We start from the raw sequence: 57,671 nt of genomic DNA, 5'->3' as shown, positions 1-57,671 counted from the left end.
CCTCGTCGACGCGGCGGTGGCGGCGGCCGAGCTCGTGGTCGTCGGCTCGGGCACCCGCGGCGCCAAGCTCGCGGTGCCGGGTGCGGTGCTCGCCGCGCTCCCCGCAGCCGAGGTGCTCGAGGGGCTCGGCCAGCCGCTCCCCGCCGAGGCACCGGCCCGGCCGCCCGCGCGACCGCTGCGGCTGGACCGGGCGACGGACGACAGCGACGTGGGCTGGGGGGAGCGCCCGGCCGACGGCGCCGAGGCCGATCGGCGCTACCTCGAGGACCGGCCGCCGCACTGGGGCAGCGACTGATCAAGGGCCCTCCTGCTCCCCGCCACTCGCTGGCTCGCGGCGGGACCTTGCAGAAGGGCCGTTCCAGCCGGTCCCCACCTGCTGCGCGCGGAGCAGGTCCCGGATCTCGACCAGCAGTTCCAGCTCCGTCGGTCCGACGGGGCCGGGCTCCTCGCCGCGCGCCCGGCGGGCGAACAGCCGGTGCACCGGCAGGATGACCAGGAAGTAGACGATCGCGGCCGTCAGCACGAACGTGATCACCGTGCTGAGGAAGGCGCCCCAGGTGAACCGCTGACCGTCGACCACCAGCACGCCCCCGAACTCGCCCCCGCCGCCCAGCAGCTCGATGAGCGGCCGGAGGAACGAGTCGGCGAACGAGGTCACCACCGCGGTGAACGCCGAGCCGATGACCACGGCCACGGCCAGGTCGACGACGTTGCCGCGGAACAGGAAGTCCTTGAAACCGTTGAGCACCCGATCATCCAGCCACACCCGGCCGGCGTCCTCAGGTCGGGGGCGGCAGGCTGACGGTGAGCGTCGCGGTGGCCGCGGCGGCCGCGATCCGGGCCGCGGTGGCCTCGTCGACGGCGAGGACGAGCAACCCGGCGCCCGGCTCACCGGCGTCCCCGGTCGGGGCGGCGAGGACCAGCGCCCCAGCCGCCACCCGCTCGGCCGGCCCCGGGCCCGCTCCGGTGGCCAGCACGTCCACCCGGTCGCCGGCCCGCAGCAGCGCCGCGACCGCCAGGTCGGCCAGGCGCACCGGAGCCGCCACCTGGCCGGGGGGCAGCAGGGCCGTCAGCCCGGCGCCGACCAGCCGGGCGTCGGTGAGCGGCTCCCCCCGGCGGACGTGCCCGGCGAGCACGCGCCGCACCAGGGGATCCGCGACGCCCACCGCGCCGTCGGGCACCGCACCGCGCGGCAGCCGGACGAGGGCCAGGTGTTCGCGGGTCAGGCTGGTGCCGGCCGGCAGGTCGGTGGCCGCCACCACGACGGGGGCCGTGCGCGGCTGCTCCCCGTCGGCCGGGGTGGGCGCCGGGCGCAGCGCGAGGGCCAGCGCGAGCGCGGCGAGCAGCGCGGCGGCCAGCCGGCGGGCCGTCAGCAGCGGGAACCGGGGTCGGCGCAGGCGCAGCATGCGCCGACCCTGCCCGAGCCGGCGGCGGCCCTGCAGCCGGCCGGCGGGAGCTGTGGACCGCGGGCGGCGCTGTGGAGGGCCCCGGACCGCCGACCTCAGGTGGTGGCGGCCTTGGCCCCGCTGCCGGACGTCGACGGCGTCGTCGACGAGGTGGAGGCCGAGCTCGACGAGCTCTCCTTGGCCGGGGTCGACGACGAGGTGTCCGTCGAGGCCCCGTTGCTGCCCGTGCTCTCCGACGACTTGCCGTTCGACCGGCTGTCGGTGCGGTAGAAGCCCGAGCCCTTGAAGACGACGCCGACCGAGCCGTAGACCTTGCGCACCGCGGCGCCGCACTCGGGGCACTCGCTCACCGGGGCGTCGGTGAAGGACTGCACCACCTCGAACTCGTGCTTGCCCTCGGCGTTGGTGCAGGCGTACTGGTACGTGGGCACGTCGTGGCTCTCCCTGGTCGAGCGGAGGTAGGGGTCCGGGCTGGCACTCCCGCCCGGAGACTGCCAATGATGCGCCATGCGGGGACCCGCCGTCCACGTCCACGGGGGCGGGTGGGACGCGCGTCGCCCGGACGGGGGCGTCACCGCCTCGCGCGCGGAGGCGGTGACGCGCGGGCCGGCGCCCGCCAGGATCGCCGGGTGCACACTTCCGACCGGTCGCTCCCGACCCCCGCCGCGGTCCTGCTCGTGCTCGGCGCAGCGACGTGGGTGCCGTCCCGCTACGGCGTGATGACCACCTGGGACGGTGCATGGCTGGGTCTGCACTACGTCGGCTGGAACCGGGTGGCGCTGCTCCCGCTCGCGCTGCTCGCCGCGGGCGCGATCGCGGCTGCGCGAGCGGCCGCCGCACGTGCCGCCGAGGTCGGCTGGTCCGTCGTCGCCACCGGCTTCGTCCTCTCCTGGCTCGGCGTCGGCGTGGAGTTCGTGCTGGGCGGCGGTCTGCGCGGCGGGCCGCGGGAACTGGCCGTCGGCGGCTGGACCCTGTACCTGGCGGGGACGGCGGTCACCGCCGTCGGCGCGCTCGTGCTCGCCGCCGCACTCGCCAGGTGGCAGCCCAGCACTGCGGCGGCGGCCGCGGTCGCCGCCGTCGCGATCCTCGCCTGGCCGCCGCTGCTCGCCGCCGGCCTGGACGGCGTGGCCGTCGCGGACCAGCTGCTCGGCGGGCTCTCCTGGGCGGCGGTCGGCGTGCTGGGCCGGTCGCGGTCCAGAAGCGTGCCGCTGCCCGCGGCCGCGTGAACAGGCTGCCTACCGCGCGGCGAGCCGCAGCCGGACGGCGCGGTAGGCGATGCCGACGGCGAACACGAGGACGCCGCCGACCACCGCCTGCGCGGGCAGTGCGGCGACCAGCACCAGGCAGCCGACCGCACCGAGCACCTGCAGCGGCCGGGGGAACCGGCGGTGCGCGCGGTCCTGGGTGAAGGCCGCGGTGTTGGCCACGAAGTAGTAGAGCAGCACGCCGAAGGAGGAGAAGCCGATCGCGCCGCGCAGGTCGACGGTGAGCACGAGCAGGCAGACCAGCGCGGCGAGGGTGAGCTCGGCGTGGTGCGGCACGGAGAAGCGCGGGTGCACCGCGGCCAGGTACCGGGGCAGGTCGCCCTGGCGGGCCATCGCCAGGCCGGTGCGCCCGATGCCGGCGACCAGCGCCAGCAGCGCGCCCAGCGCGGCCGCTGCCGCGCCGACGCGGACCACCGGCTCCGCCCACGCCCACCCGCCGGCGTCCACCGCCGCGGCCAGCGGTGCCGAGGTGGCGGCGACGCCGCCCGGGCCCAGCGTGGCGAGCAGGGTCACGGCGACCACCGCGTAGACCGCGACGGCGATGCCCAGCGCCAGGGGGATCGCCCGGGGGATCGTCCGTCCGGGGTCGCGCACCTCCTCGCCCATGGTGGCGATCCGCGCGTAGCCGGCGAAGGCGAAGAACAGCAGGCCGGCCGACTGCAGGATCCCGTGCAGCCCGCCGTCGGTGAACGTCCACGCCACCGGCCCGTCGGCGGCCGTCGCACCGCCCAGCAGGCTCGCGGCGACCGCGACGGCCAGCGCGGTGAGCACGACGGCAACGATGATCCGGGTCAGCCCGGCGGTGCGGGTCACGCCCCGGTAGTTGACGGCGGTCAGGCCCAGCACCGCGGCCACGGCCACCGGCCGCTCCCAGCCCGCCGGTGCGGCGTACGCGGCGAACGTGAGCGCCATGGCCGCGCAGCTGGCGGTCTTGCCGACGACGAACCCCCACCCGGCCAGGAACCCCCACCACTCGCCGAGCCGCTCCCGGCCGTAGACGTAGGTGCCGCCGGAGGTGGGGTACTGGGCGGCCAGCTGCGCCGACGCCGTCGCGTTGCAGTAGGCCACCACCGCGGCGACGGCGAGCCCGATCAGCAGGCCGGCCCCCGCGGCCTGTGCGGCGGGGGAGAAGGCGGCGAACACCCCGGCGCCGATCATCGAGCCGAGCCCGATGACGACCGCATCGCCGGTGCCCAGCCGGCGGGTCAAGGCGGGACCAGTGCTCACGGCGCTCCTCGGTGGTCCGGCGTCGACCGACGATAGCGGGCGGGTCAGTGGTGGGCGGCCGGCTCGTGGTGGCTGTGCGCTGCGGTCTCGAGCTGGAAGGTGGAGTGCTCGACGGCGACCGGGAAGTGCTCGGCCAGGCAGGCCTGGAGCTGGTCGAGGACCTGCGGCGCGTGGCCGTCGTGGAAGCAGCCGTCCTCGACGACGACGTGCGCCGAGAGCACGGGCAGCCCGCTGGTGATCTGCGAGGCGTGCAGGTCGTGCACCCCGAGCACGTGCGGCAGCGCGAGCAGGTGCGTGCGGACGGCGTCGAGGTCCAGGCCGGGCGGGCTGCTCTCCAGCAGCACCGACACCGTCTCGCGCAGCAGCGCCAGGGTGCGCGGGACGATCAGCGCCACGATGACCAGCGAGGCGACCGCGTCGGCGCGCTGCCAGCCGGTCAGCGCGACGACGACCGCCGCCACCAGGACGGCGACCGAGCCCAGCGCGTCGTTGACGACCTCCAGCAGCGCCGCCCGCATGTTGACGTTGCCGCTGCGCCCGCCGCGGGCGAGCACCACGATCCCGGCCACGTTGGCGGCCAGCCCGATCCCGCCGAAGACCAGCACGGCGGTGGGGGTGATCTCCGGTGGGTCGGCCAGCCGACCGACCGCCTCGACCGCGATGTACCCGCCCACCGCCAGCAGCACGGCGGCCTGCAGGGTCGCGCCGAGCACCTCGGCCCGCCGGTAGCCCCAGGTGCGCTGGGACGTCGCCGGCCGGAGGGCCAGGGTGGCCGCGACCAGGGCGATCGCGAGGCCGGCGGCGTCGGTGGCGGCGTGCGCGGCGTCGGCGAGCAGGGCGAGCGAGCCCGAGACCAGTGCCCCGACCAGCTGGACGACGAGCACGCTCGCCGTCAGGGCCAGCACGACCACCAGGCGCCGGCGGTCGCCGGGGCCGCTGGCGTGGGCGTGAGCGTGGGCGTGGGCGTGCCCGCCGCTCACCGCGTGGTCCCCGGGCCCCCGCAGCAGCTGTCCACCTCGGCGTCCGGACCGGGGCGGGTGGGCGCGCAGCAGCCCTCGCCGCGCCACGCCTCGATGCCTTCGCGGAGGGCGACCGCCGCGATGACCAGGCCGGCGACCGGGTCGGCCCAGCTCCAGCCGAGCCAGGCGTTGAGCACCAGCCCCGCGAGGACGGCGGCGCTCAGGTAGGTGCACAGCAGCGTCTGCGTGGAGTCGGCGACGACGGCGCTGGACCCCAGGGCCCGGCCGGTGCGGCGCTGGGCCCAGGAGAGGAACGGCATGACGACCAGGGAGACGGCGGCCAGGCCGATGCCGACCGGCGAGGCGTCGGGGTCGCCGCCGACCAGCAGCGCGCGCACCGACTCGAACGTGACGTACGCGGCCAGGGCGAAGAACGAGCAGGCCATCAGCCGTAGCGCCAGCCGTTCCCGGGTCTCCGGGAGGTGGTGGCGGAACTGCCACAGGATGATCAGCCCGCTGGAGACCTCGACGACGGAGTCGAGCCCGAACCCGACGAGGGCGACCGAGCCGGCGACCAGCCCGGCGGTGATCGCGATGACGGCCTCGACGACGTTGTAGGTGACGGCGGCCCCCGCGAGCAGCTGGGCGCGACGGCCCAGCCGGGCGCGTTCGGCTGCGATGGGGGCGGGAGCGGTGGTCGCTGCGCTCACCGGGGTGCCACCTCGCCGTAGGTGGGGCAGAGGGTGACCGCGTCCCCCGTGGCGGCCAGCAACCGCTCCGTGGCGGCGAGCAGCTCGAGGACCTCCGGCGTCGCCGCCAGCGACCACAGCGACGCCCGCCCCTGCGGGCGGGAGGTGACCAGGCCGCAGTCCCGGAGGCAGGCCAGGTGCGCCGAGACGGTGGACTGGGCCAGCCCCAGGTGGCGGGTGAGCTCGACGACCTTGTGCTCCCCGAGGGCGAGGTGGCGCACGATGGCGAGCCGGCTGGGGTCGCCGAGGCTGCGGAACAGGCAGGCCGCAGCGGTGAGGGCCGCCGCCTCGTCGACCGGGGCCTCGGCGCGGGTGTTCCGGCCGTCGCCGGCCACGATCATCGTCATGCGGCGATGATAGCGCCATCGACCAGGCGTTCCGCCTCAGCCGGCCACGTACTCCGCGAGGTGCTGCCCCGTGAGGGTGGAGCGAGCGGCGACGAGGTCGGCCGGGGTGCCCTCGAAGACGACCAGGCCACCCTCGGACCCCGCGCCGGGACCGAGGTCGATGATCCAGTCGGCGTGCGCCATGACCGCCTGGTGGTGCTCGATGACGATGACGGTCGTCCCGGCGTCGACCAGCCGGTCGAGCAGGCCGAGGAGGTTCTCGACGTCGGCCAGGTGCAGGCCGGTCGTCGGCTCGTCGAGGACGTAGATCCCGCCCTTCTCCGCCATGCGGGTGGCCAGCTTGAGCCGCTGCCGCTCGCCGCCGGAGAGGGTGGTGAGCGGCTGACCGAGGGTGAGGTATCCCAGCCCGACGTCGGCGAGCCGGTCGAGGATCGCGTGCGCCGCGGGCGTGCGCGCCTCCCCACCGCGGAAGAACTCCTCGGCCTCGGCCACGCTCATCGCGAGGACCTCGGCGATGTTCCTGCCGCCCAGCGAGTACTCCAGCACCGCGGCCTGGAATCGCTTGCCCTCACACTCCTCGCAGGTGGACTCGACCGTGGCCATGACGCCGAGGTCGGTGTAGATGACCCCGGCGCCGTTGCAGGTCGGGCAGGCGCCCTCGGAGTTGGCGCTGAACAGGGCCGGCTTCACGCCGTTGGCCTTGGCGAACGCCTTGCGGATCGGCTCCAGCAGGCCGGTGTAGGTCGCCGGGTTGGACCGGCGCGACCCCCGGATCGCCGACTGGTCGACGACCACCACGCCGTCCCGGCCGGCCAGGTTGCCGTGGATCAGCGAGCTCTTGCCGGAGCCGGCCACGCCGGTGACGACGGTGAGCACGCCCGTCGGGACGTCGACGTCGACACCGCGCAGGTTGTTCTGCCGGGCGCCGCGGATCTCCAGGGCGCCGGTCGACGTGCGCACCTCCGGCTTGAGGGACACCCGGTCGCCGAGGTGGCGGCCGGTGCGGGTGCCGCTGCGGCGCAGCTCCTCGACGGTGCCCTCGAAGACCACCTCGCCGCCCTCGGTGCCGGCGCCGGGGCCGAGGTCGACGACGTGGTCGGCGATCGCGATCGTCTCGGGCTTGTGCTCGACCACGAGCACGGTGTTGCCCTTGTCGCGCAGCCGCAGGAGCAGGTCGTTCATCCGCTGGATGTCGTGCGGGTGCAGCCCGATGGTCGGCTCGTCGAAGACGTAGGTGACGTCGGTCAGCGACGACCCGAGGTGGCGGATCATCTTGGTGCGCTGCGCCTCGCCGCCGGAGAGCGTGCCGGCCGGGCGGTCCAGGGACAGGTAGCCCAGCCCGATCTCGACGAAGGAGTCGAGGGTGTGCCGCAGCCCGGCCAGCAGGGGCCCGACGGTGGGCTCGTCGAGGTCGCGCAGCCAGCCGGCGAGGTCGCTGATCTGCATCCGGCAGAGGTCGGCGATGTTCTTGCCGCGGATCTTCGACGACAGGGCCTCGGCGCTCAGCCGCGTGCCGTCGCAGTCGGGGCAGGTCGTGAAGGTGACGGCCCGCTCGACGAAGCGCCGCACGTGCGGCTGCATGGCGTCGACGTCCTTGGCGAGCATCGACTTCTGGATCTTCGGGATGAGGCCCTCGTAGGTGAGGTTGACCCCGTCCACCTTGACCTTGGTGGGCTGCGCGTGGAGGAGGGTGTGCAGCTCCTTCTTCGAGAACTCGGCGATCGGCTTGTCCATGGGCAGGCCGGCGCCGCTGAAGACCCGGCCGTACCAGCCGTCCATGCTGTAGCCGGGAACGGTGAGCGCGCCGTCGGACAGCGACTTGCGGTCGTCGTAGAGCGCGGTCAGGTCGATGTCGGTGACCGAGCCCATGCCCTCGCAGCGCGGGCACATGCCGCCGAGCCGGGTGAAGGTGACCTTCTCGGCCTTCGTCCCGGCGCCGCGCTCGACGGTGATGGCCCCGCTGGCCGACACCGAGGGCATGTTGAACGAGTAGGCGTTCGGCGAGCCGAGGGAGGGCTCCCCGAGCCGGCTGAACAGGATGCGCAGCATCGCGTTGACGTCGGTGGCGGTGCCCACCGTCGAGCGCGGGTTGGCGCCCATCCGCTCCTGGTCGACGAGGATCGCCGTCGTCAGGCCCTCGAGGACGTCGACGTCGGGCCGCGCCAGCGACGGCATGAAGCCCTGCACGAATGCGCTGTAGGTCTCGTTGATCATCCGCTGCGACTCCGCGGCGATCGTCCCGAACACCAGCGAGCTCTTGCCCGACCCGGAGACGCCGGTGAACACGGTCAGCCGCCGCTTGGGGATCTCGACGGTGACGTCCCGGAGGTTGTTCTGCCGGGCCCCGACGACCCGGATCAAGTCGTGGCTGTCCGCGACGTGCGCGGTCGGCGACTCGGTCAGCGTGCTCATCGTGCCTCCATCCGTGCGGGCCCCCGCCGGCGTGGCGAGGGCCCGCTGTCTACCAGCGGCGTCCGACAGGGGTGACTGCCCGGGGCGGTGGTTCTCAGCGGAGCTCCTGGATGCGGACGGTGTTGCCGGCGGGGTCGCGGAAGGCGCAGTCGCGCACGCCGTAGGGCTGGTCGGTCGGCTCCTGCATCACCTCGGCGCCGGTGGCCTGGATCCGGTCGAAGGCGCCGTCGAGGTCCTTGGTGGCCAGGACGACCGACGCGTAGGTGCCCTTGGCCATCATCTCGGCGATGGCGCGCTTCTCGTCCTCGGTGATCCCGGGGTCGGCGGTCGGCGGGTGCAGGACGATCGACGTCGCCGATTCGTCGGCCGGGCCCACGGTGAGCCACCGCATGCCGTCGTAGCCGACGTCGTTGCGCAGCTCGAAGCCGAGGGCGTCACGGTAGAAGGCCAGCGAGGCCTCCGGGTCGTCGTGGGGGAGGAAGGTGTGGTGCACGGTGAGGTCCATGGCGGTCACGCTAGGGACGGCGCGGCTGCCTGCGCTTCTCGATTCCTGACCGGTCTGGTCACCTGCTTCGCGGTGCACGAGGGCATCCCCGCCGTCGCCGCTGCGGCCTCGCGCCGGTAGGTGCTCGGCGGCACCCCGACCAGCTCGGTGAAGCGGGTGCTGAAGGTGCCCAGCGACGAGCAGCCGACCGCGAAGCAGACCTCGGTGACGGTCAGGTCGCCGCGCCGGAGCAGCGCCATCGCCCGCTCGATGCGGCGCGTCATGAGGTAGGCGTAGGGGGACTCGCCGTAGGCGCGCTTGAACTCCCGGCTCAGGTGCCCGGCCGACATGTGCGCGCCGCGGGCGAGCGCCGCGACGTCCAGCGGCTGGGCGTACTCCCGGTCGATCCGGTCGCGCACGCGGCGCAGCCGCACGAGGTCGCGCAGGTGCGGGTCCGCGGCCGGTCCGCTGGTCACGCGCAGGATCGTGCCACGGAGCGCCGCCCGCGTCAGCGGTCCAGGCGCTCCCGGTACCGCGCGGCCCGCCGGGCCGCCGCCGCCCGCTTCCGCTCGCTCTCGGCCCGCTGGCTCGCGAGGCCGGCGCGGTCGCGGGCGGCGGTCGCGGTGCCGGCGGGGTAGCCGGCCTTCACCACCCGGTTCTCGGTGGTCTCGGGCATGTAGGCGAGCGAGAAGATCAGCCCCAGGAAGATCCCGCCGCCCGCGACCGCCAGTCGCAGCCCCAGCGGCGCGGGGAGGAAGGCCACGACGAGCGCGATGGGGACGGACAGCTGGACCAGGGTGCGGACCACGTGCCGCGCCCACCAGGTGCTCGTGGTGGTGTCGTGCAGAACCCAGCCCCGGTGCCGCTCGGGGAGCCCACCGCCGAGGGCGTACCAGAGCCACCGGTGCGGAGCCGGGCGGACCACGGGGTCCCTCCGCGCGGCGTCCGCCTCCCCGGGGACGTCGGTCCTGGCCTCGCCGTCGCTCACGGTGCCATCGTCCCAGGGCCGCCGACGGGGCGCTGGCCCCCGGCGCCGTCCTGGCTCACGTCCGCCCCGTCGGCCCCCTCCAGGGCACCGCCCCGAGCGTGCGAGGGGTGGGGAGGAGGGGTCCTCTTTCAGCGGCCGAGGTGGCGGTAGCGGTGCAGCCGCGTCCGGAAGCGCTCGGTGTCGTCGCGGCCGAGCAGCCCGGCCAGCTCCTCGCCCAGCACCCGGCCCAGCCGCAGGCAGAACTCGGTCGGCTCGTCCGCGGCGTCGGGTCGCTCGGGCACCACCCGGTCGACGATCCCCGCCCGCCACAGGTCCGTGGCGCGCACGCCCTGGGCCGCGGCCATCTCGTCGGCCCGGTCCACGGTGCGGTGCACGATCGCCGACGCGCCCTCGGGCGGCAGCGGGCCGAGCCAGCCGTTGGCCGCGGCCAGCACCCGGTCGGCAGGCACCAGCGCGAGCGCCCCACCGCCGGTGCCCTGGCCGAGGAGCACGGCCAGGGTGGGTGCCTTCAGGACGACGAGGTCGTGCAGGCAGCGGGCGATCTCCCCGGCGAGCCCGCCCTCCTCGGCGTCGCGGGAGAGCGCGGCGCCGGGGGTGTCGATCAGCGTGACCAGCGGCAGCCGGAGCTGCTCGGCCAGGTGCATGCCGCGGCGGGCCTCCCGCAGCGCCGCCGGGCCCAGCGGCGCCGACATCGACTGCCCGCGCCGGTCCTGCCCCAGCACCACGCACGGGGCCCCGCCGAAGCGGGCCAGCGCCAGCAGCAGGCCGGGGTCCTTCTCGCCGGCGCCCGTGCCGGAGAGCCCGACGACGTCGGTGGCCGCGGTGCGCAGCAGCCGGCGGACACCGGGGCGGTCCTCGCGCCGGGATGCCGTCACGACGTCCCAGGCGGTGCGGTGGTCCTCGGGGTCGTCGGCGTCCGTCCCGTCCGCCGGCGTCGGGCGTTCGGCGTCCCGGACGTCGACGTGCCAGGTCTGCCGGGCCGAGAGCACGCGCAGCGCGCGGTCGGCGACCTCGGCGATCTGCTCGGGCGGGACGACGGCGTCGATCAGGCCGTGCTCGGCCAGGTTCTCGGCGGTCTGGACGTCGGCCGGGAACGGCTCGCCGTACAGCGCCTCGAACACCCGGGGGCCGAGGAAGCCGATCGAGGCGCCGGGCTCGGCGATCGTCACGTGGCCGAGCGACCCCCACGAGGCCAGCACCCCGCCGAAGGTGGGGTGGCGCAGGTAGACCAGGTAGGGCAGCCCCGCCTCCTTGTGCCGGGCGATGGCGGCGGTGATGCCGATCATCTGCAGGAAGGCGACCGTGCCCTCCTGCATGCGGGTGCCCCCGGAGACCGGCGCCGCCAGCAGCGGCAGCCCCTCCTCGGTCGCCCGCTCCACCGCCGCGATCAGCCGCTCGGCGGCGGCGACCCCGATCGACCCGGCCAGGAACCCGAACTCCCCGGCGACGACGGCGACGCGGCGGCCGCGCAGCCGTCCCTCCCCGGTGATGACCGACTCGTCCTGCCGGCTCTTCTCGGCGGCCCGGGCGAGCTCCGCGGCGTAGCCCTCGGCGACGTCGCGGGGCGGGATGGGGGAGTCCCACGACTGCCACGACCCGGGGTCGAGCACCAGATCGCGCAGGGTCCGGGCGTCCGGGCGGGCCGCCCCGCCGGTCACGCCACCGGACCGTTCAGCCAGGCGCGGATCGCGTCGCCGTCGGCGCCCAGCACCGGGGGAGCGGTGTGGTCGCGCCGCGTGGTCTCGGTCTCGCCGTCCGGTCCGGCCGAGAAGAAGCGCAGCGGCGGCCCGGGTAGCCGGAGGTCGCCCAGCGTGGCGTGCTCGACGTCGACCACCAGACCCTGCGAGAGGGTCTGGTCCCAGCCGTAGACCTCGTCGATCGTGCGCACCTTGCCGGCGGGGATCCCGGCCGCGGCCAGCCGGGCGAGCAGGTCCTCGGGGGAGATGGCGGCGAAGGCCTCCTCCAGCAGCGCGATCACCTGGTCGCGGCGCTGCACCCGCTCGCCGTTGGTGGCCAGGCCCGGGGCCTCGGCGTCCAGGCCGAACTCGGTGCACAGCTTGCGCCACAGCGACTCGCTGCCGCAGGAGAGCTGCACGCTGCCCCCGGCGCAGCGGAACAGGCCGTAGGGCGCGATGGAGGGGTGGTGGTTGCCCTGCGCGCGCCCGACCTGCCCGGCCACCGTCCACGCCGTCCCCTGGAAGGCGTGCACGCCGACGATCGCGGCCAGCAGCGACGTGCGCACCACCTGACCGCGCCCCGTCCGCCCCCGCTCGATCAGCGCGGCGAGGACGCCGTAGGCGCCGTACATGCCGGCCAGCAGGTCGCCGATCGGGACGCCGACCCGCTGCGGCTCGTCGGGCCCGGGGCCGGTGAGCGACATCAGCCCGGCCTCGCCCTGGGCGATCTGGTCGTAGCCCGCCCGGCCGCCCTCCGGGCCGTCGTGGCCGAACCCGCTGATCGCCAGCGTCACCAGCCTCGGGTTGAGCTCGGCCAGCACGTCGGTACCGAAGCCCAGCCGCGCCAGCGTGCCCGGGCGGAAGTTCTCCAGCAGCACGTCGGCGCGCTGGAGCAGCCCGGTCAGCACCGTCTTGTCCGCCTCGTCCTTGAGGTCGAGGGTGATCGACTCCTTGTTGCGGTTGGCCGCCAGGAAGTAAGTCGACTCGCGCTCGCCGGAGTCGGGCTCCACGAACGGCGGCCCCCAGCCACGGGTGTCGTCCCCCGTGCCCGGGGTCTCCACCTTGATGACGCGGGCACCGAGGTCGCCCAGCATCATCGCGGCGTGCGGCCCGGCGAGGGCTCGGGTCAGGTCGACGACGAGGACGCCGTCCAGCGGTCCGGGCATGGTGTGCTCCCTCGCTCGGGGGCGCGGCCGCGGCGGCCGCGTCCCAGAAGTGTCTCAGCGCTGAGGTATTTCTGGCAAAGGTCCTGCGCAGGGGGTCACAGCCAGCCGGGGACGACGAACACCAGCCACGACAGCAGCGGTCCGACGGCCACGACGATGGCCGCGTAGGCCAGGATCTGCTTGTAGAAGCGGTCGCGGTCGACGTCCTGGGCGTTGGCCAGCACCAGCGCGCCGTTCGTCGAGAACGGGCTCACGTCGACGATCGTCGAGGCCACGGACAGGGCGACCACGACACCGATGGCGCTGATGTCACCGGCCTCCAGGAACGGCACGGCGAGCAGGATGGCGACGCCGATGATCGCCGTCGACGAGGCGAACGCCGACACCACGCCGCCGATGTACGCCAGCAGCAGGGCGATCAGCAGCGGTACGCCGAGCCCGATGACCGCGTCGCCGACGTAGTCGATGGTGCCGGCCTCCTCCAGCACGAACACGAAGGTCAGCACACCGGCGATCAGCAGGATGGTCGACCAGCTGATCTGGGTCACCGCGCCCTTGTGCTGCTGCGCGGAGAACAGCGCCAGGACGACGGCGACCGTGATCGCGACGAAGCCGATGTCCAGGTCGAAGGCGAGCGCCAGGACGGCGACGACGACCAGCCCGATGAGCGTCAGGATCTGCTCGAAGCGGACGGGCGCCGGCCGGTCGGGGTGGATGTGCTCGTCGTCGTCCCCACCGACGGCGGGGCCGGGCGCCGCACCGTGGCCGCGGACCAGCGTGCCGTGCGCGTGCTCGGTGTGCGCGAGCGGCTCGGCGGCCACCTTCCGCCCGAGCAGCTGCCGGCCGCCAAGGACGAAGAACAGGGCCAGCGCGATGGCGATGTTGAAGAAGAGCGCACCGAGGAAGACCGCCACCGGGCTGCTGGGCAACCCCTCGTCGGCCACGATCCGGTTCACGGTGACGCCGTAGACGCTGATGGGGGAGAAGCCGCCGCCCTGGGCGCCGTGGATGACCATCATCCCCATCAGGAGCGGGCTGATGTCGTGCCGCGCGGCGAAGGTGAGCGCGATCGGCGCGATGATCGCCACCGCGGCCGGGGAGAGCGCCCCGATGGCGGTCAGCACCGCGGTCACGAAGAACATGACCCACGGGATGGCGGCGACGTGGCCGCCGACCATCCTCACCGCGCCGCGGACCAGCAGGTCCACGGTGCCGTTGTTCTGCGCGATCGCGAACAGGTACGTGACGCCGATCAGCGTCAGCACGAGCCCGGCCGGGAACCCGCTGATGATGTCGTCGGTGCTCAGCCCCACCGACAGCGTGCCGACGACGAACGCGGCGACGAACGCCAGCGCCCCCATGTTGATCGGCAGGAACGTCGCGATCGCGAAGATCACGACCAGCGCGAGGATGGTGACGATCTCGGTCGACACGGGAACTCCCACGGCGTCGGGGGCTGGGGTGCGCCCACTGTGTCAGTGACCCGCCGGTAGCGCCTGCCATCCGCCCGACGGCGTCACCACCGCCGTCACCCGCACGTCGTGCGGCTCCCTCGGCAACCGGTCGACGAGCTCGTCGTCGAAGACGACCGCGACCAGCACCGCCTCCGGCCGGGCGTGCCGCAGGGCGCGGTCGTAGTAGCCGCCGCCGCGGCCCAGCCGCGTCCCGTCCCGGGCCACCGCCGTCGCCGGGACGACGACGGCGCCGGCCGCCGCGAGCGCGGCCGGGCCCAGTCGCGGCCCGGCCGGTTCGAGCAGACCGAACCGCCCGGGCACCAGCTCCCCGGAGTGCTCCGCCCAGTCCAGCTCCCGGCCGTGGGCGGGTACGACCGGGAGCAGCAGGCGGGCCCCGTCGGCGAGCGCCGCCGGGAGGTGGCCGTGCCCGGGCTCGGTCGCGTCGGGCACGAACGCGGCGACCGTGGGGACGCCGGCCAGCCGCCCGGCGAGCGTCGCGGCGACCGTCCGGGCGGCCGCCGCGCGCTCACGCGCCGGGCGGGACGCGCGCCGTCCCAGCAGCTCCGCGCGGAGCGCGGCCTTGGCCGCGCCCCACTCTGCCGACGTGCCCATCCGCGCAGGCTAGCTAGGCTGCGGAGCATGTCGATGCCCCAGACCCGTACGGCCCGGAAGGCGGTCATCCCCGTCGCAGGAATGGGCACTCGCTTCCTGCCGGCCACCAAGGCCGTCCCCAAGGAGCTGCTGCCGGTCGTCGACCGGCCGGCCCTCCAGTACATCGTCGAGGAGGCGGCCCGGGCCGGCCTGCCCGAGGTGCTCATGGTCACCGGCCGCAACAAGGCCGCCATCGAGGACTTCTTCGACCGCACCCCCGAGCTCGAGGCCGCCCTGGAGAAGAAGGGCGACGCCGGGCGCCTCGCGGCCGTGCACGAGTCCACCGAGGTCGCGCAGGTGCACTTCGTCCGGCAGGGCGAGGCGCGCGGGCTCGGTCACGCGGTGCTCCAGGCGGCCGCCTTCGTCGGGGACGAGCCGTTCGCCGTGCTGCTGGGCGACGACCTGATCGACGCCCGCGACCACCTGCTCGAGCAGATGCTGGCCGTCCAGGCCGAGCACGGCGGCTCGGTGATCGCCCTGCTCGACGTCGGCCGGGAGAACATCGACAAGTACGGCGCCGTGGCGGTCGAGCCGACCGCCGACGGCGGCGACGTCGTCGCCGTCACCGGCCTGGTCGAGAAGCCGCCGGTCGACGAGGCCCCCAGCAGCCTGGCCATCATCGGGCGCTACGTGCTGGCGCCGGAGATCTTCGACGTGCTGCGCGAGACCCCGCCCGGCCGCGGCGGCGAGATCCAGCTGACCGATGCGCTGGCCACCCTCGTCGAGCGCGGCGCACCCGTCCACGGCGTGGTCTTCGGCGGCCGGCGGTACGACACCGGTGACAAGCTCGACTACCTCAAGGCGGTCATCCGGCTGGCCGTCGAGCGGGACGACCTGGGCCCGTCGCTGCGCGGCTGGCTGCGCGACTTCGTCACGGAGCTGCCCGCCGAGGGCGCGTCGTCGTCCTGACCGGCGCCCACGAGGGCACGATCGGACCCGCGGCCCCGCGCCGGACCCGTCCGGGTCCGGCGCTGCCGCACGGGCCGGTGTCGGCAGACGGCACGGCGGGACGACGGTGGTGGGGATGTCCGGGCAGAGCGACGACGACAGCAACGGGGGCGGGGAGTTCCGGGGTCACCGGGACACCGCCCAGGTCGACATGCCCATGGCCCCACCCCGGCGGACCGGTCCGGTCGTAGCCCCGGTCGACCAGGTGCCGGCGCAGCGCGCCCTCACCGGCCCGGTGCCGCTGCCGGCCGACGGCCGCTCGGACGTCTCCCCGCACGTGCGCACCGTCGAGCGGCACCTCGACGAGATCCTCGCCGCGGTGCCGCAGCCGGACCCGATCGAGCTGGCCGTCCTCGACGCCCAGGGGCTGCTCTGCGCCGAGGACGTGGTCAGCCAGCGGGCGCTGCCGGCCTTCGACCAGGCCGCGCTCGACGGCTACGCGGCCCGCGCGGAGGACGTCGCCGGGGCCACGGTGGCGCAGCCGGTCGAGCTGCCCGTCGTGGGGGAGAGCGTGGCCGGTGCCAGCGCGCCGTCGTCGATCGGCCCCGGGCTGGCCATGCGGGTCGCCGCGGGCGCGATGCTCCCGACCGGTGCCGACGTCGTCGTCCCGGCGGTGTGGACCGACAACGGTGCGGCGCGGGTCGCCGTCCAGGCCGCGCCGCCGGTGGGCAGCTACGTGCGCCGCACCGGCGACGACGTCGACCCGGGGGACCCGGCCGTGCACGTCGGCACCCCGATCGGGCCGGCGCAGATCAGCCTGCTGGCCGCCGTCGGGCGGGACCGCGTCCTCGTGCGGCCCCGGCCGCGCGTGGCGGTGCTCAGTGCCGGCCCGGAGCTGGTGGACATCACCTCCCCTCTCACCCCGGGTCAGGTGGTCGACGTCAACAGCTACGCCCTGGCGGCCGCCGCCCGGGACGCCGGCGCCGACGCCTACCGCTGGGGCATCCTCCCCGGGGAGCAGCGGCGCCTGGCCGAGGTGCTCGAGAGCCAGCTGCTGCGCAGCGACCTGGTGCTGATCGCCGGCACCTTCGCCGGTGGCGGGTTCGACATGGTGCAGGAGGCGCTGGCCGGCCTGGGCGAGATGCGCTTCCGCCAGGTGGCGATGCACCCCGGTCCCGCGCAGGGCTTCGGCCGGCTGGGGCGCGACCAGGTGCCGGTCATCTGCGTGCCGGGGGAGCCGGTCGCCGCCCTGGTCTCCTTCGAGGTCTTCGTGCGCCCCGCCATCCGCCTGATGCTGGGCAAGCGGCAGCTGTTCCGGCGCACGGTGCAGGCGATCTCCGGGCAGCAGCTGCTCTCCCCGCTCGGGTACCGCCAGTACCTGCACGGCACGGTGATGCGCCACCCCGACGGCGGCTACGTCGTCGAGCCGGTGGGCGAGGCCACCGACGCCCTGCTGGCGCGGATGGCCCGGGCGAACTGCCTCATCGTCATCGACGAGGACGTCACCGAGGTGGCCGCCGGCGGGCTGGTCACGGTCATGCCGCTGCTGCTCGGCGGCTGACCCGAGCCCGCCGTGACCGATCCGCTGCTGCACCCCGGCTGGCCCGCCCGGCTCGCCTGGGGACCGGTGGAGCTGCACCCACCGCGCCGCGGGGACGCGGCGGAGTGGAGCCGGGTGCGGCTGGCCAACGAGGACTGGCTGCGCCCCTGGGAGCCGACCGCCGCCGTCTCGTGGCGGGCCCGGCACACACCGGGGGCGTACCGGGCGATGCGGCGGGTGATGGCCCGACGGGCTCGGCTGGGCACCGCGCTGCCGTTCGTGGTCCGGGTCGAGGGTCGGCTGGCCGGGCAGGTGACCGTGGACAACATCGTGCGCGGGGCGCTGCGGGCCGGGTACCTCGGCTACTGGATCGACCGCTCGGTGGCCGGTCGCGGGGTCGCCTCGCTGGCCGTGGCCCTGGTGTGCGACCACGCGTTCGGTCCGGCCGGTCTGCACCGGCTCCAGGCCGACATCCGGCCGGAGAACCTGCCCAGCCGGCGGCTGGTGGAGCGGCTCGGCTTCCAGCAGGAGGGGCTGCTGCGCCGCTACCTCGACATCGACGGCGACTGGCGGGACCACCTGGGCTACGCGCTGCTCGCCGAGGATCTCCCGCGGGGAGTGCTCGACCGCTGGCAGCGGTCGGGGCCGGGTCGACCCGTCGACTGATCGACTCGCGGCATAGCACGGGTGGTCGCCGTCGCGGGGCCGTGCGCGGCGGACACGCCGTCTCCCGTCACACCGGTCCCACAACACATCAGCGACACGCCCGCGCGCCTCCCGGTTCCCGGTGCCGTCCCTGCTTAGCCTCGCCTGGCGAGTGACTGATGTGACAGGTGGTGTCGTATGGGATCGGGTGTGCTTCTGGCAGCTCTGGTCGTGCTGTGGTTCGTCGTGCTGGTGCCCATGGTGGTGACCCGCGGCGACGCGCAGGAGGGCCGGGGCGAGCCTGCTGACTCGGGGCGGACCCTGCAGCGGCGTCGCGCGGCCGACGCCGTGCGGCACGCGGCGACCGAGCGGGTGTCGATCGACCGCGAGGTCCTGCGCACCACCGGCGAGCTCAAGGTGGACGTGCACGCGGTGCGCCGCCGGGTGCTGGGCGGTCTGGTGCTGCTCACCCTCGCGTCGCTGGCCGGCGCCCTGCTGGTCACGCCGTGGCTGTGGATCCTGCAGGCGGTCGCCACCGCCGCGACCGTCGGGTACGTGCTGGTGCTGCGCAAGGTGGCCCGGCGCGAGCGGCTCGCCGCGCGTCGCGCCGCCCGGGCGGCGGCGCGCCAGACCCTCCGCGCACCGGCGCGCCCGGCGCGCCCGGCCGCCCGGCCCGCTCCGGCGCCGGTCCAGCGCACGTCGCCGGAGGTGCACGAGACGGTCGCCCAGGAGGCGCTGCCGGCCCTGTCGCACCCCAGCATCCCGCTGGCCCCGGTGCACGCCCTGCGGCCTGGTCGCGTGGTGGCCGCGCGGACGCCGGCGCCCATGGGATGGCAGAACAGCGCCGTCGTCGGGCTGGACGACGACGACATCGGTTTCGCCGACATCGACGAGTACCGCCCGGCCCGGGCGGCCAACGGCTGAGAGACACCCCCTGCCCCCCACCGCGCGCACGCTCGCGGCGGGACCGTGCAGGGGGCCGGCCCCGCCCCGGTGGCGGGGCCGGGCGAAGCGGGCGGTAGTCTTTCCCGCGCAAGGGGCTGTGGCGCAGACCGGTAGCGCACCTCGTTCGCATCGAGGGGGTCAGGGGTTCAAATCCCCTCAGCTCCACCGGACGACGGACCGGCGCCGTCGGGGGTTCTTCCCCCGGCGGCGCCGTCGTCGTTGCGTCGGAGGGTCGATCGGCCGCTCCCGACCGCTAGGCTGCCCCGCGACACGGGGCCACGGCGTCCCCACGGGAGGCGGTTCCATGGTTCGGTCACCGGTCGGGGCCTCACCCGCCCCGCGGCGCGCGCGGGGGCGGGCCAGTGACAGCGCCGCCACCCGGCAGCTGATCATCGACGTCGCCGCCCGCGAGTTCGGCGAGCGCGGCTACGCCGCCACCTCGCTGAGCGACATCGTCGCCGGCACCGGCATGACCAAGGGGGCGCTCTACTGGCACTTCGAGTCCAAGGAGAGCGTGGCGGTCGCGGTCGTCCACCAGATGTTCGAGACGTGGCCGGTCATGCTGCGCGGCGTCCTGGACTCCCACGACGACGCGCTCGACGCCCTCGTCGCGGTCACGTACGTGGCCGGCCGCCAGTTCGCGACCGATCCGGTCACCCGCGCCTCCAAGCGGCTGATGGCCGAGCTGCCGCCGGAGGCGCTGGCGAAGCTGCCCCAGCCCTACGTCGGCTGGCAGCACGCGCTCACCCAGCTGATCACCCAGGGCCAGGAGCGGGGGCAGATCAGCCACCGGGCCGACCCGGTGGGCACCGCCCAGGTCATCGTCGCCAGCTTCTTCGGGATGCAGCAGGTCTCCCAGGAGCTGAGCGCTCGACGCGACCTGGAGTCGCGGCTCGACTCCTTCTGGGCGCTGATCCTCCCGCAGCTGCGCCCCGAGCCCCTCGCCTGAGCTAGCCGCCGAGGAACACCCGCCCCCGGGCGACGACGTCGTCGTCCTGCCCCAGCTGCACGGGCACGCCGTTCGATCGCCCGCTGCCGGCGTCCGTGCGCACCCAGGTCGGCCGGTCGAGCTCGGCGAACCGGTCGAAGGCGAGGTCCAGGCCGGCCAGCCGGGTGGCGGCTCCGGGCAGATCGGGGCGGTCCGTGACCGCGGCCAGCGCCGCGCCGACGAGGAGCATCCCCGGCAGGTGGTCGACCGGGTGGTCGAAGTAGGTCGGGTCGGTGAGGTCGACGGCGACCCGGGAGCGGTGGGCGAGGCCGTCGCCCTCGCCGGCGTCCCGCGGCCTGGGCACCAGTGTCCCGCCGCCGGCGCTGCGGTCCCGGCCGAGGGCCCGCAGCCGCGCGTAGACAGCCGGCGGCAGCCACGAGTAGTCGGCGTCGGCGGTCGCCCAGAGCTGCGCCCCGTGCCAGATCTCGGCCCGCAGCGACGCGCGGGACGGACGGCCCGCCCGCAGCCGGACGGTGGGCTGGACGACGGTCACCGTCCCGGCCGGGGCGGCTCCCCGGAGCTCGGCGAGCGGCGCGGCGAGCCGGGTGCTGATGCGGTGGAACACGAACTGCTCGCCCAGCGGGACGTCCAGCCGGCGGTGGGCCAGGCACAGCCCGGCCTGGCGGATCGTCTCGACGACCAGCAGCAGGTGGCCCACGGTCCCGGCCCGCCGGTCGTACCGGCCGTGCGCCGCCGGCCAGCGCGCCGCCACGGCGGTCCGGTCCCCCGCGAGGGTCGCCAGCTCGGTCGCCAGCACCTCGTCCGGCGCGGTCTTGTGCACCAGCGCCTGCTCGACGAGCACCCAGGTCGGGGAGCCGGCGCCGGGCGGCGCCACGGCGGGATCGTGCAGGGCGGGTCGTGCGGATGGCGGCGTCATGGGGTTCTCCGGTTCGGGAGCTGCGGCCGGGCTCGGCGCGTCGCGTCGAGTGTCGGCCAGAACCCGGCCGCACGGGGCGTTCCGGTACGCACCGGACCGGTGGGACGGGCGCACCGGGCGCGGGCGGGGCCGCTCAGTACCAGGAGGGGAACCACATCCGCTGCACCCACTCGCTGTGCGAGAGCGGCTGCCCGGTCAGCACCGGCCAGAAGAACGCGAAGGTGGCCACGACGATCGCGATGTACCCGCAGGCGGTGGCCAGGCCCACCCGCCGACGCCACTCGTCGGCGCCCGGCCGGCCCACGACGTCCTGGAGCAGCAGGGCGACCGCGAGGACGAAGAACGGCAGCGCGGGGGCCGCGTAGAAGAGGAACATCGTGCGCTCGAGGTTCACGAACCAGGTCAGCCAGCCCGCCGCGATCCCGACGGCGACGGTGAGGGCGGCCGGGTCCCGCCGGGCGACGATCCGCCAGAGCAGCCACAGCGTCGCCGGGGCGAAGAGGAACCACAGCGTCGGCGTCCCGAGCATCAGGATGTACCGGATGACCTGATCGCCCTCGGCGTCGACGAGGCCCTGGGGGTTCCACAGCAGGATCGGCCGGCCGGTGACCAGCCACGACCAGGGCCCGGACTCCCACGGGTGCGGGCTGGACAGGCCGTTGTGGAAGCGCAGCCACTCGGCGTGCTCGTGCCACAGCGAGCGCAGGGCGTCCGGCACCCACGGGAACGCGGTGTCCGGGTCCTGCTGCGCCCAGGCCCTGCCCTGCGAGGTCTCGCCGAGGAACCAGCCGGTGAAGCTGGCCAGGTAGGTGAGCACCGGGACGGCGGCCAGCGCCCACAGCGCGCCGGGCAACCCCCGGCGCGCCGCCGTCCGCGTGGGCCGGGGCGCCCCCGCCTCCCGCCACGCCGCGCGGTCCCAGAACAGCGACAGGACGGCGAAGAAGGCCAGGAACCAGACCCCGCTCCACTTGACCGCGCAGGCGCAGCCGAACAGGACACCGGCCGCGATCCGCCACCCGCGCGGGCCCAGCCGGAAGCCGGTGGCGCCGACCGGCGCGGCCGCACGCACCCGGGCGCGGACCACGTCCCGGTCGACGACCAGGCAGGAGACGGCGGCCAGCACGAACAGCTGCAGGAAGATGTCGAGCAGCCCGATCCGCGAGAGCGTGAACTGGAGGCCGTCGACGAGCAGCAGCACCCCGGCGAACAGGCCGACGACGGTCGAGCCGGTGAGCCGCCGGGCCAGCCGGAACAGGATGACGACGGCGATCGAGCCGGCCACCGCGGACGGGAAGCGCCAGCCGAACGAGTTGTAGCCGAAGGCCTGCTCGCCCAGCGCGATCAGCCACTTGCCCAGCGGTGGGTGGACGATGTAGGAGTAGCCGCGGTTGTACTCGAAGCCCCAGGTGAGCAGCTCCCGCGCCTGGGGTGGGTAGTACGCCTCGTCGAAGACCAGCGCCCGGGGGTAGCCGATGCCCCAGAGCCGCAGGGTCAGCGCCAGCGCGCCGAGGACGGCGGCGATCGTCCAGGCCGTCCACCGGTCGTCCGGCAGCGGGGGGACGACGTCGCGGCGGCGCGCGGGGGACGGCGGACGGCGCACCCGGGGGGTGGCCGGCTGCGGGGGCGCCTGCGGGTCCGACTCCGCCCGCCCGGGCGCCAGCACCGCCATGCGGTCAGGGTAGGTGGCGCAGCCACCGGTCCGGTCGTGACAGGCTCGACGGGTGAGCGGACGGCTGGTGCTGGGTGGGGCGCCCCTGGGGCAGCCCGGTGACGTCGGCCCGCGCCTGCGAGCGGCGATGGCCACGGCCGACGTGCTGGCGTGCGAGGACACCCGCCGGCTGCACCGCCTGGCCGCCGACCTCGAGGTCACGCTCACCGGCCGGGTGGTCACCTTCCACGAGTCGGTGGAGCGCGCGCGGCTGCCCGGCCTGCTGGACGCGCTGGCCTCCGGCGCGACGGTGCTGCTGCTCACCGACGCCGGGATGCCGTCGGTCTCCGACCCCGGGTACACGCTCGTGCGGGCGGCGATCGACGCCGGGATCCCCGTCACCTCGGTGCCCGGGCCCTCGGCGGTGACGACCGCGCTGGCGGTCTCCGGGCTGCCGGTGGACCGGTTCTGCTTCGAGGGCTTCCTGCCGCGCAAGGCGGGGGAGCGGCGCTCGACGTTCACCGCGCTGGCCGACGAGCGCCGCACGATGGTGTTCTTCGAGTCGCCGCACCGGCTGGCCGACGCGCTGGCCGACGCCGCCGCCGTCCTCGGCGAGGACCGGCCGGCCGCGGTCTGCCGCGAGCTGACCAAGACGTACGAGGAGGTGCGGCGCGGTGGGCTCGGCGAGCTCGCCGGCTGGGCGGCCGAGGGGGTGCGCGGGGAGATCACGCTCGTGATCGCGGGTGCGCCGCAGCGGGCGGTGGAGCTGACCGGGCCGGAGCTCGCCGCCGCCGTCGCCGCCGAGGAGGCCGCGGGCGCGACCCGCAAGGACGCCATCCGGGCGGTCATGGAGCGCACCGGCCTGCCCAAGCGCACCGTCTTCGACGCCGTGGTCGCCGCCAAGGCCACCTGACCGCAGCCGCTGTGCGCTGATCGGGGTCTCCCAGCGGCGACAGGCACCGAGAAGCGCACATCGGCGGCGCCTGTGGGCAGGCCCGACCCGCAGGTCGCCGCATCCGGCACGGTTCGGCGGTGCCCCGGCCCCCGATGCAGCCCCGACCTCTCCGCGGCGGCCCCTTCCGGGGCAGTGCTGCGGTGGCGCAAGGCCTGCTGACACCGGACCAGCTCCGCAGCAGCGCCTGGCGCCGGCTCTTCCGCGATGTCTACGTCCACCGCGACGTCGTGGTCGACCACGAGCCGCGCGTCCTGGCCGCCGCGACGCACGTGCGTCCGGACGCCGTCGTGACCGGCTGCAGTGCGGCCGTCCTCTGGGGCGTGGATCTCGCCGGGCCCGATGACGACGTGGAGCTGACCGCCTCCCCGTCGAACCGGCCGGTTCGGGTCGCCGGGATCCGGGTCCGCCGGGCGACGTTGGCGGGGGAGGACGTGCGCTGGTGGCTCGGCGCGCGGGTCACGAGTCCCGAGGCGACCGCCGTCCGGGTGGCGGCCGCCCTGCCGGGGGACGACGCCGTCATCGCGCTCGACCGCCTGGCTGCGGCACGGGTGATCGACCTGGCCGAGGTGCGGCGGCGGGCAGCGGTCGCACGCGGCCCGGGAGCGGCGCAGGCCCGACGCACGTGCGCGCTGGCCGACGGGCTCGCCGAGTCACCCCAGGAGACCCGCCTGCGACTGCTCGTCGTCCGCGGCGGGCTGCCCGTCGCCCAGTACGAAGTCCGTCATCGAGGGAGCTTCGTAGCGCGAGTCGACTTCGCGTGGCCCGAGTTGATGGTGGCTCTCGAGTACGACGGGGCGTGGCACGGCGAGCCCGGTCAGTTCGCCGGGACCGCCGACGACTCAACCGGCTCCAGGAGGCGGGTTGGCGCGTCGTCTTCGTGACTGCCGCGGACCTGCACCGACCGGCCGAGCTCCTCGCTCGCTTGGCCGCGGCTGTGCAGTTCCCGGGCGTACCGCGCCGCCGGTGACCCCGACAAGTGCACACTCCGTGGCGCGGGGAGGCGGCTACAGCCAGCCGTTGCGCTTGAAGCCGCGGTACAGCAGCGTGATGATCGTCGCGATCAGCAGCAGCACGGCCGGGTAGGCCCACGGCCAGCGCAGCTCCGGCATGTAGTCGAAGTTCATGCCGTAGATGCCGGCGATCGCGGTGGGGACGGCGATGATGCCCGCGTAGGCGGAGATCTTCCGCATGTCCTCGTTGTCGGCCATGGTCGTCCGCGCGAGCGATGCCTGCAGGATCGACGTGAGCAGTTCGTCGAGGCCACCGACCTGGTCCCGCACCCGGAGGGCGTGGTCGAGCACGTCGCGGAAGTAGGAGCGCATCGCCGCGGGAACGACGTCGACCGGCCGCTCGGCGAGCTTCTGCAGCGGGACCTCCAGGGGGGAGACCGCCCGTCGCAGTGACACCAGCTCCCGCTTGAGCTGGTACAGCCGGCCGATGTCGTCGGTGCGCTCGGGGCTGAAGACCGACGCCTCCAGCTCCTCGACGTCCTCCTCGACCGCGGCCGCCACCTCCACGAACGTGTCGACGACGAGGTCGGCGACCGCGTACAGCACCGCTGACGGCCCCAGGCACAGCAGTTCCTGCTGCTCCTCGAGCCGCTGCCGCAGGTGCGCGAGGCCGCCGTGCTCCCCGTGCCGCACCGTGATCACGTACCGCGGGCCGAGGAAGACCATCACCTCGCCGGTGTCGACGACCTCGCTGGTGGCGGTGAGCTCCTCGTGCTCCACGTACGTCGCGGTCTTGAGCACCATGAACAGGGCGTCGTCGTAGGGCTCCAGCTTCGGGCGCTGGTGGGCGTACACGGCGTCCTCGACCGCGAGCGGGTGCAGGTCGTACCGCTCGGCGATCGCTCCCAGCTCCTCCTCGCTCGGTGCGTAGAGGCCGAGCCACACGAAGCCGCCGCGCTCCTCGGCCATCCGCAGCGCGGCGTCGGGGGCCACGGCCTCCTGCCGCCGGCCGTCCACGTAGACGGCGCAGTCGACGACCGCGCCGTCGGCCGGGCGGCGGGTGGGCCGACCGTGCGGGAGGCCGGCCGGCTGGGGTCGCAGGGTCGGCGGGGTCGCCGCTGTCGCGCCGACGACCGGCCCCCGGGGGGCGGCCGGGTGCTGGTCCCGGGTGCTCATCGCGGGTGCCGCCTTCCTCGCGGGTCGTCGTCCGGGAGTAGGAGCGTAGGCGCGCACGGGGTACCCGGCCCACGCGGCCCGTCCTGCGCGCGGCCCGGCGACCGCGGTCCCACCCGAAAGGGGGAGCCGGCCCGGGCGGTGCTCCAGCCACCTCCGCGATCGACCGTCCAGTCGGGGGACACCCCCGACCGGTCAGGGAGAGATTCCTCGTGGCGAGCACCGTCCTCGACGTCCGCACCGCCGCCCGGGCGCCGCAGCTCGACGCGACGCGGCCCGCGCCGGATGCCGCCGCGCGGCGGATCCCGGTCCCGGTGCTCGGGGCGGGGGTGCTCGCCGTCCTCGAGGCCGTCGGCCTGCTCGCGGTCGGCCTGACCCGGGCCGATGCCGTGCTCGCCACCCCGGTGCGCCCGGCCGGCTGGGTCGTGGCCGGCGCCCTGTTCGTGCTGGCCGGGTGGATCGTGCTCACCGCCGGTGCCGGGGCGGCGCTGATCGAGGGCTCCGACCGGAAGCTGCTCGTCGTCACCTCGGTGGTCGAGCTCGCCGCGGTGTCGGTGCTGGGCGGCATGGCGGTCCTGCTGCCGCTGCCGACCGCGCTGACCGGGGGGCTGCCGCTGCCGCTGCTGTTCGCGGCCGCCTTCGCGCTACCGATCGGGAAACTGCTGCTCGTGGACGCGCCCACCGCCCGGGCCTGGGTGCTGCGGGGGCCGCGGGTCCGCGTGCGCCGTCCCGATCCGGTGACCGTCCACCGGTCGCTGTGCGCGCTCACCCTCGGGTGCATCGCCCTCGTGCTGGGCGGCCTCGCGGTCCTCCAGCCGGTCGACGTCGAGCCGGCGGGACCCGCGTCGAGCGTCGTCTCGCAGCCCTGACCCGGCGTCGGCCGCCCGCCCGGGCGACCGGCGGCGAGCGCGCCGCCTAGGCTCACCGGCGTGAGTGATCGGCACATCCTGACCGCCGTCGCGTGGCCCTACGCCAACGGCCCGCGGCACATCGGCCACGTCTCCGGCTTCGGCGTCCCCTCCGACGTCTTCAGCCGCTACCACCGGATGGCCGGTGACCGGGTGCTGATGGTGAGCGGCACCGACGAGCACGGCACCCCGATCACGGTCGCCGCCGACGCCGAGGGGATCACGCCCCGGCAGATCGCCGACCGGAACAACCGGATCATCGTGGGCGACCTGCAGTCGCTGGGGTTGAGCTACGACCTGTTCACCCGGACGACGACGGCCAACCACGCGCAGATCAGCCAGGAGATCTTCCTCGGCCTGCTGAAGAACGGCTACGTCTTCCCGAAGACGACGCTCGGCGCGATCAGCCCCTCGACCGGCCGCACCCTGCCCGACCGCTACATCGAGGGCACCTGCCCGATCTGCGGGTACGACGGCGCGCGCGGCGACCAGTGCGACAACTGCGGCAACCAGCTCGACCCGGTCGAGCTGATCAACCCGGTCAGCAAGATCAACGGCGAGACGCCGAAGTTCGTCGAGGAGGAGCACTACTTCCTCGACCTGCCCGCCTTCACCCGGGCGCTCGGCGACTGGCTCGCCACCCGGAAGAGCTGGCGGCCCAACGTCCTGAACTTCAGCGTCAACCTGCTGGAGGACCTCAAGCCGCGCAGCTACACCCGCGACATCGACTGGGGCGTCCCGGTGCCGCTGGACGGCTGGCGCGACCGCAACGACAAGCGCATCTACGTCTGGTTCGACGCCGTCGTCGGCTACCTGTCGGCGTCGATCGAGTGGGCCCGCCGCTCCGGGGACCCGGACGCCTGGCGCCAGTGGTGGCAGACGCCGGATGCGTCCGCCTACTACTTCATGGGCAAGGACAACATCGTCTTCCACTCCGAGATCTGGCCCGCCCAGCTGCTCGGCTACAACGGCGAGGGCGACAAGGGTGGGACGCCGGGCTCGCTCGGCCGGCTCAACCTGCCCACCGAGGTGGTCTCCAGCGAGTTCCTCACCATGGAGGGGCGCAAGTTCTCGTCCTCCCGCAACGTGGTCATCTACGTGCGGGACTTCCTGGCCCGGTACGACGCCGACGCGCTGCGCTACTTCATCGCCGTGGCCGGGCCGGAGAACCAGGACACCGACTTCACCTGGGCGGAGTTCCTGCGCCGCAACAACGACGAGCTGGTCGCCGGCTGGGGCAACCTGGTCAACCGCACGGTGTCGATGGCGGCCAAGAACGTCGGCGCCGTCCCGACCCCGGGCGAGCTCACCGAGGCCGACCGCGCGTTGCTGGACACGACGTCCGGGGCGTTCGCACCCGTCGGCGAGCTGCTGTCCCGCAACCGGCAGAAGGCCGCCATCGGCGAGGCGATGCGCGTGGTCGGCGAGGCCAACAAGTACCTGTCGGACCAGGCGCCGTGGAAGCTCAAGGAGGACCCGGCCCGCCGGGACACCGTGCTGCACACCGCGCTGCAGGCGATCAAGGACTGCAACGCGCTGCTGACGCCGTTCCTCCCGCACTCGGCGCAGAAGGTGCACGAGCTGCTCGGCGGCACGGGGGTGTGGTCGCCCGCCCCGCGGATCGAGGAGGTCACCGACCTCGACGACGGCTCGCCGTACCCGGTCATCACCGGGGATTACGACGAGGGGCAGGCCGGCTGGGGCTCCACCCCGCTCCCGCCGTCGGGCACCCCGCTGGCCCCGCCGACGCCGATCTTCAAGAAGCTCGACGACTCCGTCGTCGCCGAGGAGCTGGCCCGGCTGGAGGAGAAGGCGCAGTGAGCCGGTCGGCCTCCGCCCGCGCCAACAAGCGGGGCGAGGCGCCGCCGTCCCCGGAGCCGCTGCCGGCGCCCGCGCTGGACAGCCACACCCACCTGGACATCGTGCTGGGGGAGCGGCCGGCCGGGGACGAGCACGGCGAGTGGGCGTCCGAGGCCGCCGTCGACGCGGAGATCGCCGCGGCGGAGGCGGTCGGGATCCCGCGGCTGGTGCAGGTCGGGGTCGACGTCGCGTCGTCCCGGTGGTCGGCCGAGCTGGCGGCCCGGCACCCCAACGTGCTCGCCGCCGTCGCGCTGCACCCGAACGAGGCCGGCGCGGGGAAGGCGGACGACGACGCGCTCGCCGAGATCGACCGCCTGGCGGCGCTGCCGCGCGTGCGGGCGGTGGGGGAGACGGGGCTGGACCGCTTCCGCACCGGTCCCGACGGGTGGGCCGCCCAGGAGGCGTCGTTCCGGGCGCACATCCGCATCGCCAAGGAGCACGGCGTCGCGCTGGTCATCCACGACCGGGACGCGCACGAGGAGATCCTCCGGGTCGTCGACGACGAGGGCGCGCCCGAGCACGTCGTCATGCACTGCTTCTCCGGTGACGCGGCGTTCGCGCGGGCGTGCGTGGCGCGCGGGTACGTGCTCTCCTTCGCCGGCACGCTGACCTTCGCCAACGCCGGCTACCTGAGGGAGGCGGCCGCCCTCGCACCGGTGGACCAGCTGCTGGTGGAGACCGATTCGCCCTTCCTCACCCCGGTCCCGTTCCGCGGGCGCCCGAACGCCTCCCGGCTGGTGCCGCACACGGTCCGCGCACTCGCCGAGGTGACCGGGACCGACCTGACGGAGCTCTGCCACGCCCTCACCGCCACCGCCGAGCGCGTCTTCGGAAGCTGGTAGAAGGCCACCCTTCCCCCCGCGCCTCGCTCCGCTCGGTGCGGGTCCCCGAAGGGTGGCCGTTCCATCCCGTCACCGCGGAGCGGGTCCCGCCGAGCGGGGGCCCGGATGGCTCGCGGGGCGGGACGGGGAGGGCTCCGCGCAAATGGGGACGGCAATTGGTGGCGGTGTCGTCCGGTAGGACGACAATCAACACCGTGGGTCGTCTCATCGCCGTCGTGGTCTTCGTCGCTCTGCTGGTGCCGGGCGTCCTGCTGGCCCGCGCCTGGGGGCTGGCGGCCGGGCGGCGGGCCGTCGCCGCCGCGGGGGTGGAGCTGGCCCAGCCCACCCGGGAGGGGGCCGCGGTCCTGCAGCGTCAGGCGCTGCACGGCCGTCGCTGGCGGTGGCTGGGCCTGCTCCTGGGCATCGCCGGGATCGTGGCCAGCGTGGTGGTGCTCGCCGAGGCCTCGGTGTTCCTGTGGCTGCCGCTGCTCGTGGTCGGCTCGCTGGCGGGCGTCCTGCTGGCCGAGGTCACCCGGCCGCGACCGCGCTGGCAGCTGAGCTCGCCGGCCCGGCGACCGCGCCAGGGGGAGCAGATCTCGGGCTGGCTGGTGTGGACGATGCGGGTGGTGGTCGCCGCCGAGCTGCTGCTGGCCGGGTGGTTGTGGTCCTCGGGTGACCTCGGGGGTGCCGTGGCCTGGGCGGTCGTCGCCGTGCCGCTGGCCGCCTGGTTGCTGGCCGAGGTGGCCCTGCTGCGCGCCCTCCTCCGTCCGCTGCCCGCCGACGGCGCCGACGTGCCCGTGGACGAGGCGCTGCGCACCTGGACGGCGCACCTGGTCGTCGCCGCCGCGAGCGTGAGCGCCCTGCTGCCGCTGGGCACGCTGCTGCTCCGGGTCGGCCTGGACCTGGGGGACCAGATCGGCGAGGGCTTCGACGTGCTGCCCGTCGCGTTCGTGGCCGGGGGCTTCTCCGCGCTGGCCGCGGGGCTCGCGGTGGCCGCCTTCCTGCTGAGCTGGCTGCGCCCGGTGCGGTCCAGCGCGGTCGCGCTCGCCGGCTGAGATCGGCCGGGTGCCCGTCCGGGGCACCCCTTACGCCGTGTGCTTGATCACCGCGCATCCGGGCGGCGGTCGTCCCGCACGGCGCCCGAACCCGGCGCGGTCGTCACTGCTCGTGTCGGCGAGTCGACACAGCGGAGGCGGCGACTGCTGCTTCACTGCTCGTGCACCATCGCCATGCGCAGAGTGTTCGTTATCGTGTCGTGACCGACAGCCGGGGTGGAGGAACGACCGGGTGGCGCCATCGCGGGGGAACCCGCCGGCCGCCGCCCGGGCCGCCGAGCGGCCGAGGCCGCTCCGGCGGCCCCGTCACCCTCCTGCCCGGGTTCTGTGACCCCTGGAAGTGTCGTGCGCCGCTCCTTGCAGCTCAGCCTCTTCGCCCTCGTCCTGCTCGGACTGGTGGGCGGGACGCTGGCCTTCTTCCTCGCCCAGAAGTCCGTCTCGCTGACCGTGGACGGGCAGACCCGGGACGTCGGCACCTACGCCGGCACGGTGGCCGAGGTGCTGGAGGAAGAGGGGCTCACGCTCACCGCCCACGACGTCGTGCTCCCGTCGCCCGATCAGGCGGTGGCCGACGGCGACGCCGTCGTCCTCACCCGGGCCCGGCCGCTCGAGCTGACCGTGGACGGCGTCTCGCGCCAGGTGCAGGTCACCGCCCTGTCGGTCGAGGAGGCGCTGGACCAGCTGGGCTTCCGCGCCGACGGCCTGGTGCTCTCGGCCAGCCGCAGCGATCGCCTCCCGCTGGAGGGGATGCAGCTGAGCATCACCACGCCGAAGGACGTCGTGCTCGTCGCCGACGGGCAGGAGCGGGTGGTCACCACCACCGCCGCCACGGCCGGCGACCTGCTCGCCGAGCAGGGCATCGCGCTCAGCGAGACCGACCGCACCAGCCTGCGGCCGTCCCAGGCCCTGCTCAACCGCATGCGGCTGCAGGTGTACCGGGTGCAGGTCTCCGAGGTCACCGAGACGACCCCCATCGCCCACGGGCGGGTGGAGACCAAGGACGCCGAGGCGTTCCAGGGTGACGAGACGGTGACCGTCCCGGGCGTCGACGGCGAGCAGTCGACGACCTACCGGGTGACCGTCGTCGACGGTCGCGAGACCAGCCGTGAGGAGCTCTCCCGCACCGTCACCCGCGCGCCGGTCGACGAGCACGTCACGGTCGGCACCAAGGCCCGCCCGACCAACCGCCCTGCCGCCGATGGTCTGAACTGGTCGGCGCTGGCCGCGTGCGAGTCCGGCGGGCGCCCGAACGCGGTCAGCGGCACCGGCAAGTACCGCGGCATGTACCAGTTCTCGCAGGCCACCTGGAACGCGGTCGGGGGGGCCGGTGACCCGGCGGCCGCGTCGGCCGACGAGCAGACCTACCGCGCCCAGCTGCTGTACCAGCGCTCCGGGGCGGGCCAGTGGCCGCACTGCGGCCCCCGCCTGTTCAGCTGATCCGCTGAGCACCGCACCCGAGCAGCCGGACGGGTTGCTGGGCCCGGCCGCCATCCGCGAGCTGGCCCAGCGGCTCGACCTGCGCCCCACCAAGACCCTCGGGCAGAACTTCCTGCACGACGCCAACACGATCCGGCGGATCGTGCGGACCGCGGACCTGCGGCCCGACGACGTCGTCCTCGAGGTGGGTCCCGGGCTGGGCTCGCTGACCCTCGGCCTGCTGCCGGCCGCCGCGCAGGTGACGGCGGTGGAGATCGACCCGCGGCTGGCCGCGCTCCTGCCCGAGACCGTCGCCGCGCGCCGCCCCGACCTCGCCGACCGGCTCACCGTGGTCCAGGCCGACGCGCTGCGGGTCCAGGAGCTGCCCGGGCCCCCGCCCACCGCGCTGGTGGCGAACCTGCCCTACAACATCGCGGTGCCGGTGCTGCTGCACCTGCTGGAGCTGCTGCCCACCCTCGACCGGGCGCTGGTGCTCGTGCAGGCGGAGGTGGCCGAACGGCTGGCCGCCGCGCCCGGGACGTCCGCGTACGGCGTCCCCTCGGTCAAGGCCGCCTGGTACGGCGAGGTGCGCCGGGCCGGCAACGTCGGCCGCCGGGTCTTCTGGCCCGAGCCCAACGTCGACTCGGGGCTGGTGGCCCTCGTCCGCCGGCCGCCCCCAGCGGGGGACCGGGAGGCGACCTTCGCCGTGGTGGACGCGGCCTTCGGCATGCGGCGCAAGGGCTTGCGGGCGGCGCTGGCCCGCTGGGCGGGCGGCCCCGCCGCGGCCGAGGCGCGCCTGCGCGCCGCCGGCATCGAGCCCTCCGCCCGCGGTGAGCAGCTCTCCCTCGCCGACTTCGCCCGGCTGGCCGGCACCGGAGCGGTGCAGCCGTGAGCGGCCGGGACGCGGTGGTCGTCCGGGCGCCGGCGAAGATCAACGTGCACCTGGGCGTGGGACCCCTGCGCGCCGACGGGTTCCACGCGCTGCAGACCATCTACCTCGCCGTGTCGCTGCACGACACCGTCACCGCGCGGCCGGGCGAGGGGCTGTCCCTGCGGGTGACCGGGGAGGGGGCCGGCGCGGCCGACGGCCCGGGGCAGGTGCCCGCCGACCGCACCAACCTGGTCTGGCGGGCCGCGGAGCTGCTCGCCGCGCACGCGGGCGTCCGCGCCGACGCCGACCTGGAGGTGTCCAAGAGCATCCCGGTCGCCGCGGGGCTGGCCGGCGGCAGCGCCGACGCGGCGGCGACGCTGGTGGCGCTGGACGCGCTCTGGGGGACCCGGGCCGGCCGCGAGGACCTGCTGTCGCTCGCCGCCGAGCTGGGCAGCGACGTGCCGTTCGCCCTCGTCGGCGGTGTCGCCCTGGGCACGGGCCGGGGGGAGCAGGTCTCACCGGTGCTCACCGGCGGGCGCTGGCACTGGGTGCTCGGCATCGCCGGGGAGGGGTTGTCCACCCCGGCCGTCTACGCCGAGCTCGACCGGATGCGCGCCGCCGGCCGGCTGCCCGACGCGGCCGGGCCGACGCCGGCCGACCCGGTGCTCGCCGCGCTGCGCTCGGGCTCGACGACGGAGCTCGCCGCTGCCCTGGTCAACGACCTGCAGCCGGCCGCCCTGGCCCTGCGGCCGGAGCTGCGCCGGGCGCTGCGCGCGGCCGAGGACGCCGGCGCCCGCGCCGTGCTGGTGAGCGGCTCGGGACCCACGGTGGCCGCGCTCGCGGCCGACGAGCGGTCCGCCGTCCGGCTCGCGGCCGAGCTCGCCGGCGTCGGCGCGTTCCGCACGGTGCGGGCCGTCACGGGCCCGGTCCCCGGGGCCCGGCCGACCGCCTGACGGGAGCCCGCGGGATCGCCCCGCGGGCTCCGGAGCTCAGCTGCCGGTGGCCGCGGGCAGCCGCCGCTTGGCCGCCAGCCGCACGGGGTCGGGCCACTTGACGTTCCAGGCCCAGCCGAGCTTCTCGAACACCCAGATGGTGCGGGCGCTGATGTCGATCTGCCCGCGCAGCACGCCGTGCCGGGCGCAGGTCGGGTCGGCGTGGTGGAGGTTGTGCCACGACTCGCCCGCGCTGAGGATCGCCAGCGGCCAGAAGTTCGTCGCGCGGTCACGGCCCGGGGAGACGAACGGGCGGTCGCCGACCACGTGGCAGACCGAGTTGATCGACCAGGTGACGTGGTGCAGCAGCGCGATGCGGACCAGCCCCGCCCAGAAGAACGCCGTCCAGGCGCCGGCCCAGCTCATCGTCACCAGGCCGCCGATGACGGCCGGGAGGAAAAGGCTGATCGCCGCCCACACCACGAACAGCCGGTCGGTGGTGACCAGCGCGGAGTCCTTCATCAGGTCGGGTGCGTAGCGCTCCTGGCTGGTCTTGCGCCGCTCGAACAGCCAGCCGAGGTGGGCGTGGAACATGCCCTTGAGCAGCGCGCGGGCGTCGCTGCCGTAGCGCCACGGCGAGTGCGGGTCGCCGTCGCGGTCGGAGAAGGCGTGGTGCCGCCGGTGGTCGGCCACCCACTGCACGACCGGGCCCTGCACCGCCATGGACCCGGCGACGGCCAGCAGCAGCCGGAGCGGGCGCTTGGCCTTGAAGGAGCCGTGCGTGAAGTACCGGTGGTAGCCCACGGTCACGCCGAGGAGCGTGAAGAAGTAGAAGCCGACGGCGAGCCCCACGTCGAGCCAGGACAGCCCCCAGCCCCACACGGCCGGGACGACGGCCGCCAGGGCGAGGAAGGGCACCACCACGAAGACGTAGAGGGTGACGATCTCCAGGACGCTCTTGCGTCGGCCGATCGCGTTGGCCGGGAGCCCGGCGTGCGGTTCCGCGGGACGCGGAGGAGCCATGGGCCGGGTGCGGGCAGGAGCAGACAAGGGGCCTCCGAGGGCGACCGGTGGGGGATCGGCCGGCGCGCACTGGGGCCCGGCTGCGTGGCCGTAACGTACGGCACCCCGGGTGAGTCGGCGAGCCGACGGCGGGGGATCGGTCCCCACGCGGGTGCTGCCCACGCCGGCGGGGCCCTAGGCTCGTCCCGGGCGCCGCTCCCCGGCGCCCTCCGGGCCGGCACGGCCCGGGGATGGGGGATGGGGTAATCGGCAGCCCGCCGGCCTTTGGAGCCGGGAAGTCTCGGTTCGAGTCCGAGTCCCCCAGCGCAACCCGCCGACGCCGATCGAGGAGTTCCGTGACCCACGTGCAGCCGGCCCCTGCCCACGCCGCGCCGGCGGTGGCCGCCGTCGTCGTCCTGGCCGCCGGGCAGGGCACCCGCATGCGCTCGACCACCCCGAAGGTGCTGCACCCGCTGGGCGGGCGCAGCATGCTCGGCCACGTGCTCGCCGCCACGGAGCCGCTCGGCGCCGGCGCGACGGTCGTGGTGGTCGGCTCCGGGCGCGACCAGGTCGAGGAGCACCTGGCGCAGATCGCGCCCACCGCGCTGCCCGTCGTCCAGGAGGAGCAGCTGGGCTCGGGGCACGCGGCCGCGGTCGCCCTGGCCGCGGTCCCGGAACTCGAGGGGCCGGTGCTGCTGGTCAACGGTGACGCACCGCTGCTCCGGGCGGCGACCGTGGCGCGCCTGGTGGACGAGCACCTGCGGGCGGGGAACGTGCTCACGGTCCTCACCGCGGAGGTGGCCGACCCGACCGGTCTGGGCCGCATCGTGCGGGACGCCGACGGCCGGGTGCGCGCGATCGTGGAGCAGCGCGACGCCACACCGGAGCAGCGGGCGATCCGCGAGATCAACGCCGGCGTCTACGTCGGCGACGCCGCGGTCCTCCGGTCGTCGCTGGGCCGCATCGACGCCGGCAACGACCAGGGCGAGCTCTACGTCACCGACGTCCTCGGTCTGCTCGTCGGCGACGGGGCGCCGGTCGGCGGGGTGCGTGCCGAGGATCCCGACGACGTGCTCGGCTGCAACGACCGGGTGGAGCTGGCCGCCCGCCGGCGCACCCTCAACGACCGGGTGCTCGCCGAGCTCATGCGCAGCGGCGTCACCGTCGTCGACCCGCTCACCACGTGGGTCGACGTCACCGTGACGGTGGGCCGCGACGCCGTCCTGGAGCCCGGCACGCACCTCCAGGGGGTGACCTCGGTGGGTGATGCTGCCCACGTGGGCCCGGACACCACGCTGGTCGACACCGAGGTGGGGGAGGGAGCCACCGTGGTGCGGGCGCACGCGGTCGGTGCGCGGATCGGTCCGCGGGTCTCGGTCGGCCCGTTCGCCTACCTGCGGCCGGGCACCGACCTCGCGGCCGGGGCGAAGGTCGGCACCTTCGTGGAGACGAAGAACGCGCAGGTGGGGGAGGGTGCGAAGATCCCGCACCTGTCCTACGTCGGCGACGCCACGATCGGCCGCGGCACCAACATCGGGGCGGCCACCGTGTTCGTCAACTACGACGGCGTGGCCAAGCACCGCACGACGATCGGCGACCACGCGCGCACCGGCGCCGACAACATGTTCGTGGCGCCGGTCACGGTGGGCGACGGCGCCTACACCGCCGCGGGGTCGGTCATCACCTCCGATGTGCCCCCCGGGGCGATGGCCGTCGCCCGGGCACCCCAGCGCAATGTGGCAGGCTGGGTACGTCGCCGACGGCCCGGTTCGCCCGCTGCGGAGGCCGCGGCAGCGGCCGAGAACCGGACCGAGGCACCCGGGGAGGACCGGTCCGGGCCCTCCCGTGCGGACTCCGACAGCTAGGGGCAGCGAGCCGATGAGCGCCATCCGGCAGACGACGAACAAGAGCATGATGCTCTTCTCCGGCCGGGCCTACCCCGCGCTGGCCGACGAGATCGCCGGTCACCTGGGCGTGACCCCCACCCCGACGGCCGCCTACGAGTTCGCCAACGGCGAGCTGTTCGTGCGCTTCGAGGAGTCGGTGCGCGGCTGCGATGCCTTCGTGGTGCAGAGCCACACCGCCCCGATCAACACGTGGCTGATGGAGCAGCTGATCATGGTCGACGCGCTCAAGCGCGCCTCGGCCAAGCGGATCACCGTCGTCGCGCCGTTCTTCCCCTACGCCCGGCAGGACAAGAAGCACCGCGGGCGCGAGCCCATCTCCGCCCGGCTGGTCGCCGACATGTTCAAGACCGCCGGCGCCGACCGGCTGATGACCGTCGACCTGCACACCGCCCAGATCCAGGGCTTCTTCGACGGCCCGGTCGACCACCTCTTCGCCCTCGACCTGCTGGTCAAGCACGTCTGCGACCGCTGGGGCGACCGCGACATCACCGTCGTCTCGCCGGACTCCGGCCGGGTCCGGGTCTCCGAGCGGTGGAGCGACAAGCTCGGCGGCACCCCGCTGGCCTTCATCCACAAGACCCGCGACCCGCTGGTCGCCAACGAGGTCGTCGCCAACCGCGTCGTCGGTGAGGTCGAGGGCCGGGTCTGCATCCTGGTCGACGACATGATCGACACCGGCGGCACGATCGTGAAGGCCGCCGAGACGCTGTTCGAAGCGGGCGCCGCCGACGTGATCGTCACGGCCACGCACGGCGTGCTGTCGGGCCCCGCGGTCGAGCGGCTGTCCAACAGCAAGGTCAGCGAGGTCATCGTGACCAACACGCTGCCGATCGAGCCGGAGCGGCAGTTCGACAAGCTCACCGTCCTCTCCATCGCCCCGCTGCTCGCGCGGGCGATCAAGGAGGTCTTCGAGGACGGCTCGGTCACCAGCCTGTTCGACGGCGCCAGCTGACACACCGGTCCGCGCCCGCCGGTCGTCCCCTGGGAGGATGGCCGGCGTGCCGGCTCGCTGCAGACTCGGTGACGCGCAGGTCGCCGCCGTCGCCCGCTACCACTTCGGCCTGGTCGGCTCCGCGCCGGACCTGCCCGCCGCGGAGGAGTACGAGGACGCCCAGGGCGTGGTCGTGGCGACCTCCGACGGCGAGGACCTGACCGTCGCGGAGGTGCCGCGCTGGGAGCCGCCGGCCGCGGTGGCGGCCCGGCTCCGCGAGCGTGGCTGGCAGTCCCCGGCCGCCTGGGTCGGTGCCCCGCCGGCCGACGTCTCGAGCCTGCCGCCCCGGCTGCTGGTGCTGCTGCCGGCGGCCGGGCTCCCGCCGGACTCCGCGGCGCTGGCGCAGCGTGCCGCCGCCTGGGGACCGGCCCGCACCAGGGGGCGGGAGGTCGTCGTCCTGCCGGTCCCGGTGACGCCGGGGAGCCCCGAGGTCCCGGCCGAGGAGGTCGCCGCCGCGTACGGGGCGACCCTGCTGGGCAGCGAGCTCGGCGTCGCCCCGCCCCGCACCGGGGGGCTCGTCGTCTTCTGCACCGGGCTCTCCGGCGCCGGCAAGTCGACCATCGCCGCCCGCCTGGTGGAGCTGCTGGTCGAGCGTGGGCGGACCGTGACGCTGCTCGACGGCGACGAGGTGCGCCACCACCTCTCCGCGGGCCTGGGTTTCTCGCGGGCCGACCGGGACACCAACGTCCTGCGCATCGGCTGGGTGGCCGCGCAGATCGCCAAGCACGGCGGCGTCGCGGTCTGCGCCCCCATCGCCCCCTACGCCGAGGTGCGCACCGCCGTCCGCAGGGAGGTCGAGCGGCAGGCCGGACCGGGCAGCTTCGTGCTGGTGCACGTGGCGACGTCGCTGGCGGACTGCGAGGCGCGCGACCGCAAGGGGCTCTACGCCAAGGCGCGGCGCGGGGAGATCCCGGCGTTCACCGGGATCAGCGATCCGTACGAGGCGCCGACCGATGCCGAGGTCACCGTCGGCACCAGTGGGCGGACGGTCGACGACTGCGCGCGGCAGGTGCTCGACGCGGTGCTCGGCGGCTGACCGGGCTGGGGTAACCTGGCTCCCGTTGCCCGGCGAGGGAGACGGTCCACCCGTACTCCGTGATCGACGTGCGTGTGCCCCGTGGGGTGTGCTGCGCCCGGTCGCCGGCCCGCAGACCGATCCACCTTCCGAGGAGCACATTCACCGTGGCTGACTACCGTCTCGAGGCCGAGACCCGCACCGAGTTCGGCAAGGGCAGCGCCCGCCGCACCCGGCGCGCCGGCCGCGTCCCCGCCGTCCTCTACGGGCACGGCCAGGACGTCGTCCACCTCTCGCTGCCGGCGCGCGAGTTCGCCGCGGCGCTGCGCAACGGTGGCGCCAACGCCCTGCTGACCATCGTCCTGGACGGCAAGGAGCAGCTGGCGCTGACCAAGGCCGTCCAGCGCGACCCGCTGACCCGCGTGCACGAGCACGTCGACCTGCTGGTCGTCCGCCGCGGCGAGAAGACCACCGTCGACGTGCCGATCGTCGTCGTCGGTCAGCCGGCGCCGGACGCCATCCCGAACCACCAGCTGAACACCGTCTCCATCGAGGCGGACGCGACGCGCCTGCCGGACAGCATCGAGGTCGACGTCACCGGCCGCGACGCCGGGCAGAACATCACCGCCGGCGACCTGGTCCTGCCGGCCGGTTCGACCTTGATCACCGACCCCGAGGCACTGGTCATCGGCTTCCTGGGTGCGCCCACGGCCGAGGCGCTCGAGGCCGAGCTCGCCGACGCCGAGGCCGAGGCCGGCATCGAGCGCGAGGAGTCCGCGGAGGCGGCCGAGGGCGCCGGCGAGGGCGACGTCGTCCCCGAGCCCCTGGCGCAGGGCAGCGGCGAGTCGATGGACGCCGCCGAGAACAGCAAGAACGACTGAGGCATCCGCTGATCGAGAGCACGGCCCGCAGGGGCGCCGGCACCGCCGGCGCCCCTGCGGCGTCCCCGCCGCCCGAGGGGCCCTACCTGGTCGTCGGGCTGGGCAACCCCGGGCCGGCGTACGCCGGCAACCGGCACAACGTCGGCGCGATGGTCCTCGAGGAGCTCGCCCGTCGAGCCGGGATCCGGCTCGCCCCGGGCAAGGGTGCCCGTTCCCGCGCGGTCTCCGGCGAGGGCCGGCTGGCGGGCAGGCGAGTCGTGCTCGCGCAGCCCACGACCTACATGAACGAGTCCGGTGGCCCGGTGCGCGGCCTGCTCGACTACCACAAGCTCCCGGCCGAGCAGCTGGTCGTCGTCCACGACGAGCTGGACATCGACTTCGGGGTGGTGCGGCTCAAGCGCGGGGGTGGGGAGGGCGGCCACAACGGGCTGCGCTCGATCACCCGGTCCACCGGCACCAAGGACTACCTGCGGGTGCGGGTCGGCATCGGCCGGCCTCCCGGTCGGCAGGACCCCGCCGACTTCGTGCTGAAGGACTTCTCGGCGACCGAGCGCAAGGAGCTGGATCTGCTGCTCGTGGAGGCCGCAGACGCCACCGAGCTCCTCCTCACCAGCGGCCTGGAGGCCGCGCAGAACCAGGTCCACCCCCGCGGCTGACGACCGTCGCCGGGCGTTCCGCGGCCCTATCGGGTGACAGGGTGACGCTTCGTGTTGACGCCCGCCCTGACGCGCTGTGAGGGTTGCTCTCGATCAGCACCGCTACGTGCCGGGTTGCTTCCCTGCTCAGGCCGCCGCGCGCCGGCCGACGGCAGTAGCCGACTACGGTGCGTGACGTTCGGGGGGACGCATGCTTCTGGACCGCCAGCAGGCGAGCTCGGGTGAGGTGATCCTGCCGGGGGCCCCCGGCGGATCCGCCGCCGCTCCCGGGCGTACGCGGCTGCCCGCCCGTCGCTCCGCGCCGGCCTGGGTGCGGTCCTACACGGTGACGCTCGTCGGGGTGGAGAGCGTGCTGGCCGCCGTCGCGAGCGGCACCGTGCTGCTGGCCCGTGCCGCACCCGCCGGGCCGGGCACGGCGCTCTTCTGGGCCGCGCTCGGTCTCGTGCTGGCCTGGCCGGTGCTCCTGGCGGCCACCGGTGCCTACTCCGAACGGTCGTACGGCACCGGCAGCGACGAGTACCGCCGTGTCGGCCGCGCAGGCCTGCTGCTCCTGGGCGGGACCAGCTTCCTCTCCTACGCCGCCGCGCTGGAGCTGAGTCGCGCGCTCGTCGTCGTGGCCATCCCTGCCCTCACCGCTGCCACGCTGCTCGGCCGGTACGTCGCCCGCACCCGGCTGCGCGCCCTCCGGGCGCAGGGCCGGTGCACGAAGAAGGTCGTCGTCGTGGGGCGTGGCGGTGCGGTGCTGGAGCTGGTCGGGCGGCTGCAGCGGGAACGCTTCGGCGGGCTGGAGGTCGTCGCCGCCGCCGTCACCCCGGCCGACCGGGTGCGGGTCGCCGAGCGCGCCGGCGTCCCCGTGGCGGGCCTGGACGACGTCCTGCTCCTCGCCGACACCTACGGGGCGGACACCATCGCGGTCACCTCCGCCAGCGAGACGGCGGCGCAGTACCTGCGGCAGCTGTCCTGGCAGCTGGAGGGCACCGGGCTCGAGCTCCTCGTGGCCCCGGGCCTGATCGAGGTCGCCGGGCCGCGGCTGCACATCCGCCCCTTCGAGGGGCTGCCGCTGCTGGCGGTGGAGGAGCCGTGCTTCGAGGGGTGGCGACGCGTCGTCAAGGGCGGCATGGACCGCGCCGTGGCGGCTCTGGCGCTGCTCGCCCTCTCGCCGGTGCTGCTGCTCATCGCCGCGGCCGTGCGGCTCACCAGCCCCGGCCCGGTGCTCTACCGCCAGGAGCGGGTCGGCCTGGGTGGGCGGACCTTCACGATGCTGAAGTTCCGCAGCATGGTGGTCGACGCCGACCAGCAGCTCGACGCCCTGCGCGCGGAGAACATCTCCGACGGCCCGCTGTTCAAGATCCGGGCAGATCCGCGGGTCACGCCGGTCGGGCGGCTGCTGCGCCGGCTCTCCCTCGACGAGCTGCCCCAGCTGCTCAACGTGCTCGGCGGAGCCATGTCGCTGGTGGGGCCGCGCCCACCGCTGCCCGCCGAGGTGGCGCGCTACGACTCCTCGGTGAGCCGCCGGCTGCTGGTCAAGCCCGGGCTCACCGGGCTCTGGCAGATCTCCGGCCGCAGCGACCTCTCGTGGGAGGAGTCCGTGCGCCTGGACCTCCGGTACGTGGAGAACTGGTCGCTGGCGCTGGACGTCGTGATCCTCTGGAAGACCGGGCGGGCCGTGCTGTCGCGCTCCGGCGCCTACTGACCTCCCCCTCGCGAGCGTCACCCGCACGGGTCATCCGGCCCCCGGAACCGTCCGCCCCGGCCCGCGAGGCGACGAAGCTCCTGGTCAGAGGACGTGGAACGGCACCCAGGTGGCCGGTTCCGCTGCACCAGGAGACGGACGGAGGGGCCATGCGGATCGCCATGGTCGGCACGCGCGGCGTACCCGCGCGGTACGGCGGGTTCGAGACCGCGGTCGAGGAGGTCGGTCGCCGGCTCGCCGAGCGGGGGCACCAGGTGGTCGTGTACTGCCGCACCGCCCCGGGTCAGGAGGCTCGGCCCGAACGCCACCTCGGCATGGAGCTGGTGCACCTCCCCGCCGCCCGCAAGCGGTCGCTGGAGACGCTGAGCCACTCGGCGCTCTCCGTGGCCCACCTGCTGGCGCACCGCACGGACGCGGCCTTCGTGTTCAACGCGGCCAACGCCCCCCTCCTCCCGGCCCTGCGCGCCGCCCGGATCCCGGTCGCCACGCACGTCGACGGGCTGGAGTGGAAGCGCGCCAAGTGGGGCCCGATCGGGCAGCGCTACTACCGCGCGGCCGAGGCGCTGGCGGTCCGCTGGTCCGATGCCCTCATCGCCGACGCCCAGGGCATCGCCGACTACTACCGGTCGGAGTTCGGGGTGCCCACGACACTGCTGACCTACGGCGCCCCGATCATCGAACCGGGCACCGGCAAGCTCGCCGAGCTGGGGCTCACCCCGGGCGGGTACCACCTCGTGGTCGCCCGATTCGAGCCGGAGAACCACGTCGACGTCATCGTCGACGGGTACCGGCGCAGCCGGGCGCGCAAGCCGCTGGTCGTGGTCGGCTCCGCCCCCTACTCGGACGCGTACACCGCACGGGTGCACGGGCTCGCCGATGGGCGGGTGCGCTTCCTCGGCGGCGTGTGGGACCAGGAGCAGCTCGACCAGCTCTACGCCCACGCCTACACCTACCTGCACGGTCACTCGGTCGGTGGCACCAACCCCTCGCTGCTGCGCGCGATCGGCGCCGGTACCGCCGTCCTGGCCTACGACGTGGACTTCAACCGTGAGGTGATCGAGGACTCCGGCCGGTTCTTCGGCAGCCCCGCGGACGTGGCCTCGCTCGTGGACGCCGCCGAGGCCGACCCGGGCGCGGTCCGCCGCGCCGGCGTGCGGGCACGCGAACTGGCCCGGGGATACGACTGGGACTCGGTCGCCGCCGGCTACGAGCAGCTCGCCCGCCGGCTGGCCGGGCGCCAGGTGCCGAGCCGACGCCCGTCGGGCCGGCGCCTCCCCGAGCCCGGCTCGCTCCCTGCGCCGGTCCCCTTCCCGCGGGCGGCGGCGAGGGACGAGTCGGTGGCGGGCGGGCCGGCCGATCTGGCGTCCGACGTCATCCCGTTCCCCGGGGCTCAGCAGTGACGGCGACCCGCGCCGCGCAGCCGGCCCCGACGGGAGCCGAGGACTTCCGGACCACGGTGCGCCGCCTGTCCGCGGCGCAGAAGGGTGCCCAGGGGGCGCCTGCCTACTCGCGGTTCGTCAACCGCAAGCTGGGCCGGGTCCTCGCTGCGGCGGCCTTCCACGCGCGGCTGACCCCCAACGTGGTCACGGGCGTCAGCGCCGTGTTCACCACCTCGGCCATCGTGCTGCTCGCGCTCGGGAGCCCGTCGTGGACGACCGGGGTGGCCGTCTCCGTGCTCCTCGCGGTCGGGTACGCGTTCGACGCCGCGGACGGGCAGCTGGCCCGGCTGCGCGGTGGCGGGTCGCCCGCCGGCGAGTGGCTCGACCACATGGTGGACGCGGCCAAGACCTCTTCACTGCACCTGGCCGTGCTGATCCACCTCTACCGCTCCGAGGCGGTGCCCCGGGGGGTGTGGCTGCTGGTGCCCCTCGGGTTCTGCGTCGTCGCCGCGGTGCTCTTCTTCGGCACCATGCTGAACGAGGCGCTGCGCGAGCGGCACGGGGCGCGGACGCGGGCCGAGCGCACCGACGAGCGCCCCAGCGTGCTCCGCTCGCTCCTGGTCGTGCCCACGGACTACGGCCTGCTCTGCTGGGTGTTCGTCCTGCTGGGCGCACCCGCGGTCTTCTTCTCCGCCTACACCTTCCTCTTCGCCGCGACGGCCGGGTACCTGGTGCTCGCCTGCGGCAAGTGGTTCCGCGAGATCGGACGGTTGCCCCGATGACGACGCCCACCGGCACCACCGGCGCACCTCCGCCGGCGCGCCGCCGCCTTCTGATCGTCGCCGTGGCGGTGCTCCTCGTGGCCGGCCTCGTGGGCCTCGCCGTCACGCTCGGCGGGAACGACGGGCCGGCGACGGGAACGACGGGAGCCGCCGCCGATCCGACCTCGGTGGCCACGGGTACCGCGGTCCCCCCGCCGCCCCCGACGCCCGAGCCGACCGGGCCGACGGAGGACGTGGACGAGCTGCCGGCGCCGCTGCCGGAGGTCGCGCTGGAGGCGACGGCGGACGCGGGGACCGGGGTCACCGCCTCGCTGCCGTCGATCCGCGGGATCGAGGGCACCGCCACCGGGCCGGGCAACATCGCCGGGCCGGCCGTGCAGGTGACCGTGCGGGTCACCAACGGCACGGGCGAACCGCTGTCGGTCAGCGGCGTCGCGGTGAACATGTACTACAGCGACGATCGCACCCCGGCCTCCCCGCTGGAGGACCCGTCGCAGCGCCCGCTCTCCGGGATGCTCGCCGCGGGGGAGAGCGCGGAGGGCGTCTACGTCTTCAGCGTGCCCGCCGATTCCCGGGACCTCGTCACCGTGGAGGTGGGCTACGAGGCGGGTGCGCCGCTGCTGCTCTTCACCGGTCCCGTCCGCTGATCCGAGGCCCCGTGGACCGGGGCCACCTGCTCGACCCGCGATCCCCGACCGGGGCCGGCCGCTGCGGCGGCCGGCCCCGGTCGTCGTCGTGGGCGGCCCCGAGGCGGGGCCCGCCGCCGTCGCCCGGCGACCGGACCCAATCACTGAGCGTCACATTTTGCCCTGTACGAGTGGTGCGAGCCGCCGGGTGTCACCGGATCAGGCGGTTGCGCCAGGCGGCTCGCCCGGTCGATCGTCACTCTGAGTATTCAGAACCGGTCCGTCTGCGGGCCGGTCGGGGCGAGACGGGGGAGCGGGATGGAGTCACGCGCGGGGAGGCCGGCGACGCGGTTGCTGGCCGGGGTGACCAGTGCCCTGCTGTGCCTGGGCACGATCGTGCTCGCCGGCCCGGCCGCGCGGGCGGACTCCGCTCCCCTCGGCCCGCCGGCCACCGACCCGGTGACCGTCTCGGCAGACCCGCTGCCGACCGTCCAGGTGAACGGGGTGGTGTGGTCGCAGGTCGTCGTCGGCACCACCGTCTACGCGGCCGGCTCGTTCACCCGTGCCCGCCCGGCCGGGGCCCCCCTGGGTGTCGGTGAGGTCGTGCGCAACAACCTGCTGGCCTTCGACATCCGGACCGGGGAGCTGGTCCCCTCCTTCGCGCCCGACCTCAACGCCCAGGCGCTCGCCGTGACCGCGTCCCCCGACGGGAAGCGCGTCTACGTCGGTGGCGACTTCACGGTGGCGAACGGCCAGCCCCGCAACCGCGTGGCCGCCTACGACACCGCGACCGGGGCGCTGGTCGCCGGGTGGGCCCCGAGCGTCAACAGCCAGGTGCGAGCCCTGGGCGCGACGGGGTCCGCGGTCTACCTGGGCGGCAGTCTGACCGCGGTGGGCGGCGTCAGCCGCACCCGCCTGGCCGCCGTGTCGGCCGCCAACGGCTCGCTGCTCCCGTGGGCCCCGGTGCCGGGCACCGGTCCGACGGACGGCAACCGGCTCCCGCGCTTCGACGCGGACGGCAAGGCCATCCCCGGCACGCTGGACACCGCCGCCAACAGCCGCACCTCCAACGAGGTCATGGCCATCGTCGTCACCGGTGGTGGGAACCAGGTCGTCGTCGGCGGCCGGTTCCACTCGATGAACGGTGCGCGGGCGACGGGCGTCGCGGCGCTGGACCCCGTGTCCGGGGCCAACCGCAGCTTCGCCCTCAACCAGCTGCTCACCAACCAGGGCGTCCACTCCGCCGTCTGGAGCCTCTCCACCGACGGCGCGGTCGTGTACGGGACGGCGTACGACTACTACGGGCCGGGCAACCTCGAGGGCTCCTTCGCCGCCGAGGCCGCGGGCGGCGCGGTCCGGTGGATCGCCGACTGCCGTGGCGACACCTACTCCAGCTTTCCGATGAACGGGGCGCTCTACACCGCCTCGCACGCGCACCGCTGCAGCAACATCGGCGGCTTCCCCGAGCAGCAGCCGCAGGTCTGGAAGCACGCCACCGCGGTGAGCCTCGCCGCGTCGGGGCGGGTCGGCAGCGACACGATGGCCAACGCCAACCTCTACGGCCGGCCGGCGCCGTCGCTGCTCACCTGGTTCCCCGCGTTCGCCCAGGGCACGGTCACCCGGCAGTACCAGGCCGGCTGGAGCGTCACGGGCAACGGCCAGTACCTGGTCTACGGCGGGGAGTTCCCCCGGGTGAACGGCAAGGCCCAGCAGGGCCTCGTCCGCTTCGCCATGCCCTCGATCGCCCCGAACGCGGAAGGGCCGCAGGTCAGCGGCGGCGTCGGCGTGACGCCGGTCGCCGCCGGCACGCTCCGGGTCGGCTGGCAGGGGGCCACCGACCTGGACAACCAGTACCTCACCTACCGCGTGTACCGGGACGGGGCAGCGACGCCGACCGCGACGTTCACCCGTTCCTCTCAGTGGTGGCAGGCCGCGCCGCTGGCGTGGACGGACCGCGGGGCCTCGCCGGGCGCGCACACCTACCGGGTCACGGTCACCGATCCGCACGGCAACGAGGCGGTGATCGGCACGGCCTCGGGCACGTCGTCGGGGTCGGCGACCGCGCGGCCCTACGCCGACGCCGTGCACGCGGACGGGGCAACGAGCTACTGGCCCATGGGCGAGCGCTCGGGCGCCACCGCTTTCGACCAGGGTGGGATCGACGACCTCGGGGCCAGCGGTGGGGTGACCCGGGGCGTCTCCGGCGCGCTGCGCGGCGACACGGACGCCGCCGCGCGGTTCGACGGCACGAACGGGGGGTTCGCCTCGCAGTCGCCGCGGCGCGGCCCGCACACCTTCTCGGTGGAGGCGTGGTTCCAGACCCGGAGCACCACCGGGGGGAAGATCCTCGGGTTCGGTGACGTGCGGACGGGGCTGAGCAACCACTACGACCGGCACCTCTGGCTGGACACCGCCGGGAAGCTGCACTTCGCCGTCTGGCCGGGGCGGCCGTTCGAGCTCGTGACGCCGCGGTCCTACAACGACGGCGCCTACCACCACGTGGTGGCCACGCTCGGCCCGAACGGGCTGAGCCTGTACGTCGACGGCCAGCTGGCGGCCAGTCGTACCGACGGGATCTCGGCGCAGGAGATCACCGGCTACTGGCGGATCGGCGGGGACCGCACCTGGTCGGGCGCCCCGTACTTCCCCGGCTCCATCGACGAGGTGGCGGTGTACCCGACGGTCCTGACCGCGGAGCAGGTCGCCCGGCACCACGCGATCGGCACCACCGGCACCGCGGTCAACGTCGCGCCCACCGCCGTCTTCACGACCGCCGTCGCCGACCTGACCGCCACGGTGGACGCCTCGGCGAGCACCGACGGGGACGGCCGGGTGGCGGCCTACGCCTGGGACTTCGGTGACGGATCGACGGGGACCGGGGTGACCGCGTCCCGCCGGTACGCCGCCCCGGGTACCTACACCGTCACGCTGCGGGTGACCGACGACAAGGGGGCGGTTGGGAGCACGACGCGTCAGGTGACGGTCACGGCGCCCCCGGCGAACCAGCCGCCGGCAGCGGCGTTCACAGCGACCACGGCCGGGCTGACCGCGTGGCTGGACGCTTCGAGCTCCGTCGACCACGACGGCACGGTCACGTCGTACGCCTGGGACTTCGGTGACGGGTCAACCGGCAGCGGTGCGACGGCGTCCCACGACTACGCCACGGCCGGCACCTACCAGGTGCGGTTGACGGTGACCGATGACGACGGCGCGACGCACGGCGTGACCCGTCCGGTGACGGTGGCGGCCTCCGACGGGCCGACGGAGCTGGCCCGGGACACCTTCGGGCGCACCGCGACCAACGGACTGGGCACCGCCGACGCCGGCGGTCCCTGGACGGCGACGGTCGGTGCCGGACGCCAGTCGGTGAGCCCCGGCGTGGCCCAGTTGGCGCTGCCCGGCGCGGGCAACAACACCGGGGCCCACCTGGGCGGCGTGCGGCAGACCTCGGCCGACGTCCGTACGACGTTCGGCCTCTCGGCGACGCCCGCCGGCGCGGGGACGTACGTCTACGCGGTGGGCCGCCGGATCGCCTCGGGCGGGGAGTACCGGGTGCGTCTGCGCGTCATGCCCGACGGCGCGGTGGCGTTGGCGCTGTCCCGGGTCTCCGGCGGGGCCGAGGCATTCCCCGGCGGGGAGGTCGTCGTCCCGGGCGTCACCTGGGCGCCCGGGGTCACGCTCGAGCTGCGTGCCCAGGTGTGGGGCACCGGCACCACGGAGATCCGCGGGACGGTCTGGCGGCAGGGCACCGCGGAGCCGGCCCCGCAGCTGGTGCGCACCGACGCCACCGCGGAGCTGCAGGCCCCCGGCAGCGTCGGGCTGACGGTGCACCGGCCGTCGAGCAACGCGACCCCGACCGCGGTCCGGGTCACCGCCTTCGCGGCGGCCACCGCCGCGACCGGCCCGACCGAGCCCCCCGCCAACGACGTCCCCACGGCCGCGTTCACCTCGTCGGCCGACGGGCTGGTGCTCTCGGTGGACGGCTCGACGTCGACGGACCCCGACGGCACGATCCGCGCGCACGCGTGGTCGTTCGGTGACGGGGAGGAGGCGTCGGGACCGGCGGTGTCGCACACCTACGCCGCCGCCGGCACGTACCTGGTGCGCCTGACGGTCACCGACGACGACGGTGCGACCGCGGTCGCCGAGCGGTCGGTCACCGTGACCGCGCCGCAGTCGAACGGGGCGCCGACAGCGGCCTTCACCTCCTCCGCCGACGGCCTGGTGCTCTCGCTGGACGGACGGGGATCGACCGATCCCGACGGCACCGTGCGGAGCTGGTCCTGGACGTTCGGCGACGGTGCGACCGGGACGGGGGCGACGACGTCGCACACCTACACCGCCGCCGGCACCTACCGCGTCGCGCTCACCGTCACCGACGACGATGGCGCGACCGCCACCCACGAGGCGACGGTGACGGTCAGCGCCCCGGACGAGCCCTCGGCGATCGCCCGCGACGACTTCGAGCGCATCGTGTCGGGTGGCTGGGGAGCCGCCGAGGTGGGCGGCGAGTGGATCCCGTCGGTGGGCGGTGCCCGGCTGTCGGTCGCGGGCGGCGCCGGTGAGCTGGCCCTGCCCGGCGCGGGCAACAACACCGGTGCCTACCTGGCGGGGGTGTCGTCGTCGGCCACCGACGTGACGGCGTCGTTCACCCTGTCCTCGACCCCGACGGGCGCGGGCACCTACCTGTACGTGAGCGGCCGCCGGGTCGGCGCCGGTCAGGAGTACCGGGTCCGGGTGCGGGTGATGGCCGACGGTCGGGTCGCGCTGGCGCTGTCCCGGCTCTCGGGTGGGGAGTCCTTCCCCGGCGGGGAGGTGGTCGTGCCCGGCCTCACCTGGCAGGCGGGGGTGCCGCTGACCGTGCGGGTGCGGACGACGGGGACGGGGACGGGGACGACCGAGATCACCGCGAGCGTGTGGGCCGAGGGGGCGCCGGAGCCGGAGCAGCCGCAGCTGGTGCGCACCGACTCCACCGAGGCGCTGCAGGCGCCGGGTTCGGTCGGGCTGACCGCGCACCGGCCGGGCAGCACGACCGCCGCGACCGCCGTGCGGATCACGGCGTTCGGAACGGTCGTCGCGTCCTGAGACGTCGGTCGGGACCGCCTGGTGGCGGTCCCGGCCGACCGTTCCCGGGTCACTACTCGCTCAGCGCAGTCGGACGCATACGAACGGTCACAGCGGGTTCCCTCGCCGGGGTGAGCGGCACCCTGCGTCACCGGTTCGTGTGATCGACCCCCATGTCGCGGCGTGCCATCGTGACTCTCGGTATGGACCACTGCGCGCTGCGGTGGGATCCGAACACTGGGGGACAAGACATGCGTGCATCGTCGGCGGCTGCGCCGAAGCGGATCCTGGCCGGCCTGGTCAGCCTCGCGCTGACCGCAGGGGTGTTCGCCCTGCTGCCGGTCGCCACGGCGACCGCCGACTCGGCGCCGCTCGGGCCGGCGAACCCGGCGACCCCGACCACGGTCAGCGCCGATGCGCTGCCGACCGTGCAGATCAACGGGGTCGCCTGGGCACAGGCAGTCGTGGGCGACACCGTCTACGTCGGTGGCTCCTTCACGACCGCCCGGCCCGCCGGCGCGCCGGAGGGGACGCAGGAGGTCACGCGGGACAACCTGCTCGCGTACGACATCCGCACCGGCGAGCTGATCGCCTCGTTCGCGCACACCCTCAACGGCCAGGTCCTCGCCGTGGCCGCCTCCCCGGACGGCAGCCGCCTCTACGTCGGCGGTGACTTCACCGAGGTCGACGGCCAGGTCCGCCGACGGGTGGCCGCCTTCGACACCCGGTCGGGCGAGCTGGTCCCGACCTGGCGGCCGAGCATCAACAGCCAGGTACGGGCCATCGCCGCCACGAACGACACCGTCTACCTCGGGGGCAGCATCACCGCCGTGGGTGGCGTGAGCCGGTCGCGGCTGGCCGCGGTCACCGCTGCCGACGGCGCGCTCCTCCCGTGGGCGCCCCTCCCCGGCGTGGGGTCGACGGCGGGCAACCGCAACGGCAACCGCTCCACCAGCGACCAGGTCATGGCGCTGGTGATCACCGGCAACGGCACCCAGGTTGTGGCGGGCGGCCGGTTCGACTCGATGAACGGCGTCAAGGCGACCGGCGTGACCGCGCTCGACCCGGTGACGGGCGAGACCCGGCCGTTCGCGATCAACCAGAAGCTGACCAACCAGGGCATCAACTCCGCCGTCTACAGCCTGTCCACCGACGGCACCACGGTGTACGGCACCGCCTACGACTACCACGGGCCGGGCAACCTCGAGGGCTCGTTCGCCGCCACCGCCGACGGCGGGGCGATCATCACCATCAACGACTGCCGGGGTGACAGCTACTCCAGCTACCCGATGAACGGCGCGCTCTACGTCGCCAGCCACGCGCACGACTGCCAGAACATCGGCGGCTTCCCGGAGCAGGACCCGCGCGTGCACCGGTTCGGCGTCGCGTTCTCCCTCGCGCCGACCGGGGTGACCGGCTCGCACACCCTCGCGAACAGCAACCTCCGCAACCAGCCCGCGGGCTCGCTGCTCCCGTGGTTCCCGACGATGACCCCGGGCACGTACACCGGCCAGTACCAGGCCGGCTGGAGCGTGGCCGGCAACGGTCAGTACGTCGTCTACGGCGGGGAGTTCCCGCGGGTCAACGGCGTCGACCAGCAGGGCCTGGTGCGCTACGCGCTCCCCGGCTCGGCGCCCAACCAGGTCGGCCCGAGCGCGGACGGCTTCACCGCCACCGCCACCGCCGCCTCGCCGGTGCCCGGCCAGGCGACCATCTCCTGGCAGGCGACGAGCGACCAGGACAACGCCGCGCTCACCTACTCGGTGCACCGCGAGGGCGAGCAGGCCCCGGTCGCCGAGCTCGTCCAGAGCTCCACGTGGTGGAACCGTCCGGCGATGTCGGCCTCCGACGTTGGGGTGAGCGGCTCGCTGCGCTACCGCGTGACGGCCACCGATCCGTTCGGCAACTCGGTCTCGACCGACTGGGTCGCGGTCGAGGTGGCCCCCGCCACGGGCGGCCAGAGCCGGCCCTACGCGGAGACCGTCCTCGCCGACGGGGCCACGTCGCACTGGCGCCTCGGTGAGTCCTCCGGGACCACCGCCGCCGACGCGATCGGCTCGTCGCCGATGACCGTGGGGAGCGGGGTGACCAAGGGCCAGGTCGGCGCGCTCGCCGACGGCGACACCGCCTACGCCTTCGACGGGACGGCGAACGCGACGCTGGCCACCCGGACCGCCGCGGCCGTGCCGAACACCTTCACCCAGGAGGCCTGGTTCCAGACCACCTCGACCAGGGGTGGCCGCATCATCGGCTTCGCCAACGCGAGGACGGGGAACAGCTCGACCTACGACCGGCAGGTCTACCTCGACAACCGCGGCCGGGTGAACTTCGGGGTGAGCGTCCCGTTGTTCTGGACCTTCACCACGCAGCGGACGGTGACCAGCACCGCCTCGTTCAACGACGGCGCGTGGCACCACGTCGCCGCCACGATGGGCCGCGGGGGCATGGCCCTCTACGTGGATGGCGTCCTCGTGGGCTCGCGCACCGACACGACCTCCGGGCTGGCCTACAACGGCTACCTCCGCGTCGGCAGCGACCGCGCGATGGGTGGTGCGAGCACCTTCACCGGCCGCGTCGACGAGGTGGCGCTCTACCCGACCGCGCTGTCGGCGGCCCAGGTCTCCGCGCACGCCGTCGCGGGCGGGGTCGGCACGCCGGCCAACGTGCCGCCGGGCGCGCGGTTCGACGCGGTGAGCGACGAGCTCGCCGTGGCCGTCGACGCCGCTCGCTCGCACGACAGCGACGGGAGCATCGTCTCCTGGGCGTGGACCTTCGGTGACGGGGCGACGGCCACCGGCGCCACCGCGACGCACGGCTACGCGGCGGCCGGGACCTACCCGGTCACCCTCACGGTGACCGACGACCGCGGTGCGACGTCGACCAGCAGCCGCCTGGTGACCGTCGCCCTGCCGGTGCCGAACGAGGCGCCGACGGCCTCCTTCACAGCGGTGGCCTCCGGGCTGACCGTCGGGCTCGACGCCTCGGCCTCGGCCGACGCCGACGGGTCGCTCACCTCGTACGCGTGGGACTTCGGCGACGGGTCGACCGGCGCGGGCCGGACGGTGTCGCACGCCTACGGCGCTGCCGGCACCTACCTGGTCACCCTCACGGTGACCGACGACCGGGGTGCCACCGCCACGGCGCGGCGCGAGGTCGAGGTGACCGCCCCGGCGGTGCCCGTGCCGCTGGCCCGGGACACCTTCGAGCGGTCGGTGTCCGGTGGTCTGGGTGCTGCCGAGGTCGGTGGCGACTGGACTGCGTCGGCGGGTGCGTCCCGGTTGTCGGTGTCCGGGGGTGCGGCCGACCTGGCGCTGCCGGGTGCGGGGAACAACACGGGTGCCTTCCTGGGGTCGGTGTCGCAGACCGGCGCCGATGTCACGACGTCGTTCTCGCTGTCCTCGACGCCGACGGGCGCGGGCACGTACCTGTACATCACCGGCCGGCGGGTGGGCAGCGGTGAGGAGTACCGGGTCCGGGTGCGGGTGACCGCCGAGGGCCGGGTCGGTCTGGCCCTGTCGCGGCTGACCGGCGGGGCGGAGTCGTTCCCCGGTGGTGAGGTGATGGTGCCGGGGCTGACCTGGACGCCGGGGTCGGCGCTGAACGTGCGGGTGCGGGTGTCGGGTACCGGTACGACCGAGGTGACCGCCGCGGTGTGGGCCGAGACGGAGCAGGAGCCGGTGGAGCCGCAGTTGGTGCGCACCGACTCCACCGAGGCGCTGCAGGATGCTGGTTCGGTCGGGCTGACCGCGCACCGGCCGGGCAGCAGCACCGCCGCCACCACCGTCCGCATCCCCGAGTTCACGGCGATGTCGATCGGTGCGGTCGTCCCGCAGCCTCCGGTCGAGGAGCCCCCGGCGGAGGAGCCGCCGACCGAGGAGCCGCCGACCGAGGAGCCTCCGGTCGAGGAGCCCCCGGTGGACGAGCCTCCGGTCGAGGAGCCGCCGACCGAGGAGCCGCCGGTGGAGGAGCCCCCGGCCGCCGATCCTGCGGTGCTCGCCGAGGACTCGTTCGAGCGGTCGGTGTCCGGTGGTCTCGGTGCTGCCGAGGTCGGTGGTGAGTGGTCCGCGTCGGCGGGTGCGTCCCGGTTGTCGGTGTCCGGTGGTGCCGCGGAGCTGGCGCTGCCGGGTGCGGGGAACAACACGGGTGCCTTCCTGGGGTCGGTGTCGCAGACGGGAGTGGACGTGGCCACGTCGTTCACGCTGTCGTCGGCGCCGACGGGCGCGGGCACGTACCTGTACGTCACCGGTCGTCGGGTGGGCAGCGGTGAGGAGTACCGGGTCCGGGTGCGGGTGACCGCCGAGGGCCGGGTCGGTCTGGCCCTGTCGCGGCTGACCGGTGGGTCGGAGTCCTTCCCGGGTGGGGAGCTGCTGGTGCCTGGGCTGACGTGGACGCCGGGCGCGACGGTGAACGTGCGGGTGCGGGTGTCGGGGTCGGGGACCACCGAGGTGACCGCGAGCGTGTGGGCCGAGGGGACGCCGGAGCCGGAGCAGCCGCAGCTGGTGCGCACCGACTCCACCGAGGCGCTGCAGGCGCCGGGTTCGGTCGGGCTGACCGCGCACCGGCCGGGCAGCAGCACCGCCGCGACCGTCGTCCGCATCCCCGCGTTGCGCGTCACCGCCCTGGCCTGAGACGGGTCGCCGTGGCGGCTCACCCGCTGGGGCGAGACGCCTCACCCGATCGTCCCGTGGTGGCGGACCGGGCTGCGAGGATGACGCCGTGAACCGACCGGCCCGGCAGCTGCTGCAGCTGCTGGGCCGGCCGGCGTCCGGGGCCGTCGCGGGCCAGGTCACGCAGGCGGTCGCCGGCCTGGTGCTCTCCGTCGCCGCCGCCCGCACCCTCGGCGCGGCCGGGCTGGCCACCTTCTCCCTCCTCTACGGCTCGATCGTGCTCGTGACGGCGGTCAGCAGCGGGCTGGTCGGTGACTCGCTCACCGTCCTGGACCGCCACGAGCCGCGGCTGCGCGCCGGGCTGCAGGTGTGGGCCGTGGCGGTCGCCGGCCTCTCCGGGCTGGTCGGCTGGGGCCTGGTCGTCGTCACCGGATCGCTCCCCGCCGTAGGTGGGGCGTTCCTCGGCCTCGCCGTCGTCGCCTTCGTGCTGGAGGACGTGCTCCGGCGGGTGCTGATGGCCGCCGGCCGGTTCTGGTCGCTGCCCGTCGTCGACGGCACCAGCCTGGTCCTCGCCGTGCTCACCCTGGTGCTGTGCTCGGTGGCCGGGCCACTCACCCTGACGTCGTTCGCCGTGGCGCTCCTCGTCGGCCAGACGGCCGCCGGCCTGGTCGCCTGGTGGCTGCTGCCGGCGGCGGAACGACCACGCGGTCCGTGGCGCGGACCGGCGCTGGCCGCCGTCTGGGGCTTCGGGGTCTGGCGCGCGGCGGCCCAGTCGATCCGCCCGGCGCTCCTGACCGGGCTGCGGCTGCTCGTCGTCGGGCTGGCGGGGGCAGCGGTGTACGGGCCGCTGGAGGCGGCGCGGGTCTACACCGCGCCCACCCTCGTCGTGGTCAGCGGGCTGGGCTCCTACCTGCTCCCGCACTACGTCGCGATGCGCGGTCGGCCGGTGGCACAACAACTGCGTGCCGCCGACCGGGCGGTGGTGCACCTGGCCGGTGCGGTCGCCGCCATCGGGATCCTGGCCGTCGTCCTCCAGCCGGTCGCCGAACCGCTCATCACGGGGGGCGAGTTCCCGGTGCCGGTAGCCGCGGTCGTCGGGTGGTCCGCCTACGCCCTCGCCTCGGCGGTCCTGCTGCCCTACTCCGGACTGGCCACGGTCCACCGGCAGCAGCGCCGGGTGCTCGCCCTGCGGCTCCTGGAGTTCGCCGGCCTCGCGGGGGCGGGCGGGCTCGTCCTCCTCGCGGGCGACGGCGCCGAGTGGGCGCCGCTGGCGCTCGCCGTCGGTCCGCTGCTGGTGGCGCTCGCGGTCCGCCGGCGGGTCCTCCGGCCGCTCGCCACGGTCACCGGGACCGCCGCCGACCGCAGCCCCGCCGGCGTCTGACGTCCCCTCTGCTCAGCGCTCGGCGAGCCGCTCGCCGACCACCTCGCGGATCCGGCCGACCACTTCCGACCACGTCGGCACCCGGACAGCGGGAGCCGTGCTCGGCGGGCCGGAGAGCTCGGCCCCGATCACCGCGGCGATGGAGCCGGTGTCGCGCGGGTCGAAGAAGGCCGCTCCGGGTGCGAGCTCGCGGAACGACGGGATGTCGCTGAGCGCCATGGGCGCCCCCGAGACGGCCGCCTCGACGACCGGGAGCCCGAACCCCTCGTCCAGCGAGGGGAACACGAACAACCGGCAGTTCTGGTACAGCCACACGAGGGCCGGGTCGTCGACCCCGCCGACGAAGCGCACGCGGTGGTCGTCGGGGGAGTGGCGGGCAGCAGCGCGCCCGTCGGGCTCGCCCACGACGACCAGCGGCCGCTCGGGTGTCACGAGCTCGTCGGCGAGGAGGGCCTCGACCAGCCGCCCGACGTTCTTCCGGGCGTTGAGCCGGCCGACGCACAGGAGGAAGCCCCCAGGGGTCAGGCCGAGGCCCGGGTCCGCCGGCGGCCGGGTGCGGAAGGACTCCGGCAGGCTCAGCCCGACCGGCACCACCCGGCCGGCCAGACCCGGACGGAACCGGGTGATGCGGTCGGCCTCGGCGCGGGTGGAGGTGAGGACGAGGTCGGCGTACCGCGCCGACCACGGCATCCCCGCGAAGTAGGCCCGCTCCAGGCGCGTGAAGAACTCCGGGTGCTCCAGGAACATCAGGTCGTGGATGAACGTCGCCCGCAGCGCCCGCGTCCGCAGCGGCGTGTAGTTCTGCGCCAGGACGACGTCGGCCTCGGCGACCGAGCCCAGCTCGGTCAGGACGCTGACCCCGTGGGGGGAACGGCGGACCGTGCGGACGTCGATCGGGGCGTCGCCGACCAGCTCCAGGACGGCGTCGCGGTGCTGCTGCGGGACGGCGACGACGAGCTCGTCGCCCGGCCAGTCGCCGGCCCACGTGCGCACGAAGGAGTCCACCACCCGTCGGCCCGAGGGCTGGCCCTCGATCCACCAGTAGGCGTCGAACAGCACCTTCATCGGACTGCTTCCTCCTGACGGGGACCCAGGGGTGGGTCCCGCTCGAGCTCCGGGCGCAGGCGCCCCCGGGAACCGCCCTCGACGGCGAAGGACACCGCGACGAAGAACAGGAAGGCGGGTGTCGCGTCGAACAGGCCGCTCTCCACCACGCTCCTGCCCAGCAGGAAGACGAGCAGGCCGAGGAACAGCGCGCGGTGGGGGCGGGGAACCAGCACCGTGCCGCGGAGCACCCACGCCACCCATCCGGCCAGCAGCAGCAGGCCGAGGACCCCGTTCTGCACCAGCGCCGAGACCCAGCTGCTGTCCAGCGGCTGGCTGTCCCAGTACTGCCCGGCCACCGGGATCACCTTCACCGACAGCCCGCCGCCGAAGAGGGTCTGCCAGGCCGTGTCGCCCCACCGGGTGGCTGCGTCCCAGGCGATGAACCGCGACTCCAGGGTGCTCACCCCGTCGCCGTCCCGGACGGCGAAGCCGGTGAGCGCACCCGTCGAGAGCGTGACGGCCGCGCCGACGGCGGCGGCCAGCAGCCCACCGACCACGAGCCCCACCGGGGCCCGGCGCAGGTGTGCGGCGACGACCAGGACGGCCGCCAGGAGTGCGAGCAGCCCGGTGCGCGAGCCGGTGGCCCAGACGACGCCGAGGGCACCCGCCGCGACCAGCGCGGCCCCTGGGCCGGCGTCGCCACGGACGACGCGCCACGCCACGTGCAGCACCACGACCCCGGCCAGGAGGGCCAGCTCGTTGGGGGACAGCGTCGGCAGGCCGCCGGCGAGTCGGCCGTCCCCGGCCGCGGGCAGCCCGGTCACCGCCGCGACGAGCGCCACCGCGCCGCAGGCCCGGGCCAGGGCGGCGAAGGCCTCGTCCGCCGTGAGGGTGCGCAGCAGGAGGTGGACGGTGAGCGCGAGGATCCCGACCCGGGCCGCCACCAGCCCCCCGGCCAGCACGGTGCCGTGCGTGAGCGCACCGAACACGGAGCTGGTGAGGGCGACGGCGACCACCCATAGCGTGCCGGTGCCCAGGGGTCGCCGGGGCCCGCGGCGTGCGGCCTGCGCGGCGAGCAGGAGGGCCAGCCCACTGCACAGCGCCTTGCCGACCACGACCGGGTCGAGGGAGCCGGAGAAGTACTGGCCACGGCGCCAGCTGACGCAGGCGAGGACCAGCAGCAGGGCGATCAGGAACCGGCCGGCGGAGGTGGCCGGGAGCCCCGCCCCCGTCCGGCGGATCGCAGAGGACACGGGAGATCAGCGCCCGGGCGCGGACCCGACAGGGGAGGTGACCCGGACCGTGTCGGCACCGACGGGGGCCGCCGGCGCTGCCGGCTCGTCCCCGGCCGTGGCCGGGCCTCGGGCGGGCACGAGGGCGACCG

The 57,671-nt window shown here is 75.0% G+C and carries 50 protein-coding genes and 2 tRNA genes (2 of these 52 running past the window's edge); 30 read left to right on the top strand and 22 right to left on the bottom strand.

From position 1 onward, the window contains the following. Positions 1–295: the 3' portion of a YbaK/EbsC family protein gene (locus ACI79Q_RS11905; protein WP_456614744.1), read on the top strand. 410 nt of this gene lie to the left of the window's left edge; only the last 295 of its 705 coding nucleotides appear in the window; its start codon lies off the left edge, out of view; its stop codon occupies positions 293–295. On the opposite strand, the gene mscL is transcribed toward ACI79Q_RS11905, so the two are convergent. The 3 genes from mscL to ACI79Q_RS11890 all read right to left on the bottom strand — a co-directional run bounded on the left by mscL (position 296) and on the right by ACI79Q_RS11890 (position 1,837). Next, positions 296–766 (bottom strand): large conductance mechanosensitive channel protein MscL, encoded by a 471-nt coding sequence (gene mscL, locus ACI79Q_RS11900; RefSeq protein ID WP_456612906.1) that lies wholly within the window; start codon positions 764–766, stop codon positions 296–298. A gap of 13 nt (positions 767–779) precedes the next feature. After that, positions 780–1,406 (bottom strand): Flp pilus assembly protein CpaB, encoded by a 627-nt coding sequence (gene cpaB, locus ACI79Q_RS11895; RefSeq protein WP_456614743.1) that lies wholly within the window; start codon positions 1,404–1,406, stop codon positions 780–782. Positions 1,407–1,501: 95 nt separating this feature from the next. Continuing rightward, positions 1,502–1,837, bottom strand: coding sequence for an FmdB family zinc ribbon protein (locus ACI79Q_RS11890; protein ID WP_456590888.1), 336 nt, complete (start codon positions 1,835–1,837; stop codon positions 1,502–1,504). A gap of 198 nt (positions 1,838–2,035) precedes the next feature. On the opposite strand from ACI79Q_RS11890, the gene ACI79Q_RS11885 reads away from it, so the two are divergent. Further along, positions 2,036–2,632, top strand: a complete 597-nt coding sequence (locus tag ACI79Q_RS11885) for a hypothetical protein (protein WP_456614742.1) — start codon at positions 2,036–2,038, stop codon at positions 2,630–2,632. Between the two features lie 9 nt (positions 2,633–2,641). Here ACI79Q_RS11885 and ACI79Q_RS11880 read toward each other — a convergent pair whose 3' ends face one another. From ACI79Q_RS11880 to ACI79Q_RS11825, 12 genes are all read right to left on the bottom strand, one after another. Continuing rightward, positions 2,642–3,898 carry an APC family permease gene (locus ACI79Q_RS11880; RefSeq protein ID WP_456612908.1) on the bottom strand — a complete coding sequence of 419 codons (1,257 nt, stop codon included), beginning with the start codon at positions 3,896–3,898 and terminating at the stop codon, positions 2,642–2,644. A gap of 44 nt (positions 3,899–3,942) precedes the next feature. Beyond that, entirely contained in the window at positions 3,943–4,878 is a 936-nt protein-coding gene (locus tag ACI79Q_RS11875; RefSeq protein ID WP_456614741.1) for a cation diffusion facilitator family transporter, read from the bottom strand. Next, positions 4,875–5,567, bottom strand: coding sequence for a cation diffusion facilitator family transporter (locus ACI79Q_RS11870; RefSeq protein WP_456590884.1), 693 nt, complete (start codon positions 5,565–5,567; stop codon positions 4,875–4,877). The genes ACI79Q_RS11875 and ACI79Q_RS11870 overlap by 4 nt, the downstream gene beginning before the upstream one ends. Continuing rightward, the gene (locus ACI79Q_RS11865; protein ID WP_456595954.1) at positions 5,564–5,947 is read right to left on the bottom strand and encodes an ArsR/SmtB family transcription factor; all 384 of its coding nucleotides are present in this window, start codon (positions 5,945–5,947) and stop codon (positions 5,564–5,566) included. The genes ACI79Q_RS11870 and ACI79Q_RS11865 overlap by 4 nt, the downstream gene beginning before the upstream one ends. Before the next feature lie 42 nt (positions 5,948–5,989). Beyond that, on the bottom strand, positions 5,990–8,365 hold the full coding sequence (locus tag ACI79Q_RS11860; protein ID WP_456590883.1) for an ATP-binding cassette domain-containing protein: 2,376 nt from the start codon (positions 8,363–8,365) through the stop codon (positions 5,990–5,992). A gap of 94 nt (positions 8,366–8,459) precedes the next feature. Continuing rightward, positions 8,460–8,870: a VOC family protein gene (locus tag ACI79Q_RS11855; RefSeq protein WP_456590882.1), complete on the bottom strand. Its 411-nt coding sequence runs from the start codon at positions 8,868–8,870 to the stop codon at positions 8,460–8,462. A gap of 5 nt (positions 8,871–8,875) precedes the next feature. After that, a complete protein-coding gene (locus ACI79Q_RS11850; RefSeq protein ID WP_456590881.1) occupies positions 8,876–9,325 on the bottom strand; it encodes a helix-turn-helix transcriptional regulator in 450 nt (149 codons plus the stop codon). 32 nt (positions 9,326–9,357) lie between these two features. After that, on the bottom strand, positions 9,358–9,837 hold the full coding sequence (locus tag ACI79Q_RS11845; RefSeq protein ID WP_456590880.1) for a DUF5313 family protein: 480 nt from the start codon (positions 9,835–9,837) through the stop codon (positions 9,358–9,360). 128 nt (positions 9,838–9,965) lie between these two features. Beyond that, positions 9,966–11,495 (bottom strand): carboxyl transferase domain-containing protein, encoded by a 1,530-nt coding sequence (locus tag ACI79Q_RS11840; protein ID WP_456600634.1) that lies wholly within the window; start codon positions 11,493–11,495, stop codon positions 9,966–9,968. Further along, positions 11,492–12,679, bottom strand: a complete 1,188-nt coding sequence (locus tag ACI79Q_RS11835) for a CaiB/BaiF CoA transferase family protein (protein ID WP_456595932.1) — start codon at positions 12,677–12,679, stop codon at positions 11,492–11,494. The genes ACI79Q_RS11840 and ACI79Q_RS11835 overlap by 4 nt, the downstream gene beginning before the upstream one ends. 95 nt (positions 12,680–12,774) lie before the next feature. After that, complete coding sequence (locus ACI79Q_RS11830) at positions 12,775–14,112, bottom strand: SLC13 family permease (protein WP_456590877.1); 1,338 nt, start codon at positions 14,110–14,112, stop codon at positions 12,775–12,777. Between the two features lie 42 nt (positions 14,113–14,154). Then, a complete protein-coding gene (locus tag ACI79Q_RS11825; RefSeq protein ID WP_456590876.1) occupies positions 14,155–14,745 on the bottom strand; it encodes a 5-formyltetrahydrofolate cyclo-ligase in 591 nt (196 codons plus the stop codon). A 27-nt stretch (positions 14,746–14,772) separates the two neighbouring features. Here ACI79Q_RS11825 and galU point away from each other — a divergent pair, with 27 nt between their 5' ends. From galU to ACI79Q_RS11795, 6 genes are all read left to right on the top strand, one after another. Next, positions 14,773–15,693 carry a UTP--glucose-1-phosphate uridylyltransferase GalU gene (gene galU, locus ACI79Q_RS11820; RefSeq protein WP_456590875.1) on the top strand — a complete coding sequence of 307 codons (921 nt, stop codon included), beginning with the start codon at positions 14,773–14,775 and terminating at the stop codon, positions 15,691–15,693. Between the two features lie 115 nt (positions 15,694–15,808). Then, positions 15,809–17,233 (top strand): molybdotransferase-like divisome protein Glp, encoded by a 1,425-nt coding sequence (gene glp / locus ACI79Q_RS11815; RefSeq protein WP_456590874.1) that lies wholly within the window; start codon positions 15,809–15,811, stop codon positions 17,231–17,233. A 12-nt stretch (positions 17,234–17,245) separates the two neighbouring features. After that, entirely contained in the window at positions 17,246–17,878 is a 633-nt protein-coding gene (locus ACI79Q_RS11810; protein WP_456590873.1) for a GNAT family N-acetyltransferase, read from the top strand. Between the two features lie 189 nt (positions 17,879–18,067). Next, positions 18,068–18,781 (top strand): hypothetical protein, encoded by a 714-nt coding sequence (locus tag ACI79Q_RS11805; RefSeq protein ID WP_456590872.1) that lies wholly within the window; start codon positions 18,068–18,070, stop codon positions 18,779–18,781. Positions 18,782–18,893: 112 nt separating this feature from the next. Continuing rightward, a tRNA-Ala gene (locus ACI79Q_RS11800) sits at positions 18,894–18,967 on the top strand. A gap of 139 nt (positions 18,968–19,106) precedes the next feature. After that, positions 19,107–19,751 carry a ScbR family autoregulator-binding transcription factor gene (locus ACI79Q_RS11795; protein WP_456590871.1) on the top strand — a complete coding sequence of 215 codons (645 nt, stop codon included), beginning with the start codon at positions 19,107–19,109 and terminating at the stop codon, positions 19,749–19,751. Between the two features lies 1 nt (position 19,752). Here the strand turns inward: ACI79Q_RS11795 and ACI79Q_RS11790 are convergent, their stop codons facing one another. Both ACI79Q_RS11790 and ACI79Q_RS11785 read right to left on the bottom strand, forming a co-directional pair. Then, complete coding sequence (locus ACI79Q_RS11790; protein WP_456600566.1) at positions 19,753–20,625, bottom strand: AfsA-related hotdog domain-containing protein; 873 nt, start codon at positions 20,623–20,625, stop codon at positions 19,753–19,755. Positions 20,626–20,800: 175 nt separating this feature from the next. Continuing rightward, entirely contained in the window at positions 20,801–22,336 is a 1,536-nt protein-coding gene (locus tag ACI79Q_RS11785) for a dolichyl-phosphate-mannose--protein mannosyltransferase (protein ID WP_456614740.1), read from the bottom strand. 52 nt (positions 22,337–22,388) lie between these two features. On the opposite strand from ACI79Q_RS11785, the gene rsmI reads away from it, so the two are divergent. Beyond that, positions 22,389–23,228 (top strand): 16S rRNA (cytidine(1402)-2'-O)-methyltransferase, encoded by an 840-nt coding sequence (rsmI, locus tag ACI79Q_RS11780; RefSeq protein WP_456590868.1) that lies wholly within the window; start codon positions 22,389–22,391, stop codon positions 23,226–23,228. A gap of 182 nt (positions 23,229–23,410) precedes the next feature. After that, on the top strand, positions 23,411–24,151 hold the full coding sequence (locus ACI79Q_RS11775) for an endonuclease domain-containing protein (RefSeq protein WP_456614739.1): 741 nt from the start codon (positions 23,411–23,413) through the stop codon (positions 24,149–24,151). Positions 24,152–24,274: 123 nt separating this feature from the next. Here the strand turns inward: ACI79Q_RS11775 and corA are convergent, their stop codons facing one another. Further along, the gene (gene corA, locus ACI79Q_RS11770; RefSeq protein ID WP_456614738.1) at positions 24,275–25,396 is read right to left on the bottom strand and encodes a magnesium/cobalt transporter CorA; all 1,122 of its coding nucleotides are present in this window, start codon (positions 25,394–25,396) and stop codon (positions 24,275–24,277) included. Between the two features lie 209 nt (positions 25,397–25,605). Between corA and ACI79Q_RS11765 the strand changes: the two genes are divergently transcribed. The 7 genes from ACI79Q_RS11765 (at position 25,606) to ACI79Q_RS11735 (ending at position 33,277) form a co-directional block, all read left to right on the top strand. Continuing rightward, the gene (locus tag ACI79Q_RS11765) at positions 25,606–26,262 is read left to right on the top strand and encodes a hypothetical protein (RefSeq protein WP_456614737.1); all 657 of its coding nucleotides are present in this window, start codon (positions 25,606–25,608) and stop codon (positions 26,260–26,262) included. 60 nt (positions 26,263–26,322) lie between these two features. Beyond that, complete coding sequence (gene metG / locus ACI79Q_RS11760; RefSeq protein WP_456614736.1) at positions 26,323–28,122, top strand: methionine--tRNA ligase; 1,800 nt, start codon at positions 26,323–26,325, stop codon at positions 28,120–28,122. After that, positions 28,119–29,003, top strand: coding sequence for a TatD family hydrolase (locus ACI79Q_RS11755; RefSeq protein WP_456614735.1), 885 nt, complete (start codon positions 28,119–28,121; stop codon positions 29,001–29,003). Before metG ends, ACI79Q_RS11755 begins: the two co-directional genes overlap by 4 nt. Positions 29,004–29,197: 194 nt before the next feature. Next, positions 29,198–30,037, top strand: a complete 840-nt coding sequence (locus tag ACI79Q_RS11750; protein WP_456612916.1) for a hypothetical protein — start codon at positions 29,198–29,200, stop codon at positions 30,035–30,037. A 345-nt stretch (positions 30,038–30,382) separates the two neighbouring features. Then, positions 30,383–31,474 (top strand): ubiquitin-like domain-containing protein, encoded by a 1,092-nt coding sequence (locus ACI79Q_RS11745; protein ID WP_456614734.1) that lies wholly within the window; start codon positions 30,383–30,385, stop codon positions 31,472–31,474. Positions 31,475–31,508: 34 nt separating this feature from the next. Further along, on the top strand, positions 31,509–32,345 hold the full coding sequence (gene rsmA, locus ACI79Q_RS11740; protein ID WP_456590860.1) for a 16S rRNA (adenine(1518)-N(6)/adenine(1519)-N(6))-dimethyltransferase RsmA: 837 nt from the start codon (positions 31,509–31,511) through the stop codon (positions 32,343–32,345). Then, complete coding sequence (locus ACI79Q_RS11735; protein WP_456614733.1) at positions 32,342–33,277, top strand: 4-(cytidine 5'-diphospho)-2-C-methyl-D-erythritol kinase; 936 nt, start codon at positions 32,342–32,344, stop codon at positions 33,275–33,277. Before rsmA ends, ACI79Q_RS11735 begins: the two co-directional genes overlap by 4 nt. A 36-nt stretch (positions 33,278–33,313) precedes the next feature. Here the strand turns inward: ACI79Q_RS11735 and ACI79Q_RS11730 are convergent, their stop codons facing one another. Then, entirely contained in the window at positions 33,314–34,279 is a 966-nt protein-coding gene (locus ACI79Q_RS11730; protein WP_456590858.1) for an acyl-CoA desaturase, read from the bottom strand. A gap of 231 nt (positions 34,280–34,510) precedes the next feature. On the opposite strand from ACI79Q_RS11730, the gene ACI79Q_RS11725 reads away from it, so the two are divergent. From ACI79Q_RS11725 to ACI79Q_RS11665, 13 genes are all read left to right on the top strand, one after another. Continuing rightward, positions 34,511–34,583 (top strand) — tRNA-Gln (locus ACI79Q_RS11725). A gap of 31 nt (positions 34,584–34,614) precedes the next feature. Next, positions 34,615–36,123, top strand: coding sequence for a bifunctional UDP-N-acetylglucosamine diphosphorylase/glucosamine-1-phosphate N-acetyltransferase GlmU (glmU, locus tag ACI79Q_RS11720; protein WP_456590857.1), 1,509 nt, complete (start codon positions 34,615–34,617; stop codon positions 36,121–36,123). A gap of 13 nt (positions 36,124–36,136) precedes the next feature. Next, the gene (locus ACI79Q_RS11715; protein WP_456590856.1) at positions 36,137–37,117 is read left to right on the top strand and encodes a ribose-phosphate diphosphokinase; all 981 of its coding nucleotides are present in this window, start codon (positions 36,137–36,139) and stop codon (positions 37,115–37,117) included. A gap of 37 nt (positions 37,118–37,154) precedes the next feature. After that, positions 37,155–38,192, top strand: coding sequence for an adenylyl-sulfate kinase (gene cysC / locus ACI79Q_RS11710; protein WP_456614732.1), 1,038 nt, complete (start codon positions 37,155–37,157; stop codon positions 38,190–38,192). 146 nt (positions 38,193–38,338) lie between these two features. Further along, positions 38,339–39,052: a 50S ribosomal protein L25/general stress protein Ctc gene (locus tag ACI79Q_RS11705; protein ID WP_456590854.1), complete on the top strand. Its 714-nt coding sequence runs from the start codon at positions 38,339–38,341 to the stop codon at positions 39,050–39,052. Between the two features lie 11 nt (positions 39,053–39,063). Beyond that, positions 39,064–39,708 carry an aminoacyl-tRNA hydrolase gene (pth, locus tag ACI79Q_RS11700; protein WP_456590901.1) on the top strand — a complete coding sequence of 215 codons (645 nt, stop codon included), beginning with the start codon at positions 39,064–39,066 and terminating at the stop codon, positions 39,706–39,708. A gap of 190 nt (positions 39,709–39,898) precedes the next feature. Continuing rightward, positions 39,899–41,401, top strand: a complete 1,503-nt coding sequence (locus tag ACI79Q_RS11695; RefSeq protein ID WP_456614731.1) for a sugar transferase — start codon at positions 39,899–39,901, stop codon at positions 41,399–41,401. A 149-nt stretch (positions 41,402–41,550) separates the two neighbouring features. Further along, positions 41,551–42,801 carry a DUF1972 domain-containing protein gene (locus ACI79Q_RS11690; RefSeq protein WP_456612920.1) on the top strand — a complete coding sequence of 417 codons (1,251 nt, stop codon included), beginning with the start codon at positions 41,551–41,553 and terminating at the stop codon, positions 42,799–42,801. After that, complete coding sequence (locus ACI79Q_RS11685) at positions 42,798–43,562, top strand: CDP-alcohol phosphatidyltransferase family protein (protein ID WP_456612921.1); 765 nt, start codon at positions 42,798–42,800, stop codon at positions 43,560–43,562. Before ACI79Q_RS11690 ends, ACI79Q_RS11685 begins: the two co-directional genes overlap by 4 nt. Further along, on the top strand, positions 43,559–44,209 hold the full coding sequence (locus ACI79Q_RS11680) for a hypothetical protein (protein WP_456612922.1): 651 nt from the start codon (positions 43,559–43,561) through the stop codon (positions 44,207–44,209). The genes ACI79Q_RS11685 and ACI79Q_RS11680 overlap by 4 nt, the downstream gene beginning before the upstream one ends. A gap of 297 nt (positions 44,210–44,506) precedes the next feature. Next, positions 44,507–49,273 (top strand): PKD domain-containing protein, encoded by a 4,767-nt coding sequence (locus ACI79Q_RS11675; RefSeq protein WP_456614730.1) that lies wholly within the window; start codon positions 44,507–44,509, stop codon positions 49,271–49,273. Between the two features lie 230 nt (positions 49,274–49,503). After that, a complete protein-coding gene (locus tag ACI79Q_RS11670; RefSeq protein ID WP_456614729.1) occupies positions 49,504–53,880 on the top strand; it encodes a PKD domain-containing protein in 4,377 nt (1,458 codons plus the stop codon). A gap of 88 nt (positions 53,881–53,968) precedes the next feature. Beyond that, on the top strand, positions 53,969–55,240 hold the full coding sequence (locus ACI79Q_RS11665; protein ID WP_456614728.1) for a hypothetical protein: 1,272 nt from the start codon (positions 53,969–53,971) through the stop codon (positions 55,238–55,240). Positions 55,241–55,252: 12 nt separating this feature from the next. Here the strand turns inward: ACI79Q_RS11665 and ACI79Q_RS11660 are convergent, their stop codons facing one another. The 3 genes in view from ACI79Q_RS11660 to ACI79Q_RS11650 are tightly spaced (at most 6 nt apart) and all read right to left on the bottom strand, a layout consistent with a single transcriptional unit that may run on beyond the window. Then, complete coding sequence (locus ACI79Q_RS11660; RefSeq protein WP_456612926.1) at positions 55,253–56,305, bottom strand: glycosyltransferase family 4 protein; 1,053 nt, start codon at positions 56,303–56,305, stop codon at positions 55,253–55,255. Further along, entirely contained in the window at positions 56,302–57,540 is a 1,239-nt protein-coding gene (locus tag ACI79Q_RS11655; RefSeq protein ID WP_456614727.1) for a hypothetical protein, read from the bottom strand. Before ACI79Q_RS11655 ends, ACI79Q_RS11660 begins: the two co-directional genes overlap by 4 nt. Positions 57,541–57,546: 6 nt before the next feature. Further along, positions 57,547–57,671 carry the final stretch of a YveK family protein gene (locus ACI79Q_RS11650; protein ID WP_456614726.1) on the bottom strand. It continues 1,057 nt past the right edge of the window, so the window shows 125 of its 1,182 coding nt (coding positions 1,058–1,182); its start codon lies off the right edge, out of view; the stop codon is at positions 57,547–57,549.

It is taken from the genome of Blastococcus sp. SYSU DS0828 (assembly GCF_054050975.1).
Note: the sequence above shows the minus strand (reverse complement) of the source record. Positions and strands in the feature narration are given on the sequence as shown.

Bases quoted from the DNA above. Each gene is read 5' to 3' on its own strand.
- cpaB (WP_456614743.1), bottom strand. From the start codon at position 1,406: ATGCTGCGCCTGCGCCGACCCCGGTTCCCGCTGCTGACGGCCCGCCGG.
- ACI79Q_RS11680 (WP_456612922.1), top strand. From the start codon at position 43,559: ATGACGACGCCCACCGGCACCACCGGCGCACCTCCGCCGGCGCGCCGC.
- cysC (WP_456614732.1), top strand. From the start codon at position 37,155: ATGGCCGGCGTGCCGGCTCGCTGCAGACTCGGTGACGCGCAGGTCGCC.
- glp (WP_456590874.1), top strand. From the start codon at position 15,809: ATGTCCGGGCAGAGCGACGACGACAGCAACGGGGGCGGGGAGTTCCGG.
- ACI79Q_RS11715 (WP_456590856.1), top strand. From the start codon at position 36,137: ATGAGCGCCATCCGGCAGACGACGAACAAGAGCATGATGCTCTTCTCC.
- ACI79Q_RS11825 (WP_456590876.1), bottom strand. From the start codon at position 14,745: ATGGGCACGTCGGCAGAGTGGGGCGCGGCCAAGGCCGCGCTCCGCGCG.
- corA (WP_456614738.1), bottom strand. From the start codon at position 25,396: ATGAGCACCCGGGACCAGCACCCGGCCGCCCCCCGGGGGCCGGTCGTC.
- ACI79Q_RS11675 (WP_456614730.1), top strand. From the start codon at position 44,507: ATGGAGTCACGCGCGGGGAGGCCGGCGACGCGGTTGCTGGCCGGGGTG.
- ACI79Q_RS11835 (WP_456595932.1), bottom strand. From the start codon at position 12,679: ATGCCCGGACCGCTGGACGGCGTCCTCGTCGTCGACCTGACCCGAGCC.
- ACI79Q_RS11795 (WP_456590871.1), top strand. From the start codon at position 19,107: ATGGTTCGGTCACCGGTCGGGGCCTCACCCGCCCCGCGGCGCGCGCGG.
- ACI79Q_RS11865 (WP_456595954.1), bottom strand. From the start codon at position 5,947: ATGATCGTGGCCGGCGACGGCCGGAACACCCGCGCCGAGGCCCCGGTC.
- ACI79Q_RS11855 (WP_456590882.1), bottom strand. From the start codon at position 8,870: ATGGACCTCACCGTGCACCACACCTTCCTCCCCCACGACGACCCGGAG.
- ACI79Q_RS11785 (WP_456614740.1), bottom strand. From the start codon at position 22,336: ATGGCGGTGCTGGCGCCCGGGCGGGCGGAGTCGGACCCGCAGGCGCCC.
- ACI79Q_RS11860 (WP_456590883.1), bottom strand. From the start codon at position 8,365: ATGAGCACGCTGACCGAGTCGCCGACCGCGCACGTCGCGGACAGCCAC.
- ACI79Q_RS11670 (WP_456614729.1), top strand. From the start codon at position 49,504: ATGCGTGCATCGTCGGCGGCTGCGCCGAAGCGGATCCTGGCCGGCCTG.
- ACI79Q_RS11660 (WP_456612926.1), bottom strand. From the start codon at position 56,305: ATGAAGGTGCTGTTCGACGCCTACTGGTGGATCGAGGGCCAGCCCTCG.
- ACI79Q_RS11690 (WP_456612920.1), top strand. From the start codon at position 41,551: ATGCGGATCGCCATGGTCGGCACGCGCGGCGTACCCGCGCGGTACGGC.
- ACI79Q_RS11695 (WP_456614731.1), top strand. From the start codon at position 39,899: ATGCTTCTGGACCGCCAGCAGGCGAGCTCGGGTGAGGTGATCCTGCCG.
- galU (WP_456590875.1), top strand. From the start codon at position 14,773: ATGTCGATGCCCCAGACCCGTACGGCCCGGAAGGCGGTCATCCCCGTC.
- ACI79Q_RS11730 (WP_456590858.1), bottom strand. From the start codon at position 34,279: ATGGCTCCTCCGCGTCCCGCGGAACCGCACGCCGGGCTCCCGGCCAAC.